This is a genomic window from Streptomyces chlorus (assembly GCF_042655885.1).
GTDB classification, from domain to species: Bacteria; Actinomycetota; Actinomycetes; order Streptomycetales; family Streptomycetaceae; genus Streptomyces; species Streptomyces chlorus.
On sequence record NZ_JBHSOA010000018.1, the window covers coordinates 87288 to 144958 of the forward strand.

General features: G+C 70.9%; 49 protein-coding genes, 5 tRNA genes and 1 pseudogene (1 of these 55 only partly in view). 37 read left to right on the plus strand and 18 right to left on the minus strand.

Translation table 11 applies throughout. From position 1 onward, the window contains the following. Window positions 1-781, minus strand: a pseudogene (locus ACFPZI_RS10200) (PucR family transcriptional regulator); the annotation flags it as partial. Between the two features lie 178 nt (window positions 782-959). Between ACFPZI_RS10200 and ACFPZI_RS10205 the strand changes: the two are divergent. From ACFPZI_RS10205 to ACFPZI_RS10235, 7 genes are all read left to right on the plus strand, one after another. Next, window positions 960-1886: a proline dehydrogenase family protein gene (locus ACFPZI_RS10205; RefSeq protein ID WP_381361157.1), complete on the plus strand. Its 927-nt coding sequence runs from the start codon at window positions 960-962 to the stop codon at window positions 1884-1886. Window positions 1887-2131: 245 nt separating this feature from the next. Beyond that, window positions 2132-3772, plus strand: a complete 1641-nt coding sequence (gene pruA / locus ACFPZI_RS10210; protein ID WP_381361160.1) for an L-glutamate gamma-semialdehyde dehydrogenase — start codon at window positions 2132-2134, stop codon at window positions 3770-3772. A 332-nt stretch (window positions 3773-4104) separates the two neighbouring features. Then, complete coding sequence (locus ACFPZI_RS10215; RefSeq protein WP_099931503.1) at window positions 4105-4236, plus strand: hypothetical protein; 132 nt, start codon at window positions 4105-4107, stop codon at window positions 4234-4236. A gap of 100 nt (window positions 4237-4336) precedes the next feature. Further along, window positions 4337-5380, plus strand: coding sequence for a 3-isopropylmalate dehydrogenase (locus ACFPZI_RS10220; RefSeq protein ID WP_381361163.1), 1044 nt, complete (start codon window positions 4337-4339; stop codon window positions 5378-5380). Window positions 5381-5630: 250 nt separating this feature from the next. After that, on the plus strand, window positions 5631-6719 hold the full coding sequence (locus tag ACFPZI_RS10225) for a branched-chain amino acid aminotransferase (protein ID WP_381361164.1): 1089 nt from the start codon (window positions 5631-5633) through the stop codon (window positions 6717-6719). Between the two features lie 556 nt (window positions 6720-7275). After that, complete coding sequence (gene cimA / locus ACFPZI_RS10230; RefSeq protein WP_381361166.1) at window positions 7276-8880, plus strand: citramalate synthase; 1605 nt, start codon at window positions 7276-7278, stop codon at window positions 8878-8880. 120 nt (window positions 8881-9000) lie between these two features. Beyond that, window positions 9001-10353, plus strand: a complete 1353-nt coding sequence (locus ACFPZI_RS10235) for a hypothetical protein (protein WP_381361168.1) — start codon at window positions 9001-9003, stop codon at window positions 10351-10353. A gap of 184 nt (window positions 10354-10537) precedes the next feature. Here the strand turns inward: ACFPZI_RS10235 and ACFPZI_RS10240 are convergent, their stop codons facing one another. After that, window positions 10538-11140, minus strand: a complete 603-nt coding sequence (locus ACFPZI_RS10240) for a YceI family protein (protein WP_381361170.1) — start codon at window positions 11138-11140, stop codon at window positions 10538-10540. Window positions 11141-11805: 665 nt separating this feature from the next. On the opposite strand from ACFPZI_RS10240, the gene ACFPZI_RS10245 reads away from it, so the two are divergent. Together ACFPZI_RS10245 and ACFPZI_RS10250 are read left to right on the plus strand one after the other, a co-directional pair. Then, window positions 11806-13389: an acyl-CoA carboxylase subunit beta gene (locus ACFPZI_RS10245; RefSeq protein ID WP_381361173.1), complete on the plus strand. Its 1584-nt coding sequence runs from the start codon at window positions 11806-11808 to the stop codon at window positions 13387-13389. Window positions 13390-13476: 87 nt separating this feature from the next. Beyond that, window positions 13477-13671 (plus strand): acyl-CoA carboxylase subunit epsilon, encoded by a 195-nt coding sequence (locus ACFPZI_RS10250; RefSeq protein WP_381361176.1) that lies wholly within the window; start codon window positions 13477-13479, stop codon window positions 13669-13671. A gap of 154 nt (window positions 13672-13825) precedes the next feature. On the opposite strand, the gene ACFPZI_RS10255 is transcribed toward ACFPZI_RS10250, so the two are convergent. From ACFPZI_RS10255 to ACFPZI_RS10290, 8 genes are all read right to left on the minus strand, one after another. Further along, entirely contained in the window at window positions 13826-14407 is a 582-nt protein-coding gene (locus tag ACFPZI_RS10255) for a GTP-binding protein (RefSeq protein ID WP_359727614.1), read from the minus strand. Continuing rightward, window positions 14388-14960 carry a DUF742 domain-containing protein gene (locus ACFPZI_RS10260; protein WP_381361179.1) on the minus strand — a complete coding sequence of 191 codons (573 nt, stop codon included), beginning with the start codon at window positions 14958-14960 and terminating at the stop codon, window positions 14388-14390. Before ACFPZI_RS10260 ends, ACFPZI_RS10255 begins: the two co-directional genes overlap by 20 nt. Window positions 14961-15054: 94 nt before the next feature. Then, window positions 15055-15477, minus strand: a complete 423-nt coding sequence (locus ACFPZI_RS10265) for a roadblock/LC7 domain-containing protein (RefSeq protein ID WP_381361182.1) — start codon at window positions 15475-15477, stop codon at window positions 15055-15057. Between the two features lies 1 nt (window position 15478). Further along, complete coding sequence (locus tag ACFPZI_RS10270; protein WP_381361185.1) at window positions 15479-18823, minus strand: sensor histidine kinase; 3345 nt, start codon at window positions 18821-18823, stop codon at window positions 15479-15481. A 375-nt stretch (window positions 18824-19198) separates the two neighbouring features. Next, the gene (locus ACFPZI_RS10275) at window positions 19199-19789 is read right to left on the minus strand and encodes a GTP-binding protein (RefSeq protein ID WP_381361188.1); all 591 of its coding nucleotides are present in this window, start codon (window positions 19787-19789) and stop codon (window positions 19199-19201) included. After that, window positions 19770-20165: a DUF742 domain-containing protein gene (locus ACFPZI_RS10280; protein WP_381209301.1), complete on the minus strand. Its 396-nt coding sequence runs from the start codon at window positions 20163-20165 to the stop codon at window positions 19770-19772. The genes ACFPZI_RS10275 and ACFPZI_RS10280 overlap by 20 nt, the downstream gene beginning before the upstream one ends. 111 nt (window positions 20166-20276) lie before the next feature. Beyond that, complete coding sequence (locus tag ACFPZI_RS10285; protein ID WP_030667329.1) at window positions 20277-20690, minus strand: roadblock/LC7 domain-containing protein; 414 nt, start codon at window positions 20688-20690, stop codon at window positions 20277-20279. Window positions 20691-20699: 9 nt separating this feature from the next. After that, complete coding sequence (locus ACFPZI_RS10290; protein ID WP_381361191.1) at window positions 20700-24506, minus strand: sensor histidine kinase; 3807 nt, start codon at window positions 24504-24506, stop codon at window positions 20700-20702. Window positions 24507-25116: 610 nt separating this feature from the next. On the opposite strand from ACFPZI_RS10290, the gene ACFPZI_RS10295 reads away from it, so the two are divergent. The 11 genes from ACFPZI_RS10295 (at window position 25117) to ACFPZI_RS10345 (ending at window position 31922) form a co-directional block, all read left to right on the plus strand. After that, the gene (locus tag ACFPZI_RS10295; protein ID WP_381361192.1) at window positions 25117-25308 is read left to right on the plus strand and encodes a hypothetical protein; all 192 of its coding nucleotides are present in this window, start codon (window positions 25117-25119) and stop codon (window positions 25306-25308) included. 309 nt (window positions 25309-25617) lie between these two features. After that, window positions 25618-26403 carry a fumarylacetoacetate hydrolase family protein gene (locus ACFPZI_RS10300; RefSeq protein WP_381361194.1) on the plus strand — a complete coding sequence of 262 codons (786 nt, stop codon included), beginning with the start codon at window positions 25618-25620 and terminating at the stop codon, window positions 26401-26403. Further along, the gene (gene gltX / locus ACFPZI_RS10305) at window positions 26396-27928 is read left to right on the plus strand and encodes a glutamate--tRNA ligase (protein ID WP_381361196.1); all 1533 of its coding nucleotides are present in this window, start codon (window positions 26396-26398) and stop codon (window positions 27926-27928) included. Before ACFPZI_RS10300 ends, gltX begins: the two co-directional genes overlap by 8 nt. Before the next feature lie 211 nt (window positions 27929-28139). After that, window positions 28140-29276, plus strand: coding sequence for a type IV toxin-antitoxin system AbiEi family antitoxin domain-containing protein (locus tag ACFPZI_RS10310; protein ID WP_381361198.1), 1137 nt, complete (start codon window positions 28140-28142; stop codon window positions 29274-29276). Between the two features lie 123 nt (window positions 29277-29399). Beyond that, entirely contained in the window at window positions 29400-30239 is an 840-nt protein-coding gene (locus ACFPZI_RS10315; RefSeq protein WP_381361201.1) for a nucleotidyl transferase AbiEii/AbiGii toxin family protein, read from the plus strand. A 324-nt stretch (window positions 30240-30563) separates the two neighbouring features. Further along, window positions 30564-31295 carry an HAD family hydrolase gene (locus ACFPZI_RS10320; protein ID WP_381361204.1) on the plus strand — a complete coding sequence of 244 codons (732 nt, stop codon included), beginning with the start codon at window positions 30564-30566 and terminating at the stop codon, window positions 31293-31295. A 91-nt stretch (window positions 31296-31386) separates the two neighbouring features. Further along, a tRNA-Gln gene (locus tag ACFPZI_RS10325) sits at window positions 31387-31458 on the plus strand. Window positions 31459-31498: 40 nt separating this feature from the next. Beyond that, window positions 31499-31571 (plus strand) — tRNA-Glu (locus ACFPZI_RS10330). An 85-nt stretch (window positions 31572-31656) separates the two neighbouring features. Further along, window positions 31657-31729, plus strand: a tRNA-Glu gene (locus tag ACFPZI_RS10335). A 20-nt stretch (window positions 31730-31749) separates the two neighbouring features. Beyond that, window positions 31750-31821 (plus strand) — tRNA-Gln (locus ACFPZI_RS10340). Window positions 31822-31849: 28 nt separating this feature from the next. Further along, window positions 31850-31922, plus strand: a tRNA-Glu gene (locus ACFPZI_RS10345). 196 nt (window positions 31923-32118) lie between these two features. On the opposite strand, the gene ndgR is transcribed toward ACFPZI_RS10345, so the two are convergent. Next, entirely contained in the window at window positions 32119-32832 is a 714-nt protein-coding gene (gene ndgR, locus ACFPZI_RS10350; protein WP_055594891.1) for an IclR family transcriptional regulator NdgR, read from the minus strand. 202 nt (window positions 32833-33034) lie between these two features. On the opposite strand from ndgR, the gene leuC reads away from it, so the two are divergent. From leuC to ACFPZI_RS10370, 4 genes are all read left to right on the plus strand, one after another. Continuing rightward, a complete protein-coding gene (leuC, locus tag ACFPZI_RS10355; RefSeq protein ID WP_381361207.1) occupies window positions 33035-34462 on the plus strand; it encodes a 3-isopropylmalate dehydratase large subunit in 1428 nt (475 codons plus the stop codon). Between the two features lie 6 nt (window positions 34463-34468). After that, window positions 34469-35071, plus strand: a complete 603-nt coding sequence (gene leuD, locus ACFPZI_RS10360) for a 3-isopropylmalate dehydratase small subunit (protein WP_381361209.1) — start codon at window positions 34469-34471, stop codon at window positions 35069-35071. A gap of 266 nt (window positions 35072-35337) precedes the next feature. Next, a complete protein-coding gene (locus ACFPZI_RS10365; protein WP_381361212.1) occupies window positions 35338-35568 on the plus strand; it encodes an SCO5555 family protein in 231 nt (76 codons plus the stop codon). Window positions 35569-35704: 136 nt separating this feature from the next. Beyond that, window positions 35705-36328, plus strand: coding sequence for an HU family DNA-binding protein (locus ACFPZI_RS10370; RefSeq protein ID WP_381361215.1), 624 nt, complete (start codon window positions 35705-35707; stop codon window positions 36326-36328). Window positions 36329-36481: 153 nt separating this feature from the next. On the opposite strand, the gene ACFPZI_RS10375 is transcribed toward ACFPZI_RS10370, so the two are convergent. Both ACFPZI_RS10375 and cofC read right to left on the minus strand, forming a co-directional pair. Beyond that, the gene (locus ACFPZI_RS10375; RefSeq protein ID WP_381361218.1) at window positions 36482-36685 is read right to left on the minus strand and encodes a hypothetical protein; all 204 of its coding nucleotides are present in this window, start codon (window positions 36683-36685) and stop codon (window positions 36482-36484) included. Between the two features lie 9 nt (window positions 36686-36694). Then, window positions 36695-37333 carry a 2-phospho-L-lactate guanylyltransferase gene (cofC, locus tag ACFPZI_RS10380; protein WP_381361220.1) on the minus strand — a complete coding sequence of 213 codons (639 nt, stop codon included), beginning with the start codon at window positions 37331-37333 and terminating at the stop codon, window positions 36695-36697. A 158-nt stretch (window positions 37334-37491) separates the two neighbouring features. Here cofC and ACFPZI_RS10385 point away from each other — a divergent pair, with 158 nt between their 5' ends. The 3 genes from ACFPZI_RS10385 to ACFPZI_RS10395 all read left to right on the plus strand — a co-directional run bounded on the left by ACFPZI_RS10385 (window position 37492) and on the right by ACFPZI_RS10395 (window position 40692). After that, on the plus strand, window positions 37492-38433 hold the full coding sequence (locus ACFPZI_RS10385; RefSeq protein WP_381361223.1) for a lysophospholipid acyltransferase family protein: 942 nt from the start codon (window positions 37492-37494) through the stop codon (window positions 38431-38433). Beyond that, complete coding sequence (locus ACFPZI_RS10390) at window positions 38430-39440, plus strand: NAD(P)H-dependent glycerol-3-phosphate dehydrogenase (protein ID WP_381361225.1); 1011 nt, start codon at window positions 38430-38432, stop codon at window positions 39438-39440. The genes ACFPZI_RS10385 and ACFPZI_RS10390 overlap by 4 nt, the downstream gene beginning before the upstream one ends. A 94-nt stretch (window positions 39441-39534) precedes the next feature. Beyond that, the gene (locus ACFPZI_RS10395; RefSeq protein ID WP_381361228.1) at window positions 39535-40692 is read left to right on the plus strand and encodes a D-alanine--D-alanine ligase family protein; all 1158 of its coding nucleotides are present in this window, start codon (window positions 39535-39537) and stop codon (window positions 40690-40692) included. Between the two features lie 15 nt (window positions 40693-40707). Here ACFPZI_RS10395 and ACFPZI_RS10400 read toward each other — a convergent pair whose 3' ends face one another. Both ACFPZI_RS10400 and ACFPZI_RS10405 read right to left on the minus strand, forming a co-directional pair. Further along, complete coding sequence (locus tag ACFPZI_RS10400; RefSeq protein ID WP_381361230.1) at window positions 40708-41208, minus strand: DUF3515 domain-containing protein; 501 nt, start codon at window positions 41206-41208, stop codon at window positions 40708-40710. A 20-nt stretch (window positions 41209-41228) separates the two neighbouring features. Beyond that, window positions 41229-41462, minus strand: a complete 234-nt coding sequence (locus ACFPZI_RS10405; RefSeq protein WP_381361233.1) for an Lrp/AsnC family transcriptional regulator — start codon at window positions 41460-41462, stop codon at window positions 41229-41231. Window positions 41463-41680: 218 nt separating this feature from the next. Here ACFPZI_RS10405 and ACFPZI_RS10410 point away from each other — a divergent pair, with 218 nt between their 5' ends. Next, window positions 41681-42646, plus strand: coding sequence for a thiamine-phosphate kinase (locus ACFPZI_RS10410; protein WP_381361236.1), 966 nt, complete (start codon window positions 41681-41683; stop codon window positions 42644-42646). Beyond that, window positions 42643-43548 (plus strand): bifunctional hydroxymethylpyrimidine kinase/phosphomethylpyrimidine kinase, encoded by a 906-nt coding sequence (thiD, locus tag ACFPZI_RS10415; protein ID WP_381361239.1) that lies wholly within the window; start codon window positions 42643-42645, stop codon window positions 43546-43548. Before ACFPZI_RS10410 ends, thiD begins: the two co-directional genes overlap by 4 nt. Window positions 43549-43690: 142 nt before the next feature. Here the strand turns inward: thiD and rpmB are convergent, their stop codons facing one another. Continuing rightward, window positions 43691-43876, minus strand: a complete 186-nt coding sequence (gene rpmB, locus ACFPZI_RS10420) for a 50S ribosomal protein L28 (protein WP_004924906.1) — start codon at window positions 43874-43876, stop codon at window positions 43691-43693. A gap of 267 nt (window positions 43877-44143) precedes the next feature. On the opposite strand from rpmB, the gene ACFPZI_RS10425 reads away from it, so the two are divergent. After that, a complete protein-coding gene (locus tag ACFPZI_RS10425) occupies window positions 44144-45862 on the plus strand; it encodes a DAK2 domain-containing protein (RefSeq protein ID WP_381361242.1) in 1719 nt (572 codons plus the stop codon). A 452-nt stretch (window positions 45863-46314) separates the two neighbouring features. Here the strand turns inward: ACFPZI_RS10425 and ACFPZI_RS10430 are convergent, their stop codons facing one another. Then, a complete protein-coding gene (locus tag ACFPZI_RS10430; protein WP_381361245.1) occupies window positions 46315-49314 on the minus strand; it encodes a tetratricopeptide repeat protein in 3000 nt (999 codons plus the stop codon). Beyond that, window positions 49311-51161: an HSP90 family protein gene (locus tag ACFPZI_RS10435; protein ID WP_381361466.1), complete on the minus strand. Its 1851-nt coding sequence runs from the start codon at window positions 51159-51161 to the stop codon at window positions 49311-49313. Before ACFPZI_RS10435 ends, ACFPZI_RS10430 begins: the two co-directional genes overlap by 4 nt. Before the next feature lie 410 nt (window positions 51162-51571). Here ACFPZI_RS10435 and recG point away from each other — a divergent pair, with 410 nt between their 5' ends. The 7 genes from recG to rnc form a co-directional block, all read left to right on the plus strand. Then, complete coding sequence (recG, locus tag ACFPZI_RS10440; RefSeq protein WP_381361469.1) at window positions 51572-53818, plus strand: ATP-dependent DNA helicase RecG; 2247 nt, start codon at window positions 51572-51574, stop codon at window positions 53816-53818. Between the two features lie 98 nt (window positions 53819-53916). Further along, entirely contained in the window at window positions 53917-54504 is a 588-nt protein-coding gene (gene rsmD, locus ACFPZI_RS10445; RefSeq protein ID WP_381361248.1) for a 16S rRNA (guanine(966)-N(2))-methyltransferase RsmD, read from the plus strand. Between the two features lie 26 nt (window positions 54505-54530). Continuing rightward, entirely contained in the window at window positions 54531-55010 is a 480-nt protein-coding gene (coaD, locus tag ACFPZI_RS10450; protein WP_381209317.1) for a pantetheine-phosphate adenylyltransferase, read from the plus strand. Window positions 55011-55197: 187 nt separating this feature from the next. Next, the gene (locus ACFPZI_RS10455) at window positions 55198-56346 is read left to right on the plus strand and encodes an ATP synthase F0 subunit B (protein WP_381361251.1); all 1149 of its coding nucleotides are present in this window, start codon (window positions 55198-55200) and stop codon (window positions 56344-56346) included. Between the two features lie 194 nt (window positions 56347-56540). Continuing rightward, window positions 56541-57185 carry a YceD family protein gene (locus ACFPZI_RS10460; protein ID WP_381361253.1) on the plus strand — a complete coding sequence of 215 codons (645 nt, stop codon included), beginning with the start codon at window positions 56541-56543 and terminating at the stop codon, window positions 57183-57185. Window positions 57186-57187: 2 nt separating this feature from the next. Continuing rightward, window positions 57188-57361, plus strand: coding sequence for a 50S ribosomal protein L32 (gene rpmF, locus ACFPZI_RS10465; RefSeq protein WP_003951102.1), 174 nt, complete (start codon window positions 57188-57190; stop codon window positions 57359-57361). A gap of 7 nt (window positions 57362-57368) precedes the next feature. Next, on the plus strand, window positions 57369-57671 hold the start of the coding sequence (rnc, locus tag ACFPZI_RS10470; RefSeq protein WP_381361256.1) for a ribonuclease III. 591 nt of this gene lie beyond the right edge of the window; the window shows 303 of its 894 coding nt (coding positions 1-303); it begins with the start codon at window positions 57369-57371; its stop codon lies off the right edge, out of view.

Consider the following 57671-nt stretch of genomic DNA (forward strand, 5'->3'; position numbering starts at 1 on the left):
CGGGCCGGTGCCCGGCGCCGCTCGCGCGGGCCCGCTCCAGGAGCCGGCCGGCGGCCGTCGTCGCCGGGGTCAGCACGTCCGAGGCGCGCAGCCGCAGCAGCAGGGCCAGCGACACGTCCGTGGCCCCCCACGGCAGGGTGCACAGGGCCGTGGCGCCCGACACCGTACGCACCGACGGGGCGTCCTCGGGATCGGCGGAGGGCCACGGGGCCACGCACACCAGCGTGTACGGGCCGTCGGCGCGACTGCCGAGGGCGGTGCGGAGCTCGGCGACCGCCGGCTCGCGCTGCCCGTCGCGCTCCGCGCCGAGCACCGCCCGCAGCTCGCGGGTCAGATCGGCACCGTGCTGCGCCTCGTCGGCGAGCAGCGCCCCGATCCGGGCGGTCACACCCATCGCCGCGCCCAGCTGCTCCTCGGAGGGGCCCGGGTCGTAGTCGAGCAGCCAGACGTAGCCGAGGACGACGCCCCGATGATGTACCGGCAGACAGACGCGGCCCCGGTGCACACCCGCCTCCGGTGTGCGCGGGATACGGACCGGGCCCGTCGCGCGGGTGATGCCGAACCCCTCGAACCAGGCCCGGACGGCGGCCGTCGAGCGGCGGGTGAGGATCGAGCGGGTGCGCACCGGGTCGAGGACGGACGGATCGAGCTCGCCCTCGCTGTCGTACGCGCCGAACGCGAGCAGCTCGAAGTCACGGTTCTCCAGGGTCGCCGGAGCGCCGAGCAGCTCCGAGATCTCGTCCACCAGCTCCTGGTAGTCATCCCTGTGTTCCGACGTCACCCCGGCATTCTCCCGCAGAACCGCACCGCCTTCATACATTTGTCTGAGATCGGTGGCACGGATGCGTGACAGCTGTCGATGGCCCACGATCGGATGGATCCTTAGATTTCACGGTGGTTCTCCGTGCCGTACCCGAAGCGTCGGGTCACGGCCGTTTCGCAGCTTGTGGAGGTGCCCCGTGCTGGGTCCCGTGATTCTCGCCGCCTCGCGCAGCGACCGGATGCGTCGCCTGGTCTCGGCGGCCCCGGTGACCAAACAGGTCGTCGACCGCTTCATCCCCGGTGAGACCGTGGACGAGATCCTGCCCGTGATCGACGAGCTCACCGGCAACGGCCTGGAGCTGACGATGGATGTCGTCGGCGAGGACATCACCACCCCCGAGCAGGCCACCGCCGCGCGCGACGCCTACCTGGAACTGATCGGCCGGCTCGGCCTACTGGAACTCGGCACCCGCGCCGAGATGTCGGTGAAGCTGTCGATGTTCGGCCAGGCGCTCCCCGGCGGTCACGACCGGGCGCTCGCCAACGTCCGCCCGGTCGTCGAGGCCGCCGCCGCGATCGGCACCACGGTCACCCTCGACGCCGAGGACCACACCACCCTCGACTCGATGTTCGCCATCCACGACGAACTGCGGAAGGACTTCCCGCAGACCGGCTGCGTCATCCAGGCCTACCTCTTCCGCACGGAGGAGGACGCGCGCCGCCTCGCCGCGAACGGCAGTCGCGTACGGTTGGTGAAGGGCGCCTACAAGGAGCCCGCCGGGGTCGCTTACCAGCAGAAGCACGAGATCGACAAGGCGTACGTGCGCATCCTGCGGACGCTGATGGAGGGCGACGGGTACCCGATGATCGGGTCCCACGACCCGCGTCTGATCTCCATCACCCAGGAACTGGCCCGCACCGCCGGCCGCAAGCTCGACGAGTACGAGTTCCAGATGCTCTACGGCATCCGCGGCGAGGAGCACCTGCGGCTGGCCGCCGAAGGCCACCGCATGCGCGTCTACACGGCCTACGGCACCGACTGGTACGGCTACTTCATGCGCCGTCTGGCGGAGAAGCCGGCGAACCTGCGCTTCTTCCTGCGCTCGATGGTCAGCAAGGGATGAGCGGCAGCTGTGGGCACCCGGGTGCACCCTGGATGGCGACAGCTACCGCCCATCGGCCGGCTGAGCCGACCCGGTTCCGTCCGAGAAATCAAGGAGTACGGAAACAGTGACTCCGCCCCCTGGGGGGCTTCTCACTCGCTCGCTGTAGCGAACCCGTGACGGTCAAGCCCTGACCGCCATCCAAGATACGCACAAGGTTTTGGTCTCCACGGACCGAAGCCAGGATTTACTCGGAAGAGGAGCTCATGGACGCTGTGACCCAGGTCCCCACGCCCGTCAACGAGCCGGTGCACGGCTACGCCCCCGGCTCGCCCGAACGCGCCCGGCTGGAGGTCAAGCTCAAGGAACTGGCCGACAACCCGGTCGACCTGCCCTGCACCATCGGCGGCGAGCAGCGGATGGGCGGCGGCGAGCGGTTCGACGTAGTGCAGCCGCACCACCACAAGGCGCGCCTGGGCACCTACGCCAACGCCACCCAGCAGGACGCCCAGGACGCGATCGACGCCGCCCTGGCCGCCGCCCCGGCCTGGCGCGCGATGTCCTTCGACGACCGCGCGGCGATCATCCTGCGCGCCGCCGAACTGCTGTCGGGCCCCTGGCGCGAGACCATCGCCGCCTCCACCATGCTCGGCCAGTCCAAGACCGCCCAGCAGGCCGAGATCGACAGCCCCTGCGAGCTGATCGACTTCTGGCGGTTCAACGTCCACTACGCGCGCGGCATCCTCGCCGAGCAGCCCCCGGCCAACTCGCCGGGCGTGTGGAACCGCATGGACCACCGCCCGCTGGAGGGCTTCGTCTACGCGATCACGCCCTTCAACTTCAGCGCGATCGCGGCCAACCTGCCCACCGCGCCGGCCCTGATGGGCAACGTGGTCCTCTGGAAGCCGTCCCCGACCCAGACCCACGCCGCCGTGCTGCTGATGCGGCTGCTGGAGGAGGCCGGTCTGCCCAAGGGCGTCATCAACCTCGTCACCGGCGACGGCATCGAGGTCTCCAAGGTCGCTCTGGAGCACCGCGATCTCGCGGGCATCCACTTCACCGGCTCCACCAAGACCTTCCAGCACCTGTGGAAGACGGTCGGCAACAACATCGAGAAGTACCGCACCTACCCGCGCCTGGTCGGCGAGACCGGCGGCAAGGACTTCCTGGTCGCCCACCCGAGCGCCGACCGCGCGGTGCTCAAGACCGCCCTGACCCGCGGCGCCTTCGAGTACCAGGGCCAGAAGTGCTCCGCCACCTCGCGTGCCTACGTCCCGGCGTCGATCTGGAACGACGGCTTCAAGGAGGAGTTCGCCGCCGAGGTCGACCACCTCACCGTGGGTGACGTCACCGACCTGTCGAACTTCATGGGCGCCGTCATCGACGAGCGGTCCTTCGCCAAGAACAAGGCCGCCATCGACCGCGCCCAGGAGGACCCGTCCTGCACCGTCGTCGCGGGCGGCTCCTACGACGACTCGGTCGGCTACTTCGTGCGCCCGACCGTCGTCGAGTGCTCCGACCCGGAGAACGAGGTCTTCCGCACCGAGTACTTCGGCCCGTTCCTCGCCGTGCACGTGTACGACGACAGCGCGGCCGACGCGTACGACGAGATGCTGACCCAGATGGAGTCGGTGTCCGACTACGCGCTGACCGGCTCGGTCGTCTCGGGCGACCGTGCGGCGGCCGCGTACACGATGGAGAAGCTGCGCTACGCGGCGGGCAACTTCTACATCAACGACAAGTCGACCGGCGCCGTCGTCGGCCAGCAGCCCTTCGGCGGCGGCCGTGCCTCCGGCACCAACGACAAGGCCGGCGCCCCGCAGAACCTGATGCGCTGGACCCTGACCCGCGCCATCAAGGAGACGCTGGTCCCGCCGACCGACTACGCGTACCCGCACATGGGCTGACACCCCCCCGGCACCGGGAACCCCTCCGTACCGCTGCCGCAGCCCCGTTGGACGGGCCAGGTCGTACCGACCTGGCCCGTCCGGCGTTTTCACAGGTCGCGGCGGTGTGACCGGGTCCACCGTCTCAGATAGTAGGAAGTCCGAGTAATTGTGCAGACAGATGCGCCGGGCCCCCTTATTTTTGTAGGAGCCGAACGTCTCGCTCGATCAAGCGAACGGCGGTAGCGAGCCGGGCCCCGTGCAGGCAACCCCTGCGGCCCCCGCTCCCCGCCCCTTCCGGTGACGCGTTTCCCCCCTCCGCATTTCCGGCTTGTCGAAGGAGTCGATTCCCCATGGCCGAGACCACCGCCCGCCGCCGCGTCCGTCACGTCTCCCGCACGAGTGAGTCCGACCGCAAGAACGCCGCCGCCGCCCTCCAGCGCGCCCTCGACCGCCGCGACAACGGCGGCTCGACCGGCCACTGAGCCGCGCCGAGCGCACCGGACCGTGACCTCCCCTCCCGCGCGGATGTCCGTATCCCGGACGGTCCGTGTCAGAGCATGGGACGAGGAGTAGGGTGCCCGCATGTCTCGCAGCCTCAATCTCGCAGTGATCCCCGGTGACGGCATCGGCCAGGAAGTCGTGGCCGAAGGCCTGAAAGTGCTCTCCGCCGTCCTCCCGCAGGATGTGAAGCTGGAGACCAAGGAGTACGACTTCGGCGCCCGGCGCTACCACGCCACCGGTGAGACCCTCACCGACGCCGACCTCGACGCGCTGAAGCGGCACGACGCCATCCTGCTCGGCGCCATCGGCGACCCGAGCGTCCCCTCCGGCGTCCTGGAGCGGGGCTTCCTGCTGAAGCTCCGCTTCGCCTTCGACCACCATGTGAACCTGCGGCCGTCGAAGCTCCTGCCGGGCGTGGCCACGCCGCTCGCGGGGCAGCCGGAGATCGACTTCGTCGTCGTCCGCGAGGGCACCGAGGGCCCCTACACCGGCAACGGCGGCACCATCCGCAAGGGCACCGAGCACGAGGTCGCCACCGAGGTCTCCGTGAACACGGCCTTCGGCGTCGAGCGCGTCGTCCGCGACGCCTTCGCCCGCGCCCAGGCCCGCCCCCGCAAGAAGCTCACGCTGGTCCACAAGAACAACGTGCTGACCTTCGCCGGCCACCTGTGGACGAACGTCTTCCACAAGGTGGCCGCGGAGTACCCCGAGGTCACCACCGACTACATCCACGTCGACGCCGCGACGATCTACCTCGTCACCCAGCCCGAGCGCTTCGACGTGATCGTCACCGACAACCTCTTCGGCGACATCATCACCGACCTCGCCGCGGCCGTCTCCGGCGGCATCGGCGTCGCCGCCAGCGGGAACATCAACCCGTCCGGCGCGTTCCCGTCCATGTTCGAGCCCGTGCACGGCTCGGCACCGGACATCGCGGGCCAGGGCAAGGCCGACCCCAGCGCCACGGTCCTGTCCGTCGCCCTCCTCCTGCGCCACCTCGGCCACGAAGCCGAGGCCGCCCGCATCGAGGACGCCGTCTCCGCGGACCTCGCGGAGCGTGGCGGCCTGCCCGCACGCAGCACCTCCGAGATCGGCGACGCGCTCGCCGTACGCGTAGCCGGCTGACCGGGCGCGCACACTCGACACCACTCGAAGCCGCCGGTCGCGACCGCCCGGCGGCTTCCCCATGTCCCCGCCGGGTGCCACCATCGACCACCGGGCCGCACTCACCCCATGTTCTCTCCTCCGCCGCCTCCGGGCGATAATCGAACGCGGAGCCGCCACATGAGGGAATGCTCGGACGTCCTACCACTGGCCACCGGCCGTACGGGCGTGCGCGCGGCCCGTCACTACAACCGGTGAAGGACAACCATTCATGACCACGCCCACGATCGAGCTCAAGCCCTCCGCCCACCCGCTCGCCGACACCGAGCGGGAGGCGATCCTGGCCGACCCGGGGTTCGGCCGCCACTTCACCGATCACATGGTGACGATCAAGTGGACCGAGGGCCGGGGCTGGCACGACGGTCAGCTCGTCCCGTACGCGCCGATCCCCCTCGACCCGGCGACCCACGTCCTGCACTACGCGCAGGAGATCTTCGAGGGCCTGAAGGCCTACCGCAGGCCCGACGGATCCGTCGCCACCTTCCGCCCGGAGAAGAACGCCGAGCGGTTCCAGCGCTCCGCCCGCCGCCTCGCGATGCCCGAGCTGCCGGTGGAGACGTTCATCGCGGCGTGCGACGCCCTGGTCGGGCAGGACAAGGCATGGGTTCCGGCGCACGGCGGCGAGGAATCCCTCTACCTGCGCCCGTTCATGATCGCGACCGAGGTCGGCCTGGGCGTGAAGCCCGCCAACGAGTACCTGTTCCTGGTGATCGCCTCCCCGGCCGGCGCCTACTTCCCCGGCGGTGTGAAGCCGGTCTCCATCTGGGTCTCCGAGGACCGCGTCCGCGCCGTCCCCGGCGGCATGGGCGACGCCAAGACGGGCGGCAACTACGCGGCCTCCCTGCTCGCCCAGGCCGAGGCCGCCGCCAAGGGCTGTGACCAGGTCTGCTACCTCGACGCCGTGGACCACACCTGGGTCGAGGAACTCGGCGGCATGAACCTGTACTTCGTCTACGGGAACAAAATCGTCACCCCGGCGCTCAGCGGCTCCATCCTGGAGGGCGTCACACGTGACTCCCTGCTGAGCGTCGCCCGCGACCTCGGCTACGAGGCCGTCGAGGAGCGGGTCTCGGTCGAGCAGTGGCAGCGCGACACCGAGAACGGCACCCTCACCGAGGTCTTCGCCTGCGGCACCGCGGCCGTCATCACGCCCGTCGGCACCGTCAAGCGGGCCGGCGGCGAGTGGCAGCAGAGCGGCGGCGAGCCCGGCGAGGTCACCCTGCGCCTGCGCCGGGCCCTGCTCGACATCCAGCGCGGCACGGCCGAGGACAAGCACGGCTGGATGCACCCGCTGGGCTGAGCCCGGCCCCGACGACGACGTGTACAGCCGGTCCCCCACGGACGTCCGTGGGGGCTACGCGTTCGCGTTCCCCACCCGGCCTGCGGCGGGCGGGACCCCCGGGGTCGCCGCGGGCCGGATACCCGGTCACTGCGAGCCAGGCCCCCGCTCGCCGCGGCCGGATACCCGGTCACCGCCGGCCGGACGCCTCGGGTCGCCGCGGGCCGGGCCCCCGGTCGCCGCAGGCACGACTCCCCGGTCGCCGCGGGCCGGACACCCAACGCCCGCATCCTGAGACGGACGGTGATCGCGGGACCGCTTTGTGCCACACTTCCCCCGTGCTCTCGTTCGCCACGATTATTGGCAGCAGGCGCGCCGGTCCGCAGTGACCGCACGTACGACAACGTACGGGCGGACATCGTCGTCCTCGACCCGCGCGCAGACCTCTCGCACCCGCGAGAGGTTTTTCTGTTTCCTGGCCCACCTCAAGCCGGGGACCGGGCGCGAGGGACCATGGGGGGACGGTGGAACCGGTCATTCCGGTAGACCGAGATCCAACACCAGGAGCCTTCAGACCATGACCGCAACCAGCGAGCCCGACGACTCGTTCCACGTCTTCGACACCACCCTGCGCGACGGCGCCCAGCGTGAGGGCATCAACCTCACCGTCGCCGACAAGCTGGCCATCGCACGGCACCTGGACGACTTCGGCGTGGGCTTCATCGAAGGCGGTTGGCCCGGCGCGAACCCGCGGGACACCGAGTTCTTCGCCCGCGCCCAGCAGGAGATCGACTTCCGCCACGCCCAGCTGGTCGCCTTCGGTGCCACCCGCCGCGCGGGCACCACCGCCGAGAAGGACCCGCAGGTCAGGGCGCTCCTCGCGTCCGGCGCGCAGGTGGTCACGCTGGTGGCCAAGTCCCACGACCGCCATGTCGAGCTCGCCCTGCGCACCACCCTGGACGAGAACCTGGCGATGGTCCGCGACACCGTGGCCTTCCTCAAGGCCGAGGGCCGCCGGGTGTTCGTCGACTGCGAGCACTTCTTCGACGGCTACCGTGCCAACCCCGAGTACGCCAAGTCCGTCGTCCGCGCCGCCTGGGAGGCCGGCGCCGACGTCGTCGTCCTGTGCGACACCAACGGCGGCATGCTCCCCGCCCAGATCCAGGCCGTCGTCTCCACGGTGCTCGCCGACACCGGCGCCCGGCTCGGCATCCACGCCCAGGACGACACCGGGTGCGCGGTGGCCAACACCCTCGCCGCCGTCGACGCGGGCGCCACCCACGTGCAGTGCACGGCCAACGGCTACGGCGAGCGTGTCGGCAACGCCAACCTGTTCCCGGTGGTGGCCGCCCTCGAGCTCAAGTACGCCAAGCAGGTCCTGCCCGAGGGCCGGCTGCGGGACATGACGCGCATCTCGCACGCCATCGCCGAAGTGGTCAACCTGACCCCCTCCACCCACCAGCCCTACGTGGGCGTCTCCGCCTTCGCCCACAAGGCCGGCCTGCACGCCTCCGCGATCAAGGTCGACCCGAACCTGTACCAGCACATCGACCCCGAGCAGGTCGGCAACACCATGCGGATGCTGGTGTCCGACATGGCCGGCCGTGCCTCCATCGAGCTCAAGGGCAAGGAACTCGGCATCGATCTCGGCGGCGACCGGGAACTGGTCGGCCGGGTCGTGGAGCGGGTCAAGGAACGCGAGCTCAAGGGCTACACGTACGAAGCCGCCGACGCGAGCTTCGAGCTTCTGCTGCGCACGGAGGCCGAGGGCAGGCCACTGAAGTACTTCGACGTCGAGTCCTGGCGTGCGATCGTCGAGGACCGCCCCGACGGCACCCACGCCAACGAGGCCACGGTCAAGCTCTGGGCCAAGGGCGAGCGGATCGTCGCCACGGCCGAGGGCAACGGCCCGGTCAACGCCCTGGACCGGTCCCTGCGCGTCGCCCTGGAGCGGATCTACCCGCAGCTCGCCAAGCTGGAGCTCGTCGACTACAAGGTCCGCATCCTCGAGGGCAAGCACGGAACGCAGTCCACCACCCGGGTCCTGATCTCCACATCCGACGGCGCGGGGGAGTGGTCGACGGTGGGCGTCGCGGACAACGTCATCGCCGCATCCTGGCAGGCCCTGGAGGACGCGTACACGTACGGTCTGCTGCGGGCCGGGGTCGAACCGCCGGCATGACACGACCGGTCCGGTCCGGCAGGAACGACCCGTGGTGATGCGCGAGTCGCGCGGGTCGTACGGGAGATCCGTGCCGGGCCGGATGCCCGTCTCCGGCCCGGTTCGGGTAGCTTCGGACATATGAAGGCCGTGCTGACGCGTACCCTCGTACGCCTGCTGATCGTGCCGGTGGCCGCCGCTCTGACGGTCCTGATGGCGGGGGCGCCGGGTGCACACGCGGCCACCGACCTCTCGACCGTGGCCCAGGCTCTGCGCGAGAGCCCCGTCTACGTCGATCCCGAGGCAACCGGCATCCTGTCCACGTCGGACGCCGAGGCCCTCGCGAACAAGATCGAGGACGCGGACAAACCCGTCTTCGTCGCGGTCCTCCCGGCCGGATACCCCACCGGGAACCTCTTCCGGAACCTGCGTACCGAGACCGGGATCACCGGCCTGTACGGCGTCCGCCTCGGCAACGAGTTCGACGCGCGCGCCGACAGCAGCGTGCTCAGCCGCCAGGGCGTGGGGAACCTGGTCACCGCCGCGCAGGGCGCCGGCGACGCCAAGGCCCAGCTGAACGACTTCGTCGACGACGCGCTGCGCAACACCGGCGGCTCGGCGCCGGCTTCCTGGAGCGAGGGCGGCGGCGGGGTGCCGGTCGGCGGGCTGATCACCGCGGGCGCGGTGCTGGCGGTGGGCGGCGCGGGCGCGTACGCCGTGGTCCGCCGCAACCGGAGGCGCCACGAGGAGGAGCAGCGGGCCGCTCTGGAGAAGCTGCGGGTGGTGGTCGACGAGGACATCACCGCGTTCGGTGAGGAACTGGACCGGCTCGACTTCCGCCCCGGCGAACCCGGCGCCGACGACGCCATGCGCGCGGACTACGAGCGCGCGCTGGACTCCTACGAACGGTCCAAGCAGCTGATGGACAGGGCGGGCCGGCCGGAGGACGTCCGGGCGGTCACCCAGGCCGTTGAGGACGGCCGCTTCGCGCTGGCCCGGCTCGCCGCACGCCGCGAGGGCCGGCCGCTGCCGGAGCGCCGTCCGCCCTGCTTCTTCGACCCGCGCCACGGCCCCTCGGTCGCGGACGCCCGCTGGACGCCTCCGAGCGGCACCACGCGGGAGGTCCCGGTCTGCGCGGCGGACCGGGCCCGCCTGGCCGACGGCCTGGAGCCGGTTGTCCGTGAGGTCGACACCGACTCCGGCCGCCGCCCCTACTGGGAGGCGGGACCGGCCTACGGTCCCTGGGCAGGCGGCTACTTCGGCGGTGGCGTGCTGCCCGGCCTGCTGGTCGGCACCATGCTGGGCAGCATGATGGCGAGCCCCGCCTACGGTGCCGACTACGGCGGCGGCTACGGCGACTTCGGTGGGTACGGCGGCGGCGACGTCTCCGGCGCCGACTTCGACTCCGGTGACTTCGGCGGTGATTTCGGGGGCGGTGACTTCGGAGGCGGCGGCGGCTTCGGCGGCGGAGGGGACTTCGGCGGCGGGTTCTGAACGGCGGGTTCTGAACGGCGGGCCCTGCCGCCGGGACGCGTGACACCCCAGCCCTCAGCCCCCAGCCCCCAGGCCTCGACTGTGGCCGGCCCCGGACATGCCGAGCGCCCGCCCTCCCGTGCGGGATGCAGGGGGGCGGGCGCGCTCAGTGTGCGGCGGCGGCCGGGCCGAGCCGTCGGCGGGATCAGACGTTGCGGATCGCCGAGATGTCGAAGTTCAGCTTGATCTTGTCGGAGACCAGGACGCCACCCGTCTCCAGCGTCGCGTTCCAGGTCAGGCCCCACTCGGAGCGCAGGATCTCGGCCTTGCCCTCGAAGCCGATGCGCTCGTTGCCGAAGGGGTCCTTGGCGGTGCCGTTGAACTCCAGGTCGATGGTGAGGGGCTTGGTGGTGCCGAGGATCGTCAGGTCACCGGTGATGCGGTAGTCGTCGCCGCCCAGGGCCTCGGCCTTGGTGGAGCGGAAGGTCATCTTCGGGAACTCTTCGATCGTGAAGAAGTCCGAGCTCTTCAGGTGACCGTCACGGTCGGCGCTGCCCGTCTCGATGCTCGCCATCTCCACGTCGAGGATGGCGGTGGAGCTGGAGGGGGCGGAGCCGTCCAGGTGCAGAGTGCCGGTGAACTCCTGGAAGCTGCCCTTGACGTTGGTGACCATCGCGTGCCGGGCAACGAAACCGAGAGTGGTGTGCGCGGGGTCGATCGTGTAGTCGCCGCTCAGGGCGGCCAGGTCCGGGTTCACGGCGGCCGGGGCGGTGGCGGTCGCGTCGCTCTTGCGGCTGAAGATGCCCATGGTGTGTTCCTCCTGGGGACGGGGGAGATCGAGTGATCCCGTTGAACGTTCAATCACTTTCAACAAGGCTCACTGTAGATGCATTCCCTTTAAAGTTCAACATCTTTCGTGGGGTGGTGCGAGTGGATCAGCTGAACAGGTGGGACGAGGCCGGTCCGATCGGCGGCAGGCATAGGCGGCAGGCATAGGCGGGAGGGTCCGCTCGTTCGACCGTATCGAAGGCGGGTCCCCCGGACCGCTCACTTCCATGCTCCGCTCCGACTCGTTTTTGTCGCGGCCCGATCGGCCTTGGGGAGCTCGCGGAGTCCGCGAGCCGTACCGCTACCCTCTGCGGTGCGGGCCGACCCGAACGGGTGAATCCCCGGAGAGCATCTGGGATCGACCGGGTGCGGGGATGAGGGAGCGGCCGTCGGCCCGGTGAAATCGGCGGACACCGGGCACCGGATCCGCCAGGCGCGGCACCCGCGGGGGAGTCCGCGCAGCACATGGCTGTGACGGGCGTCTCAGTCCTGGATTTTGTTGGACTCCTACAACGCGCACGCCCTCTGAGCAGTCGGAACGCATGCACGCCGTCACGGTTCTGTTCGGTCGCACCAGGAAAACGGCCCCGAGACTGTGAGGAGTCGACGGCTCGCATTCCCGGGTGAGCTTCGTAAAGTCGCAGCATGACCGTTTTGGATGACGCACCGGGTGAGCCGGCCGACGCGCGCGGACGTGTTGCCGAACTGCACGAGATCCGTGCGCAGGCACTGGCCGGCCCGAGCGAGAAGGCGACCCGGGCGCAGCACGCCAAGGGCAAGCTGACCGCCCGGGAGCGCATCGAACTGCTGTTGGACCCGGGGTCCTTCCGTGAGGTCGAGCAGTTGCGCCGGCACCGCGCGACCGGCTTCGGCCTGGAGACCAAGAAGCCGTACACCGACGGTGTGATCACCGGCTGGGGCACCGTGGACGGCCGCACGGTCTTCGTCTACGCCCACGACTTCCGGATCTTCGGCGGCGCGCTGGGTGAGGCCCACGCCACCAAGATCCACAAGATCATGGACATGGCCATCGCGGCGGGTGCGCCGCTGGTCTCCCTCAACGACGGCGCGGGAGCCCGGATCCAGGAGGGTGTCTCGGCGCTCGCCGGCTATGGCGGCATCTTCCAGCGCAACACCCGCGCGTCCGGTGTCATCCCGCAGATCAGCGTGATGCTCGGCCCGTGCGCGGGCGGCGCGGCCTACAGCCCCGCCCTCACCGACTTCGTGTTCATGGTCCGCGAGACGTCGCAGATGTTCATCACCGGACCGGACGTCGTCAAGGCGGTCACCGGCGAGGAGATCAGCCAGAACGGCCTGGGCGGCGCGGACGTGCACGCCGAGACCAGCGGCGTCTGCCACTTCGCCTACGACGACGAGGAGACGTGCATCGCCGAGGTGCGCTACCTCCTCTCGCTGCTCCCGCAGAACAACCGGGAGAACCCCCCGAGGGCCGAGAGCACTGACGCGGCCGAGCGCCGCAGCGAGGTCCTGCTCGACCTGGTCCCGGCCGACGGCAACCGCCCGTACGACATGACCAAGGTCATCGAGGAGATCGTCGACGACGGCGAGTACCTCGAGGTCCACGAGCGCTGGGCGCGGAACATTATCTGCGCACTGGCCCGGATGGACGGCCAGGTCGTCGGCATCGTCGCCAACCAGCCCCAGACGCTGGCCGGCGTGCTGGACATCGAGGCGTCCGAGAAGGCCGCACGCTTCGTCCAGATGTGCGACGCCTTCAACATCCCGATCCTCACCTTCCTGGACGTCCCCGGATTTCTCCCGGGCGTCGACCAGGAGCACGGCGGCATCATCCGCCACGGTGCCAAGCTCCTCTACGCCTACTGCAACGCGACCGTGCCCAGGATCTCGCTGATCCTGCGCAAGGCGTACGGCGGCGCGTACATCGTCATGGACAGTCAGTCCATCGGCGCCGACCTCACCTACGCCTGGCCGACCAACGAGATCGCCGTGATGGGCGCGGAGGGCGCGGCCAACGTCATCTTCCGCCGCCAGATCGCCGACGCGGAGGACCCGGACGCCATGCGGGCGCGCATGGTCAAGGAGTACAAGTCCGAGCTGATGCACCCCTACTACGCGGCCGAACGCGGTCTGGTCGACGACGTCATCGACCCCGCCGAGACCCGCGAGGTACTGATCCGCTCCCTGGCGATGCTGCAGACCAAGCACGCCGACCTGCCCTCCCGCAAGCACGGCAACCCGCCGCAATAGCCGACCGGTCGAAGCGATCCGCCCCGGTAATCCGGCGGACTCCTCGCGGCAACCCCGAGAACCTCTCTCCCAGGGAGACTGACACCCATGAGCACACCTGACATCCGCGTCGAGAAGGGCCACGCCGGGCTCGAGGAAGTCGCCGCCATCACCGCGATCCTCCTCGCCCGCGCCGCTGCCCGCCCCGCCCACGACGCCCCGGCCCACCCCGGCCGCGCCAGGGCCGGCTGGCGCCGCCTCGATCGCGAGCCCGGCTTCCGCGCCCCGCACAGCTGGCGCTGAGCCCGCAGCACGCCCTGAAGGGGGCCCACCCGCCCGGGTGGGCCCCCTTCACGCGTCCGCCCGCCGGCGGGCAGCACCACGACAGGGGAACGCCCCCTCCGCATCCGGAGGGGGCGTTCCCCTGTTCGTCGACCGTACGGCCCGGCCGCCTCGGCTACCGGAGGCGCGCCATGAGGGCGTGCTCGACCAGAGTGATCAGCGCGCTCTTGGCGTCCGAGCGGTGCCGGGCGTCGGTGGTGATGATCGGGGCGTCGGGCCCGATCTGCAGTGCCTCACGCACCTCTTCCGGCTGGTAGGGCTGTTGTCCGTCGAAGCCGTTGAGGGCGACGACGAACGGCAGTCCGCTGTTCTCGAAGTAGTCGACGGCCGGGAAGCAGTCCGCCAGCCTCCGCGTGTCGACGAGTACGACCGCGCCGATGGCGCCGCGCACCAGGTCGTCCCACATGAACCAGAAGCGGTCCTGGCCGGGTGTACCGAAGAGGTACAGGATCAGGTCCTGGTCCAGGGTGATACGGCCGAAGTCCATGGCCACCGTCGTGGTGGTCTTGTCCCCGGTGTGGGTGAGGTCGTCGATGCCCGCTGAAGCGGACGTCATCACAGCCTCGGTACGCAGCGGGTTGATCTCCGAGACAGCACCGACGAACGTGGTCTTGCCCACGCCGAAGCCGCCCGCCACCACGATTTTCGCGGAGGTGGTGGAGCGGGAAGGACCGCCGCTAGAGCTTGCGAAGTCCACTGAGCACCCTTTCGAGCAGTGTCACGTCTGGCTGGCCGCCGGCGCTCTCGTCGCCGCCGGGCTGATGGATGGCGACCAGTCCTGCCTCCGCCAAGTCGGCGACGAGAATCCTGGCCACGCCGAGAGGGATGGTCAGCAGGGCCGAGACCTCGGCCACCGACTTGATCTCTCGGCAGAGGTGGCAGATCCGCTGATGCTCGGGCAACTGACCCTGCATCTGGTGCGGCTGCGCGGTGGTGTGCACCAGTGCCTCGATGGCGAGCTGGTACCGCGGCCTGGTGCGGCCGCCCGTCATCGCGTACGGGCGCACCAGAGGGTTGTTCGACGCCCCGGCGGGCGCCGGCTCTGGGGTGCGGCGCTGCGGCTGCACGGGCTGGATGTGCGGCGCATGCGGCTGCTCGTACGGCGAAGGGCCGGGACCCTGCGGCATGTACGGCCGGCCGTGGTTCGGCGGAGAGGGGTGGCTGTACCGGTTCTGGGAACCGTCGTTGTGCCCCTGCGCGGGGTCGTACGACCAGTTGCCCGTAGACGATCCGCCTGGTGATGTAGCCACTTTCTCCTCCTCCGACTGTGCCTGGCACCCATCAGGTGGGAGCCGCGTCCCGAAACCTTACGGCCACGGGACGCGAAACCGCACCGTCCGTTTGTCAGTTGAGCAGGCTCCCCTGAAGTTCCGCGCGAAGGTCCGGGGTCAGGACCGTACCGGCACGGTCGACGAGAAGGGCCATCTCGTACCCAATGAGACCGATGTCCGCATCGGGATGTGCGAGAACGGCGAGCGAGGAACCGTCGGAAATGGACATGAGGAACAGGAATCCCCGCTCCATCTCCACAACCGTCTGGTTCACGCTGCCGCCCTCGAAGATCCGGGAGGCGCCTGCGGTCAGCGACGTCAGCCCGGAGGCCACGGCCGCGAGCTGGTCCGCGCGGTCGCGGGGAAAACCTTCGGACATTGCCAGAAGGAGTCCGTCGGCGGAGACCACCACCGTGTGGGACACCCCCGGGGTGTTGTCCACGAAGTTGGTGATCAACCAGTTCAGGTTCTGTGCCGCCTGGCTTATCGGGCTCACACTAACGCTCCTGGTTGTAGGTGCTGTCAGGACCACTGTGGTGATTCCCAGTGGCCTGGCCGTTCGTTTCACTGCTTGCGTTGCGGCCTTGTTGGACGCCGCGCCGCAGGTTGCTCAGCCTGCCCCGGATGTCCTCCGGGGCGCGGGAGACCTGGGGGCCTCCCTGAGGGGTGGTTTCGGCGGCGCCCTCGACCAGGTTGGCCTTGGGAACACGCCGCGGCAGCCCGGATGAGGTCACCCCGCCCGCCTTGGGCCTCCGCAGCGAGGACGCCTGCTGCCAGCGCTCGTCGTTCGCCGAACGCCAGGAGCTGTCGCCGTCGCCCTGCTGGGCCGGAGCCGAAGTGGCGGCGGGAGCCGGAGCCTTGGGCTCCTGGTTCGCACGCTGCTTCCGACCGGCGCCGCCCGTGGCGGCTCCACGGCGGGGAAGCCCGGCATCGGTCAGCTCGTGGGAGGCGGAGTGGGCCGGACCCGGACGGTCGAAGCCTACGCTGTCCTGCGCCGTCGCGTCAGCGGCCGGTGCGGACTCCGCCTCCGGGGACGCCGCGGGGTACTGCGCCGGGTAACCGTTCTGGTAGCCGTCCTGCTGCGGCCAGTCGTCCTGCGGACGCTGCTCACCGAAGCCCGGGAACGTCCCGGGGCCGGCCGGGCCCCCCGTCGTCCGATCGTCCTGGGCCGGCTCCGCGTAGGAGCCGTCCGGGTAGCCGCCGTTCGACGAGAAGGAGTCGTTCTGCGACAAGTGGGCGCCCGGCGCGTAGTACGACTCGTCGTACGCCGGTTGCTGCTGTCCTTCGTACTGCGGCTGCTGCCCGTTGCCGTACGCCTGCTGGTCGAAACCGGCGGGCTCCTGCTCCGGGTAGCCGGCCGGTGCGCCCTCGAAGTTCCGGGTGTCACCGGCGCCCTGGCCGTCGCCGTAGCCCTGCGGGACAGCGGCGAACTCGTCGGGGTAGGAAGCCTGGTCGGAGCCGTTCCGGTCGCCGGTCGCCTGGGGGTTGGGCAGCGCGGGCGGCTGACCCTGCGGGTCCAGGGCCGCCCGCCGCTCCTTGCGCATCAGCGAACGGCCGACCGGGTCCAGGTCGCGGAGGTCGTCCGGGACCTCGTAGCGGCTGTCGTCGAAGCCGAGCTCCGCCGCCGTGCGCAGCGGCTGCTGCTGTTGCTGGCTGAAGTCCTCGCCCGGGTAGGTGTTCTGCTCCGGGATGATCTGGGAGACCGTGAACTCGTCGGGGGCGGGCTGCGTCTCGCCACTGCCGCCATGGGTGATCGCGTCCGGCAGCATGACCAGCGAGGTCGTACCGGCCTGCTCGCCCGAGGGGCGCAGCTGGACCCGGATGCCGTGCCGGTCGGACAGCCGGCCGACCACGAACAGGCCCATGCGCTGCGAGATCGCGACGTCCACGGTCGGCGGGTTGGCCAGCTTGTGGTTGATGTCAGCGAAGTCCTCGGCGGTCAGGCCGATGCCCTTGTCGTGGATCTCGATCATCACGCGGCCGTCGGGAAGACGGGTCGCGGTGACACGGACCTTGGTCTGCGGGGAGGAGAACGTGGTGGCGTTCTCAAGGAGCTCGGCCAGCAGGTGTACGAGGTCGGTCACCGCGCGGCCGTGGATCTCGGCCTCGGGAACACCGGACAGCTCGACGCGCTCGTACTGTTCCACCTCGGAGGAGGCGGCGCGGATCACGTCGACCAGCGGGACCGGCTGGTCCCAGCGGCGGCCCGGCTCCTCGCCGGCGAGGACGAGGAGGTTCTCACCGTTGCGGCGCATACGCGTGGCCAGGTGGTCCAGCTTGAAGAGGTGCTCCAGCTGGTCCGGGTCGGCCTCGTTGTTCTCCAGGCCGGTGAGCAGGGTCAGCTGGCCCTCGATCAGCGACTGGTTGCGGCGCGAGAGGTTGGTGAAGATCGCGTTGATGTTGCCCCGCAGCAGCGCCTGCTCGGAGGCGAGCCGTACGGCCTCGCGGTGGACCTGGTCGAAGGCGCGGGCGACTTCGCCGATCTCGTCCGTGGAGTTGATCGGGATCGGGGTGACCCGGGTGTCGACCCGGCCGGGGTCGGTACGGGAGAGCTGGTCGACCAGCATCGGCAGGCGCTGCTCGGCGATGCCGAAGGCGGCGTTGCGCAGCTGGCGCATGGAACGGCTCATCTGGCGGGCCACCATGCCGGCCAGGGCGAACGCGGCAAGCAGGGCGATCACGACGGCGCCACCGGTGATGAAGGCGTCGCGCTGAGCGTCACCGGCGATGGCGGCCGCCTCGGCCACCGCGGCGTCGGCGAGGTCCGACTCGATCTCGCTGTAGCCGTCGTACTTGAGGGTGTTGACCGCCCAGTAGTTCTCGACGGTGATGCCGCGGCCGGCCATCTCGGTGCGGGCGGCCGGATCCGTGGTGCCGAGCCGCGCGACCTCCGAGATCAACGTGACCGGGTTCTCGGGCGGCGGCACGTAGTCCGGGTCCGAGGCGGCCTTCTCCCTGGCCAGGTCCGCGCCGTCGGCCTTGATCTCCTGCTCGAGCTGCTTCAGCTTGGCGGTGTCGGCCGCGGTGCCGCCGCCGAGGTACTCCTGGACGGCGATGTTCTCGAGGTAGGCGTAGGACGAGAGCGCGACCCGCTGGCTGGCGAGCTGGCTGTCGGTGGGGCCGGGCTTCACCAGCAGGTGCGTACCGATGGACCGCTGGAGCGACAGTGCCGCCTTGCTCAACGAGATCGCGTAGACCGTACGGCCGTAGCTGGTGACGTTGCCGGTGCCCAGGCCGAGTTCGTTGGCGAACTGCATCAGCGGGTTGGCTATCTGGACGTAGCCCTCTTCGGTCTCCACGCCCTTGAGCTTGGAGGTGTACGCGGCCGCGCGCAGCGGCGTGAGTTTGGGCTCTGCCGCGCGCAGCAGCTCCAGCCGGCGCTCCAGGCCCGCCTTGGCGGGCATGGACCGGGCCGCCACGTCGAAGTTGTCGGCGGCCTCGTCCGTCGCGGCACGCGCCTTGGCGACGGTCGGGTCGTCCTCGCCCTCGCCCTGCAGCAGCGGGGCCGCGGTGAGGTCCCGCTCGAGGTAGAGGGCGTTGGCGTAGGTGAGGGAGGCCCGCACCAGACGCGCGGTGTTCTCCGCGTCCTCGGCCTCCTGCCAGGTGTTGATCGAGCCCTTCACCTGGAAGCCGCCCATGACCAGGCCGACCAGCACGGGTATGAGCAGGATCGCGTTCAGTCTGGTTGTCACCCGCCAGTTGCGGGGGGAGAAACGGCCGCCGCTCGGGGCGGGCGCGGCCATCGGTTCCGCGTCGTGCACGGGGGCGGGAGCCGCTGCGCGCGGCGGCGGGGTGAAGTTGCCCCGGGCCGACGGCTCGGGACTGTTCGTGCTTCGCCTCACTCGACCAACAACCTCTCAGCGGTCGGCACCAACGTTGTGCCGCAGTGTCTCAGAGCCCGGCGGGCCAACGACTGCTGAGTGCGTCTTTGACCAATGGGCGGTCCAGGCATTCCAGCATGCCCACCAGTTCTCTTCCAAACAGCGGAAGGGAGGGTTCCGGCGTGATGTGAGCCGCAGATAAAACGGTCAAAAAGAATGAGCCCCGTCAAAAGGCGGGGCGGTCGTACGCACAGGGGCACCGCTCGAACGCGTCGCGTGTCGACCCTGGCCGATTCCTCTGCCGAAACGTTATGAACACCGGGGCCGGCCGTGTCCAAGGACACAGTCGGCCCCGACGCATCTACGACAACTGCTGTATGCCGTTGTTGCCCTCGGCTACCGGAGGCGCGCCATGAGGGCGTGCTCGACCAGAGTGATCAGCGCGCTCTTGGCGTCCGAGCGGTGCCGGGCGTCGGTGGTGATGATCGGGGCGTCGGGCCCGATCTGCAGTGCCTCACGCACCTCTTCCGGCTGGTAGGGCTGTTGTCCGTCGAAGCCGTTGAGGGCGACGACGAACGGCAGTCCGCTGTTCTCGAAGTAGTCGACGGCCGGGAAGCAGTCCGCCAGCCTCCGCGTGTCGACGAGTACGACCGCGCCGATGGCGCCGCGCACCAGGTCGTCCCACATGAACCAGAAGCGGTCCTGGCCGGGTGTACCGAAGAGGTACAGGATCAGGTCCTGGTCCAGGGTGATACGGCCGAAGTCCATGGCCACCGTCGTGGTGGTCTTGTCCCCGGTGTGGGTGAGGTCGTCGATGCCCGCGCTGGCAGAGGTCATCACGGCCTCGGTACGCAGCGGGTTGATCTCCGAGACGGCGCCGACGAACGTGGTCTTGCCCACGCCGAAGCCGCCCGCCACCACGATTTTCGCGGAGGTGGTGGAACGGCGTTCGGAGACCGTCCCGCCGCTAGAGCTTGCGAAGTCCACTGAGCACCCTTTCGAGCAGTGTCACGTCCGGTGCGCCGGTGGTCTCGTCGCCGCCCGGCTGATGGATGGCCACGAGACCCGCTTCCGCGAGGTCCGCCACCAGGATCCGGGCCACGCCCAGCGGCATGTTCAGGAGCGCCGAGACCTCGGCGACCGACTTCACCTCACGGGTCAGGTGGCAGATGCGCTGGTGCTCCGGGAGGAGCCCCATGAGCGCTGCCGGGTCGGCCGTCGTACTGATCAGTGCCTCGATGGCCAGCTGATAGCGCGGCCTGGTCCGGCCACCGGTCATCGCATAGGGACGTACCAGTGGTTGGTCGCCCTCGTCTTCGTACGGCTCCGCGTACGGATCATGAGAAGCGGGGGGCGGGGTCATGGGTCCTCCGGGCGGGACAGCAAGTCGGTCGGTCAAGCCGTCTGAGGGGGCCGGTGGGGGGATTGTGGCGGCCGGACGGTGATTTGGTGAGACGGGTGGTGCCGAGGCCGGTCAGTGGAGCAGACTTCCCTGTAGCTCAGCGCGCAGGTCCGGGGTGAGGACCGCCCCCGCGCGGTCGACCAGGAGCGCCATCTCGTAGCCGACGAGACCGATGTCGCAATCGGGGTGGGCCAGGACGGCCAGGGACGAACCGTCCGAGACGGACATGAGGAAGAGGAAACCCCGCTCCATCTCGACGACCGTCTGTGCGACGTCGCCGCCTTCGAAGATGCGGGAGGCGCCGGCCGTCAGGGAGGTCAGTCCCGACGCCACGGCCGCGAGCTGGTCCGCGCGGTCGCGCGGGAAGCCCTCCGACATCGCCAGGAGGAGGCCGTCGGCGGACACGACGACGGTGTGGGACACCCCGGGGGTGTTGTCCACGAAGTTGGTGATCAACCAGTTGAGGTTCTGTGCCGCCTGGCTCATCGGGCTCAACTAACGCTCCTGCTGGTGAGTGGGTCGGGGGAAGCTGCCGGTCTGGGACGACGAACCGGCCTGACGACCCTGTGCGATACCTCGACGGAGATTGGTCAGCCGGCCGCGCACGTCATCGGGCGCACGGGAGACCTGCGGACCGCTCTGGTGGGACTGCTGCTGAGCCGTGCCCGGGACGAGGTTCGCCTTGGGCACCCGGCGCGGCAGGCCGGATGTGGTGACGCCGCCCGCGGCCGGCTTCCGGACGCGTTCGGCCTGCCGGACCAGCTCGTCGTTGGGCGAGCTGCGCCATGTGGTGGCAACGGACCGCTGCGGGCCGGTCGGCCCCTGCGGCTGCTGCGGTGGCTGCTGCTGTTGCGGCTGCTGGGCCGGAACCGGGGGATTGCCCTGCTCCTCCTGTGCACCATGGAACCAGTTGGTCTCCAGGGTGTCGTACAGCGGGGTGCGCCCGTCGCCGGGACCGGACGCCGGCGGCAGTGCCCAGGCGTCGCTCTGCCCGCGGCCGTTGTCGGGCCGCTGCGGGGCGGCGGCCTGGCCCGGCTGGGGACGGTCCGGCCGCTGCTGCGGGGCCAAAGGACGCTGGTTGCCGAGGCCGGGTTCCTGCGCCCCGTTCATCTGCGGACGCTCGAACTGGCCGGTGGAGGCCGGGTCCGCGTGGTTCGGCCGCTCCGGGGCGGGGTACCGCGCGGGAGCGCCGTCGCCCTGGCCCGGGTACTGACCGGTGGAACCGTTGTCGTACGAGCCGTTGCCGTAGGACCCGCCGGCGTAGCCCTGCTGGGCCGGGAACTGGCCGGTGTGGGACGGGTTCTGCCCGTTGCCCTGACCATTGTCGCCCTGCCCGTTGTAGCGGTCCGCCGGGGCGCCGTAGAGGTCGCCGCGGACGAACTGGCCCGTGTCCTGGGCGCCGTTCGCACCGGGCCCGCCGTACTGGCCGGTGTACTGCGGGGCGCCGGTACCGGGGGCGCCGTGGCCCTGCCGGTCGTCGAACCGAGGCATGGCGTTCGTCCGGGCGGTGTCCGGCTCGTCGTGGCCGCGCGGGGCGTCCAGCGGAGCCCGGGGTACCGGCGGCTGGGCGTTCTCGTCGCTCCAGCTGGGTACCCGCTGCTGCTGCTGGTCGCCGCCGGGCAGCTCTGCGCGCGGACCGTTGCCGCGCGGCGGCAGCTGGGGGCGACGGCCGCGCTCGGCGTTGCCCGTGCCCCGCTGCTGGGGCACGTCACCCCGGCCGCCGCCGAACATGTCCTGGCCCTGCGCACCGCCCTGACCCGCGGACTGCATCCCCTGCGAGGCGCCCGGGGCCTGGCCGCCGTAGCCGGCACCCGCGCCGGCGGGGGCCGGACGGCCCTGCGACGGAGCGCCGCCCTGCTCGAACAGCGATGGAGCGGGCGACCTGCCCGGCTGGCCCTGCGGACCACGCGCCCCGCCCGGGGCACCCGGGCGGCCCTGGCCGTCCCGTCCGGGCAGTGCGGCCCGCGGACCCTGGCCGGCGGCGAGCCGGCCACCGCCGGGCGCACCGGCACCGAGAGCACCGCCACCGGACTGACCGCCACCGGCGGACCGGCGGGCCGCCGCGGCACCGGCCGCGGCCTGCGCGGCGGCGGGACCGCCGCCGACACTCGGCTGACCGGGCTTGCCCTGGGGCTTCTTGCCGCCCTGGGCGACATCGACGGGCAGCATGACCAGTGCGGTCGTACCGCCGGAGTCGGACGGGCGGAGCTGGATGCGGATGCCGTGCCGCTGCGACAGCCGACCGACCACGAACAGACCCATGCGGCGGGAGACGGAGACGTCCACGGTGGGCGGCGAGGCGAGCCGCTCGTTGATCGCCGCCAGGTCCTCCGGGGACAGGCCGATACCGGTGTCGTGGATCTCGATCAGCACGCGGCCGTCGGGCAGCGCGTGACCGGTGACCTTGACCTTGGTCTGCGGGGAGGAGAACGAGGTCGCGTTCTCCAGCAGCTCGGCGAGCAGGTGGACGAGGTCGTTGACGACCCGGCCGGCCACTTCGGTGGTCGGCACGGCGGCCAGTTCGATGCGCTCGTACTGCTCCACCTCGGACGCGGCGGCACGGAGCACGTCGACCAGCGGGACCGGGCGGGTCCACCGTCGGCCGGGCTCCTCACCCGCGAGAACCAGCAGGTTCTCACCGTTCCGGCGCATACGGGTGGCGAGGTGGTCCAGCCTGAACAGCGAGGACAGCTGGTCCGGGTCGGCCTCGCGGGACTCCAGTTCGGAGATCAGCGACAGCTGGCGCTGGATCAGACCCTGGGAGCGGCGCGAGAGGTTGGTGAACATCGCGTTGACGTTGCCCCGCAGCAGGGCCTGCTCGGCGGCGAGGCGGACCGCCTCGCGGTGCACGTCGTCGAAGGCCGCGGCCACACGGCCGATCTCGTCCCGGGAGTGCACACCGACCGACTCCACGGACGTGTCTACGTCCTGCGGGTCGGACTCGGACAGCTGCTTGACCAGCTCGGGCAGACGTTCCTGGGCGACCTTGGTCGCGGTGTCCTCGAGGCGGCGCAGCGAGCGGATCATGGAGCGGGCCACGACGAAGGCGCCGACCAGCGAGACACCGAGCACGATCAGGATCAGCGCACCGGAGATGATCGCGTCCTGCTCGGTGGCGTTGCGCAGCTCGCGGGCCTTCTGCTCCATCTCCTCGAGCAGACGGAGCTCGACGTTCTTCATCTGCTGGATCTTGGTGGAGCTGTCGTCCAGCCAGTCGCGGTAGGACCGCTTGCCCATCGACTCCAGGCCGCCGGCCGACACCAGGGCACGGGTCGCGTACTTGTCGGTGGCCTGGATCGTGTCGTTGCCGTCCTCGACGGGCGCCAGCAGCTCGGCGGCCGCGTCCTCGCCGTAGATGCTCTTGAAGCTGCGCACCTCGGACTTCTGACTCTCCAGCGCCGACTCGGCGTAGAGCCGGTCGTTCTCGACGAGGTCACCGAAGCTGGTGTTGTTGGCGGGCAGTGCCGCCGCGAGGACCGCGCGCTGGATCGACGCGTACTCCTTGGCGGCGGAGAAGGCCCCCAGGGCGCGCGTGCGCTGGATCATCTCGGAGCTGCTGGTCGCCTCGGCCATGTCCTGGGAGAGACTGATCAGGTTCTCGATCAGGCGGTGGTACGCCTCGACGGTCTGGGTGGAGTTGCCCTTCGCCACATAGGCCGTGTTGCGGATCTTCTCGAGGTCGCCCAGGTTACCGGCGAGTTGGACGAGGTTGTCGCGGACACCGGTGAGATTGCCGTCCCGGCTGGCGTTGTTGATCTCCTCGGAGCTGTCGAGGAAGTTCTTCCGGGCGCGGTCGGTCTTCTCGCGGTGGCCCTTGACCCCGAAGTCGGTGGCCTTGCCGCCGTGCGCCAGCGGGCCGGCCGACTGGTCGCGCTCCTCCTGGAGCGCGGCGGCGAGCTCGGTCGCCTGCTGGGTCATCTCCGTCAGCAGCTTCATGTTGTCGAGCTGCTGGATGTCGTCCATCGACTGGTTGATACGCAGGGCGCCCAGCGAGGTGGCCGCGACCACCGGGAGCGCGAGCAGCGACACCAGGCGGGTGGAGATCCGCCAGTTGCGCAGGGCTACGCGCGACCCCGGGCCGGTGGGACTCTTCGGGGGCTTCGGCGGAGCCGGGGGTGTCCCCTCCGGTCCTGCGGGCGTGGCGCCGGAGCGGCCGGGCCGTGCTCCGCCTTCACCGTTCGCCGCCGGACCCTGGTTCTGGTTCTGGGCGTGCTGGGGCGAGGAGCCGGCGGCCATGGGGCCATTGCCGCCGTGCTCCGGCTCCGCCGAAGCGCTGCCATCCCTCTTGAAACGTCCCTGCACTAGCGTCGCAACCTCTGGACCAGGCGTCCCTCCGCGCGAACGGCGGGACACGGTGTCGGCGTCATAGGGGCGCCCTGAATACGCCCCCGTGGTGGTCGTGAGTGACCGGCGCGGGTTCCCCCTTGCTTCACCGCCACGGTGGCGCGTTTACGCGCCCCCTGTGCGCCGGATCGGAATCTGCGGCGGTCGCTGGAATTCCAGCACAGTGCGGGATCTCCCAACAAGGCCCCTGGGGCATGCCGTGACTTACGTGACACCACGTGAGGGACAGGTCACCCGGCGTAGAAAGTGATCTCAGGCAAAGGGGGCGAATGAGGGTGATTCCGTCGGGCCGATTCGGTGTCCCAGTCGCGATGATCAGGAGCGGAATGGTGGGCTCAGGGGGTTAATGTCTGTTTCGGGGGAGTGGGTCGCCGGTCCGGATTGGGATGGTTTGACCGTCGATTCGTGAGCAAACTCACACGCGTATCGCGGCCTCCGGTGGCGGTCGGCGGGGGATCACATGTTTAGCCTGGCGCTTTACAGAGATGGCAAAACAGACAACCCGCGCCCGACGGGTGGTCCCCGGACCCCGTCGGACGCCCGTGAACAGGACAGGGTCGAGTAAACAGTGAAGACGACGACGATGTTCCACAAGATCGCCAACCCGCGACGCACGACGCTGGCACACCTCGACGGCGCCGCCGAACTGCAGACGCCGGTCCACCAGGAGCACGCCGTCGAACTGCCGGCCCAGACTGCCAATCCCAGGCGCACCATCCTCATGGAGATCCCGATCGCGGCCGGCGCCGCGAACCAGTAGGGCCTGTCGCCGGCACCCCTCCGGTACCAGCACCGACTGGTACGGGCACCGGCCCCGAAATGCTCAAGGTCCCGGAGGTGTCCGCAGCGGCCCGGAGCAGCCGGACCAGCCCCACGGCGTCCCCTCCCCAGGGGGCGCCGCTCTTTGCTGTGCCCGTTGCCGCGCCCGTTGCCGTGCCCGGCCGATACGCGTCGAGCGCGTGGAACGTGAGGGGGCGGTACGCGGGTCAATGCGCGAGGCACGCACCCCCTGCCGCGTTAGCCTGGGGCGTCAGACTCCAGCCAGCTCAGTCAAGGGGCCAAGCATCCCGTGCGCATCGCCAGATTCTCCATCGACGGGAACGTCGCCTTCGGCGCGGTCGAGGGTGACCAGCAGGACGAACTCGTCCTGGACATCATCAAGGGCATCCCGTTCACGGACTTCGAACTCTCCGGCACCAAGGTCCCGGTGAGCAAGGTCAGGATGCTGCCCCCGGTGCTCCCCAACAAGGTGGTCGCCTTCGGCCGCAACTACGCGGAGCACGCCAAGGAGATGGGCAACGAGGTGCCCGACACCCCGTTCGCCTTCTTCAAGCCCGCCACCTCCGTGATCGGCCCCGGCGACGAGATCCAGTACCCCTCCTTCTCCCAGGAGGTGCACCACGAGGCCGAACTGGCCGTGGTGATCGGCCGGCTCTGCCGCGAGGTGCCGCGCGAGCGCGTCAAGGACGTGATCTTCGGCTACACCTGCGCCAACGACGTCACCGCCCGCGACGTCCAGCGGCGCGAGACGCAGTGGGCGCGCGCCAAGGGCTTCGACACCTCCTGCCCGCTCGGCCCCTGGGTGGAGACGGACCTGGACCTCGCCGCCGCCTCGGACCTCACGCTCCAGCTCACGGTCAACGGCGAACAGCGGCAGCTCGCCCGCACCAGCGAGATGATCCACTCCATCGAGGACCTGATCGTCAACATCTCCGAGGCGATGACGCTGCTCCCCGGCGACGTGATCCTCACGGGCACCCCGGCCGGCGTCGGCCCCCTCAACGTCGGCGACGAGGTCGCCGTCACCATCGAAGGCATCGGCACTCTCACCAACAAGGTTGTCAAGCGTGGCTAGCGCACCCGGATCCCCCTCCCCCAAGTCCTCGACCACGCTCGGACAGGGGGTACCCCCACGCGTCCGTTTCTGTCCGTCGCCCACCGGTAACCCCCACGTGGGCCTGGTCCGTACCGCCCTGTTCAACTGGGCGTTCGCCAAGCACCACCAGGGCAGCGGTGCTCAGTTCGTATTCCGCATCGAGGACACCGACGCGGCCCGCGACTCCGAGGAGTCGTACAACCAGCTCCTCGACGCGATGCGCTGGCTCGGCTTCGACTGGGACGAGGGCCCCGAGGTCGGCGGCCCGCACGCGCCGTACCGCCAGTCCCAGCGCATGGACATCTACGCCGACGTCGCCGGCAAGCTCCTGGACGCCGGCCACGCCTACCGCTGCTACTGCTCCCAGGAGGAGCTGGACGCCCGCCGCGAGGCCGCCCGCGCCGCCGGCAAGCCCTCCGGGTACGACGGCCACTGCCGCGAGCTGACCGACGCCCAGGTCGAGGAGTACAAGGCCCAGGGCCGCGAGCCGATCGTCCGCTTCCGGATGCCCGACGAGACGATCACCTTCACCGACCTGGTCCGCGGCGAGCTGACCTTCACCCCGGAGAACGTCCCGGACTACGGCATCGTGCGCGCCAACGGCGCCCCGCTGTACACCCTGGTCAACCCGGTCGACGACGCCCTGATGGAGATCACCCACGTCCTGCGCGGCGAGGACCTGCTCTCCTCCACCCCGCGCCAGGTCGCGCTGTACAAGGCGCTGACCGAGCTCGGCATCGCGAAGCGGACCCCGGCCTTCGGCCACCTCCCCTATGTCATGGGCGAGGGCAACAAGAAGCTCTCCAAGCGCGACCCCCAGGCGTCGCTCAACCTCTACCGCGAGCGCGGCTTCCTGCCCGAGGGTCTGCTCAACTACCTCTCCCTGCTCGGCTGGTCGCTCTCCGCCGACCAGGACATCTTCACGATCGAGGAGATGGTCGCGGCCTTCGACGTCAGCGACGTCAACCCCAACCCGGCCCGCTTCGACCTCAAGAAGTGCGAGGCGATCAACGCCGACCACATCCGCCTGCTGGACGTGAAGGACTTCACCGAGCGCTGCCGCCCGTGGCTGAAGGCCCCCGTCGCCCCCTGGGCCCCGGAGGCCTTCGACGAGGCCAAGTGGCAGGCCATCGCGCCGCACGCGCAGACCCGCCTGAAGGTGCTGTCGGAGATCACGGACAACGTCGACTTCCTGTTCCTGCCGGAGCCGGTCTTCGACGAGACATCCTGGACCAAGGCGATGAAGGAGGGCTCCGACGCCCTGCTGCGCACCGCCCGCGAGAAGCTGGACGCCGCCGACTGGACGTCCCCCGAGTCCCTGAAGGAGGCCGTCCTGGCCGCCGGCGAGGCCCACGGCCTCAAGCTCGGCAAGGCGCAGGCCCCGGTCCGCGTCGCCGTCACCGGCCGCACGGTCGGCCTGCCCCTCTTCGAGTCCCTCGAGGTCCTGGGCAAGGAGACGACACTGGCCCGCATCGACGCGGCCCTGGCGAAGCTCGCCGCGTAGTCCTTCCTGTACACCTGGCAGGGGCAGCAGCCGACGCGGCTGCTGCCCCTGTTTCTGACTTCCTGGGCCGGTAGACGGGCAGGCCGGGTACTGACCGGCAAGGCAGACACCCCATCCGCTGCAGAGAAAGTTACAACGACTCTAAGGCAAGTGCAGAGTTTGTTACGTCAGGGATGAAATAAACTCTGCGAGATTATGTAACGTTCTCTGTGTGGACCGTGTTGAGCAGCTGGTGACTCTGTCGGGTGTGGCCGCCGACCAGTGGGGATTGGTGACCGCCGCGCAGGCCAAGGCCCTCGGTCTCAGCGCTGTCCAGCTCATGCGACTGGCGGAAGCCGGTCTGTTGGAGAGCGTCGGCCGGGGCGTCTACGCCCTGCAGGCTGCCGGTCTGCCTCAGCACCTGGAGGTCAAGGTGGCCTGGCTGCGCCTCCAGCCTCGGGTTCCCGCGTGGGAGCGTCCCCTCGGCGGCCGGGACTCAGGTGTCGTCTCCCACGCCTCCGCGTGCCGACTGCACGGCCTCGGCGACATCCCCGCCCCCGACGTAGAGATCAGCGTGCCCCGTCGGCGTACGACCACCGAGCCGTTCGTCCGGCTGCGCACCGCCTCCTTGGAGCCGGCGGACATCACCGTCGTCGACGGACTGCCGGTAACCACCGCGGCGCGCACCATCGTCGACCTCCTGCGGGCCAAGGCCGACGGCGGTCATGTCGGCGGCGTGATCGCCGACGCGGAACGCCGCGACCTCGTGGACCTCGACGCACTGGCAGAAGCCGTCCAGCCGCACGCCCGCAAGTACGGCCTTTCCCTCACCGCCACGGGTCACCAGCTCATCGAGCACCTGGTAGCCCAGGCAGGCCGGACCCTGCACTCCCAGGAAATCGCCCGTGCCGGCCAGGAAGGCTTCACCGTTGGCGCTGGGCTGTTCGGCGCGCTCGACAGGGACACCGCAGCCCTGGCGCCTTTCCTCAACGGGGAGGCGCTGGCCGCAGAGGCCCTCGCCCCCGTGTTCCGGAACATCGCTGCGCAGCAGATCGGGATCCGGGCAGCACTCAACGGCGCCATGCCCTCCTCCGGTCTCACACAGAGCCTTCAGCAGGCCATTCTGCCCGGCGAGGGCCTCCTGTCGGCAGTGAAGGCACTGAAGCTGCCTTCCGTGCTGTCGCCCGAAACCCGGCGGGCTCTGCAGCGAGCGGCCGTGCCCGGCACCGCCATGGCCCGAGCCGTCCAGGTCATGCAACAGCTCGAAGCGGTGTCACCGAGCAGCACGAGCGAATCGGCCGGTGACGACGGTCCCGCACCGGACGGAGGTCAGCCGAACGAGCTGAAGGACAAGCACGCTCCCAGCTAGAGTCGACGGCTCCAGTTGATCAGGCCGGGGGAGCGAACCGCACGTGGGCAAGGCCTATGCGAGTCCAACATGTTCCGCGCGGCCCTGAAACAGGCCGCGAGGAACATGTCGAAGAAGACCGGCATGAGCGTCCCCGACCTCATGAAGATGTTCTACTTCAACCGCCTCGCAGCCCGCGTCTTCACGAAGGAACCCGACGGGTGGCTCATCAAGGGCGGGCAGGCCCTGCTCGTCCGCTACCGGGGAGCCGCCCGCCTCAGCCAGGACATCGACTTGCAGTGCGTCTACCCGGACCGCAGCGCCGAAGAAGCCAGACAGCTCGTCATCGACGCCGCCACCCTCGACCTCGGTGACTACCTGCGCTACGCACCCGGCAAGTTCTACGGACACAGCGACGAAGGACGCGGCGGCGCGCAGCACTTCCAGGTCTTTCTCGGCCACTCAGCGGTCGACAGCATCAAGGTCGACCTCGTCGTCGGCCGGACGCCGGCCGGCACCCCGGAGATCCGCACCCTGAAATCCGCCGTCGACATCGAATGGCCCGTCGACTGGCCCGATGTCCGCCTCTACCCCGTCATCGACCACGTCGCGGACAAAATCTGTGCCATGTACGAGCGTCATGGCCAGAACGGCGAGCATGGGTCCAACCGCTACCGAGATCTGGCTGACCTCCTTCTGATCAGCCAACAGGAAACTGTGCCGGGCGAAGCCCTGTGCCAGGCCCTCCAACGCGAAGCGGACCGTCGGCGGTGCAACGGCATCAACGTGGTACTGCCCGCCGCGTTCGAGGCTCCAGGTCCCGACTGGCACGACGGTTATCCCCCGCAGGCAGCCCTCGTCCTTGGCCTGCAAGGCTGCAGCAGCTTCGCCGAGGCAGTCGAGGCAGCGGCAGCCTTCATCGACCCCATCCTCAGCGGAACGGCACAGGGAAGGTGGAACCCGCACCAGACGGCATGGACGTAACCGGCACCCGTGGGTGCGGGCCTCTCAACCGCTGATGTCCGACTTACCGCCTGGTACGGCCGGCCCCTCTCCCGGACACCGTCCGCCGTCGGTGCAGCCACCCGGCGCCGAGACGGCACCGATAGACCGGGCAGGTGTCCGGAGAGCGGGCTTCTGTCCGGGGTCTCGCAGTCAGAGGCGCATCGGGTGGCGGATTCGGTGGGTCCGTTGTCGCCATCGCGCACGGCACTCCCGTCCCGACCAGGGGCCGTCGGGTCGCGACCCGGTCGAAGAACCACCGGTACTCCACCAGCCTCTGTGGACAGAACACCTAGGCTGGTTCCCATGGCGATCCGAGCCGTCGTCTGGGACGTGGACGACACCCTCTTCGACTACACCTCCGCCGACCGCGAGGGCATGCGCGCGCATCTCCTCGCCGAGAGACTCCTCGCCGGGTACGCCTCTGTGGAGGAGGCGTTGCTGCGCTGGCGGGAGGTGACCGACGCGCAGTGGGCCCGGTTCGCCGCGGGCGAGGTCGACTTCGAGACCCAGCGGCGCGACCGTACCCGGGTCTTCCTGGAGCGTGAGCTGACCGACGACGAGGCCGACGACTGGTTCGGGCGCTACCTCGTCCACTACGAGTCCGCCTGGGCCCTCTTCCCGGACGTCCTGCCGGCGCTGGACGCGCTCGCCGCCAGCCACCGGCACGCGGTGCTGTCCAACTCCAGCCTCCACGTCCAGGACCCCAAGCTGCGCGCCCTCGGCGTCCACGACCGCTTCGAGGCCATCCTGTGCGCCGCGGAGCTGGGCGTCTCCAAGCCCGAGGCCGGCGCGTTCCTGGCGGCCTGCGAAGCCCTGACACTGCCCCCCGGCCAGGTCGCGTACGTGGGCGACCACCCGGAGATCGACGGCCGGGGCGCCGCGGACGCCGGACTGCTGTCCGTGTGGATCGACCGGGGCGGCGCGTACGCGATCGCCGAACCGCCCGCGGGGCCGCACAGGATCGTCTCCCTCGCCGAACTCCCCGCGCTCCTCGGCGCGGATACCCGTTTTGGAGCCCCGTCCGGCATCGGGTAATGTTCTTCCTGCGCCGCGGGGGTCAGGGCCGGAAGGTCAAAGCCCTCAGGTGTACAGCTAGAACATAATCCCTCCGGGGCTTGCGTTCCAGTGGCCTATGGTGTAATTGGCAGCACGACTGATTCTGGTTCAGTTAGTCTTGGTTCGAGTCCAGGTAGGCCAGCTCGCAGAGCTCATCTGCACACCGCGGATTTCATCCGCGAGCCCCCGTTGTGTAGCGGCCTAGCACGCTGCCCTCTCAAGGCAGTAGCGCCGGTTCGAATCCGGTCGGGGGTACAGATCCATCCCGCGAGGGCGCCCGGGTAGCTCCCACGTCCTCGCGGTGACATCACCCGGCTCCGGCCGGGTGAGGATCGCTAGGGCCCCCGTTGTGTAGCGGCCTAGCACGCCGCCCTCTCAAGGCGGTAGCGCCGGTTCGAATCCGGTCGGGGGTACGACTGGTCTAAACCGTCATTGGTCTATGGTGTAATTGGCAGCACGACTGATTCTGGTTCAGTTAGTCTTGGTTCGAGTCCAGGTAGACCAGCTCGGACCTGCGGAAACGCAGTGTCCAGGCCCCCGTTGTGTAGCGGCCTAGCACGCCGCCCTCTCAAGGCGGTAGCGCCGGTTCGAATCCGGTCGGGGGTACAGAGAAGGAAAGCCCTCCACTTCGGTGGGGGGCTTTCGTCATGTCCGTAGGGGCGCCGTGCCCGTACACGTCATGCCTGCGGGTCCGCTCCTCCGTGCACGCCCCGCGTATCCGTAGGTCCGGGGGAGGGCCTGCCGCGGCGTTGAGGCGGGCCGGTCCCCCTGGGGCGGGTCGGGACGGGTCGGACGACGAGGGTCAGGAGCGGCGCAGCGCCTCGGAGAGGCGGTTCGCGGAGTCGATGACGGCCTGGGCGTGCATCCGGCCCGGGTGGCGGGTCAGGCGCTCGATGGGCCCCGACACCGAGACGGCGGCCACCACTCGGTTCGACGGGCCGCGCACCGGTGCGGAGACCGAGGCGACGCCGGGCTCACGCTCCCCGATCGACTGGGCCCAGCCGCGGCGCCGGACACCCGACAGGGCCGTCGCCGTGAAACGGGCGCCCTGCAGACCGCGGTGCAGACGCTCCGGCTCCTCCCAGGCCATCAGGATCTGAGCGGAGGAACCGGCCTTCATCGTGAGCGTGGAGCCCACCGGGACCGTGTCCCGCAGGCCGGAGAGGCGCTCCGCCGCGGCGACGCAGATGCGCATGTCGCCCTGGCGGCGATAGAGCTGAGCGCTCTCGCCGGTGACATCGCGGAGATGGGTGAGCACCGGGCCCGCCGTCGCGAGCAGCCGGTCCTCGCCGGCCGCCGCGGCCAGCTCGGCCATGCGAGGGCCGAGGATGAACCTGCCCTGCATGTCCCGCGCCACCAGCCGGTGGTGTTCCAGTGCCACGGCCAGGCGGTGGGCCGTGGGTCGTGCCAGTCCGGTGGCACCGACCAACCCCGCGAGGGTGGCCGGACCGGACTCCAGAGCGCTCAGGACGAGGGCCGCCTTGTCCAGAACGCCGACGCCGCTACTGTTGTCCATGCAACGATACTTGCGTCTCACTCTGTGAAACGCAAGTTCAGTTTTCCATGGAACGCGCCACTCTTGACGTACACAGTCATCAACACCATGGTCCGTGAATCACCGGGCCCGGCGGCGATGCCCCGGAATCAGCGATGGGGGCGCCGTCTCCTCACGGATTTCTAGTTGGGCCGGCGCACCTTTGCCGGCCGGAGGGAAAGCGATGGGTAGGACACTCGCGGAGAAGGTCTGGGACGACCACGTCGTCCGGCGCGCCGAGGGCGAGCCCGACCTCCTCTTCATCGATCTGCACCTGCTGCACGAGGTGACCAGCCCCCAGGCCTTCGACGGCCTCCGTAAGGGCGGCCGCACCGTGCGCCGTCTCGACCTCACCATCGCGACCGAGGACCACAACACCCCGACCCTCGACATCGACAAGCCCATCGCCGACCCGGTCTCCCGGATCCAGCTGGAGACGCTGCGGGCGAACTGCGCCGAGTTCGGCGTCCGGCTGCACTCGCTGGGTGACATCGAGCAGGGCGTCGTGCACGTCGTCGGACCCCAGCTGGGCCTGACCCAGCCCGGCATGACCGTGGTCTGCGGAGACTCGCACACCTCCACGCACGGCGCGTTCGGCGGGCTGGCCTTCGGTATCGGTACCTCCCAGGTCGAGCACGTCCTCGCCACGCAGACGCTGCCGATGGCCCGCCCGAAGACCATGGCGATCACCGTCGAGGGCGAACTGCCCGACGGTGTCACGGCCAAGGACCTGATCCTGGCGGTCATCGCGCGCATCGGCACCGGCGGCGGCCAGGGCTACATCCTGGAGTACCGCGGCGAGGCCATCGAGAAGCTCTCGATGGAGGCCCGCATGACCATCTGCAACATGTCGATCGAGGCCGGCGCCCGCGCCGGCATGATCGCCCCCGACGAGACCACCTTCGCCTACCTCGAGGGCCGCCCGCACGCCCCGAAGGGCGAGGACTGGGACGCGGCCGTCGCCTACTGGAAGACGCTGCGCACCGACGACGACGCCGAGTTCGACGCCGAGGTCGTCGTCGACGCCTCCCGGCTGTCCCCGTTCGTCACCTGGGGCACCAACCCGGGCCAGGGCGCGCCGCTCTCGGCGGCGGTCCCCGACCCGGCTTCGTACGAAGACGCATCGGAGCGCTTCGCTGCCGAAAAGGCCCTGGAATACATGGGGTTGGAGGCCGGCCAGCCGCTGCGCTCCATCGGCGTGGACACCGTCTTCGTAGGTTCCTGCACCAACGGGCGGATCGAGGACCTGCGCGCCGTCGCGGACATCGTCAAGGGCCGCAAAGTCGCCGACGGGGTGCGGATGCTGGTCGTCCCGGGCTCCGCACGGGTGGGTCTGCAGGCCGTCTCCGAGGGCCTGGACGTGGTCTTCAAGGAGGCCGGCGCCGAATGGCGGCACGCGGGCTGCTCCATGTGCCTGGGCATGAACCCCGACCAGCTGGCCCCCGGTGAGCGCTCCGCGTCCACCTCCAACCGCAACTTCGAGGGCCGGCAGGGCAAGGGCGGCCGCACCCACCTGGTGTCCCCGCAGGTCGCCGCCGCCACCGCGGTCCTCGGCCACCTGGCCTCCCCGGCCGACCTCGACGCCGACGCCCCCACGCCCGCTGGAGTCTGATCAGTCATGGAAGCATTCACCACCCACACCGGCCGGGCCGTCCCACTGCGCCGCAGCAACGTCGACACCGACCAGATCATCCCCGCCCACTGGCTCAAGAAGGTGACCCGGGACGGGTTCGAGGACGGGCTGTTCGAGGCCTGGCGCAAGGACCCCGAGTTCGTGCTCAACCGCCCCGAGCGCGAGGGCGCCACGGTCCTGGTCGCCGGCCCCGACTTCGGCACCGGCTCCTCCCGTGAGCACGCCGTCTGGGCGCTGCAGAACTACGGCTTCAAGACCGTGATCTCCTCCCGCTTCGCCGACATCTTCCGCGGCAACTCGCTGAAGAACGGCCTGCTCACCGTCGTCATCGAGCAGAAGACCGTGGACGCGCTGTGGGAGCTCACCGAGCGGGACCCGCAGGCCGAGATCACCGTCGACCTCGAGACCCGCGAGGTGCGCGCCGAGGGCATCACCGCCGCTTTCGAGCTCGACGAGAACTCCCGCTGGCGGCTGCTGAACGGGCTCGACGACATCTCCATCACCCTGCAGAACGAGGCGGACATCTCCGCGTACGAGGCGAAGCGCCCGTCGTTCAAGCCGCGGACGCTCTCGGCGCAGAACACCTGAGTCGAAGTCCAGGCGGCAGGTCGACTTTCGGCCACCCCCACCCCCCTCCCGTACCCCCGATCGGCCCGATCGGGGGTACGGCCGTGTCTGCACCCGTTCGGACCCGCGCGTCCTCTTGAGGCCTTGCAACTTCCCACGTTATGAAGGTGGTTGTCGGGGTACACGTGTCACGTGCGCGTGACCTCGGAGCGTGCCTGGAATGCCGTCCGAGGCTGCAGTTGCCCCCTGCGCAGGCGACAACTCGCCCCAGATGGCACAATCTGTGCATGGAACGTGACGGCCAACTCGAGATCTACACGGAGGTCGCGGTCCGGCTCAAAGAAGCGCATGCAAGAGTGCGCACACTGCAAGTCCCGGAGGGCGTACGGATGGCGCTGACCCGGAAGCTGCTGGTCATTACGGCCGCGGCCAAACACGATCTCGCCGGTGCGGCAAAGCGGCTGGAGCGGTTCATCACGGACCTCGACGAGGGTCGATTTCCCGAAGAGGAACGCTGAACCGCTCAAGGCGGCCGGGTTCGTTGCGGCACAAGGGTGATAAGCACGTTTCGTGTTTGATTTGCGGTATATATCTGCCTAACGTGCGAAAACGCTTGAACGGATTCGTTCGGGCGATGTCTCCGAAGGGGAAGACGTGAACAAGGCGCAGCTCGTAGAAGCGATTGCCGACAAGATGGGCGGCCGGCAGCAGGCCGCCGATGCCGTCGACGCGGTCCTGGACGCCATCGTCCGCGCTGTGGTCGCCGGTGACCGGGTCTCGGTCACCGGCTTCGGTTCGTTCGAGAAGGTCGACCGCCCCGCCCGCTACGCCCGCAATCCCCAGACCGGCGAGCGGGTTCGGGTCAAGAAGACGTCGGTGCCGCGCTTCCGTGCGGGCCAGGGCTTCAAGGACCTGGTGAGCGGCTCGAAGAAGCTGCCGCGCGGTGGCGAGGTCGCCGTCAAGAAGGCGCCCAAGGGCAGTCTCTCCGGCGGGGTTTCCGCGACGGTGAAGAAGGCCGCCGCCAAGAAGACCGCGAAGGCGGCCGCCGCCAAGAAGACGACGGCGAAGCGGGCCGCGGGAAAGGCGGCCGTCGCCAAGAAGACGACCGCAAAGAAGGCCCCCGGCAAGACGGCGGCGGCGACCGCCAAGACCACCGCCGCGAAGAAGACGACCGTCAAGAAGGCCCCGGCGAAGAAGGCGACGGCCGCGAACGCGCCCGCCAAGAAGTCGACCGCACGCAAGACCACCGCCAAGAAGACCAGCGCCCGCAAGAAGTAGCGGCAGCGAAGCGGTACTCACGCGCCGGGCCGGACTCCGTCACGGAGTCCGGCCCGCGGTGTGCCGGTCCATGTGTTCCGTACCGGGACCGGTGACCGGTGACCGGTCGCCCGTGGGAGTGCCGGTCGGAGTGCGCCGGTCGGAGTGTGCTGGTCAGAACGTCTGGAGCGTCACCAGGGTGATCCGCAGGGTCTCGCCCTCGCCCCGGGTCTCGATGCGCACGCGCTGCCCGGGACGCAGCAGCCTCAGACCTCCCGCGTCGAACGCCGGCGCGTCGAAGGGCACCGGAGTGCCGTCGTCCAGCAGCACCTGGCCGCTGCGGCTCTCGGGGTCGTAGGTGTACGCGGTCGCCTGCATGGCCGCAGCCTACTGCTCCGCGATCAGCAGCCGCGCGCCGGCGGCCGCCGTGCGGGGCCCCACCCCCAGCGCCAGCGCCGCCCGGAGATCGTCCCCCGTGTCCACGTCCTGCCGTACGGAATCCACCGCGTCGAGACGCAGTTCGACGGCTCCCCACGCGCGGTGCCGGGCCCGGGAACCGGGGCCGAAGGACGGCCGCAGTTCCTCCGTCGCCGCCGCCGTGAGCAGCGTGGTGCCGACGCCCGCCGCATCGGGGAGGAACGCGCGCGGGAACGCGGCCGCTCTCTCCAGTACACGTGCCAGTTCGGCTGCGCGCAGCGCCGGGAGGTCGGCGTTGAGAGCCGCCACGGGGCCCGCGTGCCACAAGGCCCGCACGGTGGCGGCCGCGTGGGCGAGTGCCGCGTTCAGGCCGCTGCCCGGCTCGTCGGCGACGATTCCCGCACCCAGCGCGGCCAGCTCGCGGCCGGCCAGGGCGTCGTTCGTGACGACCACCACGTCCCGCACCGCGCGGCACGCCAGGGCGGCCGCGACCGTGTCCTGTGCGAAGGCCAGCGCGAGCCCCGGACGCAAGGCGTCGTCCGCGGTGTCGGAGAGCCTGCTCTTGGCCTCGGCCAGCGGTTTCAGGGGTACCACCAAGGTCCACTGCACGCGTGTTACATCCCTCTCTTGTCGCCGTCATTGTCCCCCGCGACACCCGGCGGCCGGGGGGCCGGGGCGTACGGTGTTCTCGACAGACCGGCGGCCCGGGGCGACACTTGTGCGGCCCGCCTGGCCCCCGGGTCCAGGACTTAGAGGAAGGTGTCCCTGTGCCGCGCCGCAGAATCGGCTTCGCGTACCGCTTCGCCGCGGTGATCTGCAAACCACCGCTGGTGGTTCTCCTCAAACGGGACTGGCGCGGAATGGAGAACATTCCGGCTGAAGGTGGATTTATCACCGCGGTGAACCACAATTCGCACATTGACCCCGTCGCCTATGCGCACTTTCAGTACAACACCGGTCGCGTTCCGCGATTCCTGGCGAAGAGCGGTCTTTTCAGCAAGGGATTCGTCGGTGCCATGATGCGCGGCACCGGGCAGATCCCCGTCTATCGCGAAAGCACGGACGCGCTCAGCGCCTTCCGGGCCGCGATCGACGCCGTGGAGCGCGGCGAATGCGTCGCCTTCTATCCCGAGGGCACCCTCACCCGCGATCCGGACGGCTGGCCCATGACCGGCAAGACCGGTGCCGCGCGGGTCGCCCTGCAGACCAGGTGCCCCGTGGTCCCGGTCGCGCAGTGGGGCGCCAACGAGGTGCTGCCGCCGTACAGCGGCAAGCCCCGTCTCTTCCCGCGCAAGACGCACCGTGTGCTGGCCGGACCGCCGGTCGACCTGGACCGTTTCTACGACCGGGAGATGACCCCGGAGCTGCTCAAGGAGGCGACCGAGGCCATCATGGCCGCGGTGACCCGCCACCTGGAGGAGATCCGCGGCGAGAAGGCCCCCGAAGAGCCCTATGATCCGCAGCGCGAACGCGTGGAGCAGCGCCGCAAGACCCGGGCCCAGACCCGGCGCAGGGGGCACGACGGTCCGTCCGGGCACGAGCCGGCGGAACACGGACCGTCCGAGCACCGGTCGTCCGCGCACGGTTCGCCGGCGGACGGGACGCAGGGCGGCGGGCAGCACCGGGAACGCCGGCACCAGGAACGGCAGAACGAACAGCGGAGGGCCGGGGAACGGGCCACCGCGCGGGAAGAGGGGCTGAATACGTGAGCAAGCCGGTCAAGGCGGCCGTCTTCGGCACCGGATCGTGGGGTACGGCCTTCGGCATGGTGCTCGCCGACGCCGGATGCGACGTGGTGCTGTGGGCGCGGCGCCCCGGGCTCGTCGAAGCGGTCAACTCCACCCGCACCAACCCCGACTACCTGCCCGGAGTCGAACTCCCGGCGAACCTGCGGGCCACCACGGACGCCGCCGAGGCCGCGCGCGACGCCGACTTCACCGTCCTGGCCATCCCCTCCCAGACGCTGCGCGGCAACCTCGCCGGGTGGAAGCCGCTGCTCGCCCCGGACACCGTCCTGGTGTCGCTGATGAAGGGCGTCGAACTCGGCTCCGCCATGCGCATGAGCGAGGTGATCGAGGACGTCGCCGGGGTCGGCGCCGACCGGATCGCCGTGGTCACCGGACCCAACCTCGCCCGGGAGATCGCCGCCAGGATGCCGGCCGCCGCCGTGGTCGCCTGCCCCGACGAGGCCGTCGCCCGGCGGCTCCAGGCCGCCTGCCACACGCCGTACTTCCGCCCGTACACCAACACCGACGTCGTCGGCTGCGAACTGGGCGGCGCCGTGAAGAACGTGATCGGGCTGGCCGTCGGCATCGCGGACGGCATGGGGCTCGGCGACAACGCCAAGGGCTCGCTCATCACCCGCGGGCTCGCCGAAACCACCCGGCTCGGTGCCGCGCTCGGCGCGGACCCGCTGACCTTCGCCGGACTCGCGGGCCTGGGCGACCTGGTGGCCACCTGCTCCTCACCGCTGTCGCGCAACCACACCTTCGGCACCAACCTCGGCAAGGGCATGACGCTGGAGGAGACCGTCGCGGTCACCAAACAGACCGCCGAGGGCGTCAAGTCCTGTGAGTCGGTGCTGGACCTGGCCCGCCGGCACGGCGTCGACATGCCGATCACCGAGACGGTCGTCGGCATCGTGCACGAGGGCAAGCCCCCGGTGGTCGCCCTCAAGGAGCTGATGTCGCGCAGCGCGAAGCCGGAACGACACTGAGCGACGAGAGGTGCGTGCCCGCGTGACAGCCCTCCGTCTGCCGCACCGTGGGCGCTGTATCAGGGGGGCGGCCACCGGGTACTCTCATCGCGATATGAGCACCCAGAACCTCCCCCAGAGCCCCGAGCAGCCGCCTCGCAAGCCGCGTGTGGCCGTTGTGTTCGGCGGGCGCAGCTCCGAGCACGGGATCTCCGTCGTCACCGCCGGCGCCGTCCTCAAGGCCATCGACCGGACGAAGTACGACGTCCTGCCGATCGGTATCACCCGGGACGGCCGCTGGGCACTCACCGCCGACGAGCCGGACCGCATGGCCATCATCGACCGGCGGCAGCCCAGCGTGGACGAACTCACCGACGCGGCCGAGGGCACGGTGGTGCTCCCCCTCGATCCCGCGAACCGTGAAGTCGTCTACAGCGAGCCCGGTTCGGTACCGAAGGCGCTCGGCGAGGTCGACGTCGTCTTCCCCGTGCTGCACGGCCCCTACGGTGAGGACGGCACCCTGCAAGGACTCCTGGAGCTCTCCGGTGTTCCCTACGTGGGCTCCGGGGTGCTCGCCTCCGCCGTCGGGCAGGACAAGGAGTACATGAAGAGGGTCTTCACCTCCTTCGGGCTCAAGGTCGGCCCGTACGCGGTGATCCGGCCCCGCGAGTGGGAGAACGACGAGCCCGCCGCCCGCAAGAAGATCATCGACTTCGCCGGTGAGCACGGCTGGCCGCTGTTCGTGAAGCCCGCGCGGGCGGGCTCCTCGATCGGGATCACCAAGGTCGACGGTCTCTCCGGTCTGGACGAGGCGATCGCCGAGGCCCAGCGGCACGACCCGAAGATCCTCGTGGAGGCCACCCTGCGCGGCCGCGAGATCGAATGCGGGGTGCTGGAGTTCGAGGACGGCCCGCGTGCCTCGGTGCCCGCCGAGATCCCGCCGCCCGACGCGCACGCGTACTACGACTTCGAGGCCAAGTACATCGATTCCACGCCCGGCATGGTGCCCGCACCGCTGACCGGCGAGGAGACGGCCGAGGTGCGCCGGCTGGCGGTGGAGGCGTTCGAGGCGGCGGGCTGCGAAGGGCTGGTGCGCGCGGACTTCTTCCTCACCGAGGACGGCGAGTTCGTCATCAACGAGATCAACACGATGCCCGGCTTCACACCCATCTCGATGTACCCGAAGATGTGGCAGGCCGCCGGCATCGAGTACCCCGAGCTGGTGGACCGGCTGGTGCAGGCGGCGCTGCGACGGCGGACCGGACTGCGCTGAGGCGCCGGACCGGCTTCAGAAGGCGATCCCCTCGGGGATCGCCTTCTTGACGGCGGGGGCGAGATCGATCAGTACGCCCGTGCTGTCCCGTCCGTCGGTCACCCGCACCTCGACATAGGCCTCACGGCTCGCGGTCGTGAAGCGGTGCGTCCCGTCGTCCTGCTGCTCCATCAGCCAGTTGACGCCGTCGACACCGCCCGCCATCGCCTCCGGGTCGTTGCCGCCCGCCACCTTGGGATCCACCATCTTCGGCGGTTGTCCGACACCGCACCGCAGTATGATCGCCTCGCTGCCCCAGCCCGCGGTCAGTGCGGACGCGGGTTCGGGATCGTCGCGATTCTCGCCGTCCACCGTCGCCGGCAGGACCTCGTCCAGGTTCCGGCACAGCTCGGTGGCCTTCGCGTCCGGGCTGGGAACCGCCGCCGACGCGCCGTCGTCTGCTGAGGAGCAACCCGCGGTGGTGATCAGCAGGGCGAGGGCGGGCAGGACGGCGTGACGGTGACGAAAGGAACTCACCGCCACAGGGTAGACGGGGGCTACAGATGGACGACCGGGCAGGTCAGGGTACGGGTGATGCCGTCCACTTGCTGGACCTTCGCGACCACCATGCGACCCAGGTCGTCGACGGTGTCGGCTTGAGCGCGCACGATGACGTCATAGGGTCCGGTCACGTCCTCGGCCTGGAGGACTCCAGGGATCTTGCCGACCAGATCGGCGACGGTCGACGCCTTGCCGACCTCTGTCTGGATCAGGATGTACGCCTGTACCACGGAACCTCCAGGGCGGCCACGAGGATCATGTGGGGAAAAGGAACGCCACGGTATCGCGTCGCCGCTCGCCGCGGGGAGACCTGCGGGAACCGGAGCCCGCGCGCCGGGGTACGGACTGGACATAAGTTGACGGTCACTTCGACCGTAGCGAGGGCAGGAACGACTCGCGACCGGGAACGGGACCGGGAACGGACCGGTACAGAAGGGGAGCTGGGGAAATGAAGGGCACGGTTGGTGAGCTCGGGGAGTTCGGGCTCATCAGGGAGCTCACCTCCCGCCTCACCACCACCCCGGCGGTCCGGATCGGCCCAGGCGACGACGCCGCCGTGGTCGCCGCACCCGACCGCAGGGTCGTGGCCAGTACCGACGTCCTGCTCGAGGGCAGGCACTTCCGCCGCGACTGGTCCACCGCCTACGACGTCGGCCGCAAGGCGGCCGCGCAGAACCTCGCGGACATCGCCGCCATGGGCGCCGTGCCGACCGCGCTGCTGCTCGCGCTGGTCGTCCCGGGCGAACTGCCGGTGACCTGGCCCTCCGAGCTGATGGACGGACTGCGCGACGAGTGCCAGGTGGCGGGTGCCGCGGTGGTCGGCGGAGACGTCGTACGCGGCGACACGATCATGGTGTCGATCACCGCGCTCGGTGACCTGCGCAACCAGGAACCGGTGACCCGGGCCGGCGCACAGCCCGGCGACCTCGTCGCGGTGACCGGCTGGCTCGGCTGGTCCGCGGCCGGGTACGCGGTGCTCTCGCGCGGCTTCCGCTCGCCGCGCGCCTTCGTCGAGGCGCACCGGCGGCCCGAACCGCCGTACCACGCGGGTCCCGCCGCGGCCGGGCTGGGGGCGACCTCGATGTGCGACGTGAGCGACGGACTGATCGCCGACCTCGGGCACATCGCCGAGGCCAGCAAGGTGCGCATCGACATCCGCTCCGGGGCGATCGACATCCCCTCCCAGATGAACGACATCGGGCAGGCCGTCGGCGTCGACCCCATGCAGTGGGTGCTGACCGGGGGAGAGGACCACGCGATCGTGGCCACCTTCCCGCCGGACGTGAAGCTGCCCGCCCGCTGGAAGGTGATAGGCGAGGTGCTCAACCCCTCGGCGCTGCCCCAGGTGACGGTCGACGGGGCACCCTGGACCGCCCAGGGCGGCTGGGACCACTTCGCGGACATCGAGTCATGAGCACCGGGAGCGCCGGGAGCGGCGTGGGCAGGGAGGGCGCCGCGGGCGCCGGGGCCGTGCCGCCGAGGGTGCTGACGGTCGCCGGCTCGGACTCCGGCGGGGGTGCGGGGATCCAGGCCGACCTGAAGACGATGCTCGCGCTGGGCACCCACGGCATGAGCGTGATCACCGCGGTCACCGCGCAGAACTCCCTCGGCGTGCAGGGCGCCTGGCCGCTGCCGGTGGAGGCGGTACGGGCCCAGTACCGCAGCGTCGTCGACGACATCGGGGTCCAGGCGGTCAAGACCGGCATGCTCGCCTCCGCCGAACTCGTCGAGGCGGTGGCCGGCCTGCTCGCCGGCAGCCGGGCGCCGGTGGTCGTCGACCCGGTGGGGGTCTCCAAGCACGGGGACGCGCTGCTGGCGGCCTCCGCGCTCGACTCCGTACGGACGAAGCTGCTGCCGGTCGCGACCGTGGCCACGCCGAACCTGGACGAGGTGACCCAACTCACCGGTGTGCGGGCACAGTCGGAACGGGACTTCCGCAGGGCCGCGGAGGCGGTGCTGGCGTTCGGGCCGCAGTGGGTCGTGATCAAGGGCGGCCATCTCGCCGGGGACTCGGGTGAGGCCGTCGACCTGCTCACGGACGGTTCGCAGGAGTACTGGCTGCGCGCCCCGAGGCACGACAGCCGGCACACCCACGGCACGGGCTGCACCCTCGCCTCGGCGATCGCCGCGCAGCTGGCGAAGGGACAGCCGGTGCCTCAGGCGGTGACGGCCGCCAAGGAGTACGTCACGGGGGCGATCGCGGCCGGGTTCTCGCTGGGCGCCGGTATCGGGCCGGTGGATCACGGGTGGGCGCTCGGGCGGGGGACCGGGTGGGGGACCGACGTAGGGGCCGGGGCTGCGTCCGACGAGGGCTGAGGCGAGACCCCGGCCGGGAACGGCGGCGTGGGCGACAGGGCCCATGCTGCCCGTGTGCGCGGGCATGGCAAAAAGCCGGCCCACCCGAGGTGGACCGGCTCAGTGCGGTGAACCAGCTGTGGCCGCGCGCTCAGCGAGAGCGTCAGCGCGAGACCTTGCCGGCCTTGATGCACGAGGTGCAAGCGTTCACGCGCTTCGGCGTCCCGCCCACCACGGTACGCACACGCTGGATGTTCGGGTTCCAGCGACGGGGCGTACGGCGGTGCGAGTGCGAGATGTTGTTGCCGAAGCCCGGCCCCTTGCCACAGACGTCGCAGTTGGCAGCCACGGGTCACTCCAAAGACTTCAGATGCACTTACGGTTGATCCCGGCATGCCGGGATCAGAACGTCGGAACTCGAGGAGCTCTTGGGAATCTGAGTGGCTCTGCCAGGGAGAGGCCCGATTCGGATCGGGCAACCGGAGCAGCATACAACGGCTGAACCAGTAGGACGAAACCAGCATGGCAGCTCAGCGGCCCGCCCCGGCCCACTTCCTCCGTCCGGCCCCCCAAGGTCTACGCTGCGTGCCACGTCCAGCAGCTCAGGGAGGCGCAGGTGGCGCAGGTGCCGCAGACATTCTTCGATGCTCTCGCGGTGCGTGCCTGGTGCGGACTCGCGCTCGACGCCCTGGGGCGCGCGCGCGAGGAGATCGACGCGATCAACGTCTACCCCGTGGCGGACGGGGACACCGGTACGAATCTCTATCTGACGGTCGAGTCCGCGGCCACGGCGGTCGAGGCGGTGTTCGCGGGGTACGCGGCAGAGGGGCCCGAGGGGCCCACGCTGGCCGACGCGGCGCGGGCGATGGCCCACGGGGCGCTGATCGGCGCCCGCGGCAACTCCGGGACGATCCTGGCGCAGCTGCTGCGGGGGATGGCGCAGGTGCTGGCCGGGGACGGGGCGGCCCACGCCGACGGACAGGGGCTGCGGCGCGCCCTGCGGACCGCGGCCGCCTCCGCGCGCCAGGCCGTGGCCCACCCCGTGGAGGGCACCGTGCTCACCGTCGCCTCGGCCGCCGCCGACGCGGCCGACGGTGCGGAGGGCGACTGCGGGAAGGTGGCGCGGGCGGCCTACGACGGCGCCCGCACGGCCCTCGCCGCGACGCCGGGCCAGCTGGCCGTGCTCCGGCGGGCGGGCGTGGTGGACGCGGGCGGCCGGGGGCTGGTGGCGGTGCTCGCGGCCCTGGTGGAGACGTTCACGGGGGAGACGCCGGGAGGGCCCGCGCCCGGAGCGTACGGGAACGGTGCCGGGACACACGCGCGTGTGCGACCCGGCACCCACGCGCGCGTGGAGCACGACGAACCCGCCGAATGCGCCGGCGGCGGGGGAGTGACGGAGGCCACGGTCACCGGGCCCGCCTACGAGGTGATCTACCTCCTGGAGGCCGAGGATGCGGCCGTGGAGCGGTTGCGGCAGCGGCTCGACGGCCTCGGGGACTCGCTCGTCGTGGTTGGCGGTGACGGACTGTGGAACGTCCACGTCCATGTCGACGACGCCGGAGCCGCCGTGGAGGCGGGGGTCGAGGCAGGGCGCCCGCACCGTATCCGGATCGCGCACTTCGGTGCCGGTGACGCCCATGCCCCCGGGGCCGGCCGTCCGTCCGTGGAGCGCGCCGCGCGGGCCGTGGTGGCCGTGGTGCCCGGCGAAGGGCTGGCCGTCCTGTACACCGGGGCCGGTGCGACCACGGTCCTGGCCCGCCCCGGCGAGCCGCCCGCGAGCGGCGAACTGGTCGAGGCCGTACGGCGGGCCCACGCGCATGAGGTGGTGCTGCTGCCCAACGACGCCGAGCTGCGCCACACCGCCGCCGCGGCGGCCGAACAAGTCCGCGCCGAAGGGCTCAGGGTGGCCCTCATCCCGACCCGCTCCGCGGTCCAGGGCATCGCGGCGCTCGCGGTGCACGAGCCGGAGCGCCGTTTCGACGAGGACGTGGTGGCGATGACCTCGGCGGCGGGCGCGACCCGGTACGCCGAGATCGCCGTCGCGGAACGGCAGTCCTGGACCATGGCGGGCATCTGCCAGGCCGGAGACGTCCTCGGCCTCATCGACGGCGACGTGGCCGTGATCGGCGACGACGTCACCGCCACCGCCACGGCCGTCCTGGACCGTATGCTCTCCGCCGGCGGCGAGATGGTCACCCTGGTCCTCGGCGACGAGACCCCCCACACCGTCGCCACCCACCTGGAAACCCACGTCCGCGAGGGCTACCTGGCCGTCGACACCGTCCTCTACCAGGGCGGCAGACAGGGCGCCCTGCTCCTCATCGGAGTGGAGTGAGGACGGGGCGACGGTCCCGTCCGTGACGGACGGGGACTGATCGCGCGGGCGGCATCCGAGGCGGACGCGAGTGCGCGGTGCTCGGGCCGGTGCGGGGGATTCCAACGGGGTGCCGCCTACCGTCCGGCCCCGACCGCAGCCGCGCACCACCGTCAGGCCCGGCCCGGCCCGCTGGCCTCGCCCCGTGCGACCTCGCCCGCGCCGGAAGGGCTCCCGCTGCGTGCGGCCGTTCGCCTCTGCCGTGCCACCAGACGCATCGGCCCCGCCGGGCAGGTACCGGCCCGGCCGCGCGCAGGCGGGCCGGCGCCTGCCGGGTTCGTGTAACTGCCGTTGGGCGGGTCCAGTCCTCGGCGCGGCTTCCGTTTCTTCTCCGTGAGGGCCGGCCCGCCCCGGCATGCGGCCGCGTGGCGGTCCGGCGTCTGGCGGGTTCGTTTGGCCGTCGTTCGGCGAATTCAGTCCTCCGCGCGCTCTCGGTTCTCCTCCGCGAGGGTGTTCAGGAGGCGTTCCGCCTCGCTGCGCAGGGACTGGGCAGTGTCGTCCTCCTCCGGGGCGTTCTCGTGGGCGCTCAGGACGGCACGCGCGCGTGCGGCCGCGTCCGCGGGACGGCCCAGGTCGGCCTCCAGCCAGGCCGCGGCCAGTTCGGCCCGGGAGCGGTCCCGGAGGGTGTCCGGGCCGAGGAGCGCGAACGCGGCGACCGCCCGGTCCAGCGCGGTCACCGCCTCCTCGAACAGGGCCTGACCGCCGACGTCCGCGGCCCGTCCGCCCGCCACCCGTACCAGCAGGTCCGCGAACTGCCGGTGGGTGTGGCCGAGATCGGCGGTGAGACGCGCGCGGGTCTCGTCGTCCGGAGCCGCGTCCACTGCCGCCCCGCACTCCTCGACCGCGTCCGCCATCAGCGCGCGTGCCCCGTCCGGGCCCGCCTCCCCGCGCAGCGTGAGCCACGCGCGGGCGCGCAGCGAGCGCACCAGACCGGGCGCGTCGCCGACCGTGCGCCACAGCTCGCCCGCGCGCGCGTAGGCCCGCTCCGCCTCGTCGGTCAGGCCCGCCTGCTCCAGGCTGGACGCGGCCAGATGGGCCAGCGTCGCGTGGTCCTGCTGCTCCGGCCAGTTCCGGGCGATCTCGGCGGCCTGCAACCGCCGCTCGGCGGCGGCCCGGTGCTCGCCCAGCTCACCGAGGCAGTCCCCGAGCCACCAGAGCGTCTGCACGACCGCCCCGTCTCCGTGCGTCCCGGCGGTCACATCGGGCAGTACGGACTCCAGCACCTCGGCGGCCTCGGCCCACCGCCCGCGCCGCAGCAGGAACCCGCCGAGCTGATGCCGCGCCCAGGCGCCCAGCGTCGGCCCCTCGCCCGCCTCGTCGGCCCAGTGCGCCGCCTCCAGGGCGTGGTCCGCCGCCTCCGCCACCCGCCCGAGCCCCCCGGTGACCTCGGCGAGCTGCAGATGCAGCTGCGCCCGCCCGACCGGCTCCAGGTACGGCCCGCCGTGCTCCAGGGCCGCCCGCAGCGCCCGTTCGGCGCCGTCGACGTCGCCGAGATGGTGGGCGAGCTGCGCCAGCCGGGCCTCGTACTCCACCGCGAACCACGGCAGCCCCGCCGCGACGAACGCCTCGGCGGCCCGCGCGGACAGTTCCGCGGCGGTTTCCACGTCCCCGGCGTGCCCCGCCAGCTCGCCGAGCATCGCCTGCGCCTCGGCGGCCCGAGCGGCGAACCGGACGTCCTCGCCGGTGTGCCCCTCCACGAGCGCGAGCACCGCGCGTACGGCGGTCACGGCCTCCTCCAGGACGGCGTCCTCAAGGTCCTCCCCGGCGGCGTGCACGCGCCGGGTCAGGATCCGTGCCCGGGCCATCAGCACCGACGCCGTCTGCCGCATGCCCGTACCGCCGGCGGCGTACAGCGCGAGGATCTCCTCGTGCGGCCCGGCCACCGCCGCGAGCGCCTCGTCCACCCGGCCCGCCAGCGCATGGACATACGCCGCACGCGCGCGTGCGGCCAGGGCCTCCCCGGGGTCGCCCGCCTCCGCGTACAGCTCGGCGGCCCGCTCGAAGAGGTTGGTGGCCTCGGGGCCGAGGACCATCGCCTCGTGGTCGGCGGCCTCCGCGCGGTCGCGGGGCTCCAGGGCGACGTCGTCCCCCGCCGCCTTTGCCTCCCGGGCGGCGCGCGCCACCGCCGCCCAGGCCTCCACGGCGTGCGGCTGCAGGGTGTCCGACAGCCGCCGTGCCTCGATGAGCAGCGCGGGCAGCGCGGAAGCGCCGGAGGACTCCGTGCCGGGTGCCGCGGACATCTCGGCACCCGGCGCCACCGGCCGTACCGGGCGCTCGGGCGTGCGTATCGGGGACGCGCCCGACGGCCGTACGCCGAGCGGCAGCCGGTCCACCAGCGGGCGGCGCGCCATCCGCGCGCGGGCCCGCTCGCTGACGTACTCCGTGCCGTTGCGCTCGTCGAAACGGGCCGCCAGAGCGAGCGCCCCGGCCCGCGCGTGCGGGGCGAGTTCCGCGGCGGTCCAGGTCCGCCCGGCCGGACCGGGGACCTGACTGCCGCCCAGGCCGAGCCCGGTCAGCCGGTCCATGAGCAGTGCCACCACGCTCAGGAAGTCCAGCTTGCTGCGCGGATGCCCCTCGTCGGTGAAGTAGGCGGGCCGCTCCGCGAGCAGTTCGAGGGCGCGCGCCTCGTTGCCGCTCAGCGTGCAGAACTCCACGTGGTCCGCGTAGGCGCCGCGCATGCTCTCCATGGGCCGGACCAGCCGGAAACCGCGCAGATGGTGGGCGCGCGCCTCGTCCGCGCGGCCCAGCCGCAGCAGCGGCAGCAGGGAGGACGCGAGGGCCGTGTGCGGTTCGTGGGCGCAGGTGAACTCGCCCTCCAGGACCGGCCGCCACAGCTCCAGCGCCTCCGCGTCCCGTCCGTTCTCCGCCTGCCACCAGCCCTGCCCGTGCAGTTCGCACGCGTGGCAGTCGGCCATGGTGTCCCGGTCGGCGGCCAGCCACCCGGCGTACGCCCGCTCGGCCCGCGGCATGTCCCCGACATGCGCGGCCACACTGAACTCGGCGCTGCGCACCGCCCGTTCGGAATGACCGGCCAGCCGGTAGCGGTGCTCCATCTCGCCGAGCCACTTCGCGATCGACGCGAGCGGGATGTGCGGCTGGTCGAGCATGCCGGCCGACATCCACTTGAAGACCCAGTGCAGCGCATGCGTCTCGTACTGGTCGAAGTCCTCGGGGCGTTCGTCCCACATGCGCAGCAGCCGCGCGAAGGGGACGAACATCTTTCCCTTCTCCGAGCTGTAGTTGTAGACCTTCAGCTGGTGCCCGAGCGCCTCGATGACGGCGAGCGGGGTGTTCAGCTTCTCGGCCTCGAGCAGCAGGTGCTCCGCGCGCGCGTTGCGGGCCGGTCCCTCCGGCTGCTCGGAGTTCTCGCCCATCGCGCGGCGCAGGGAATCGAAATCGGTGATCGAACTCATCGGTGAGAGCCCCCCGTGGACTCGTCGTCGTGGGTGGCCCACTCCAGCAGGCCGAGGAACGCCCGGTTGAGCAGCGCCGAGTCGGCCGGCCGCAGCTGCCGCTGCGCCATGAGCAGCGCCTGCCCGTACAGCGACTCGGTCGCGGTGCCGATGAGTTCGGGGTCGCCCAGCGAACTGATCCGCCGCACCAGCGGGTTGAGATGATTGAGCACCAGGCGCGCCCGCGGGGCACTGCCGCGCAGCGAGCCGAGAATGCCGGCCCACAGGTCGTCGGCCCCCGACTCCGCCTCGGCGCGCGCCTGTTCGTGCCGGGACTCCCGGTCGTCCAAGTGCAGTGCGGGCACGGACAGCGGGTGGAACGCGCGCAGGACGACGTCGCAGCCCAGCGGATCCAGCTTGGCCCGCGCGGCGGCCAGGAAGCCCGACAGGGCCAGCTCCTCGGCCGGGTCCACCGCGTCCAGATGGGCGGTGACCGTGTCCGCGTCCAGCTCGGCGACCACGGTGCCCGGCCGCACCGCCGGCAGCGCCTCGACCAGCTCGCTGTCGTACGTGTAACCGCCGTTGACCACGCCGATGCCCTGCGCGGACGCGATCGGCGCGACTTGCCGGTACTCCTCGACCGTCCGCGTGAAGTGCACCATCGGGTGCCGCTGCGCGAACTCCTCCAGGGACAGCCGCCCGTCCGTCGTCTCGAACGGCAGCCAGGGCAGCATGGTGCGCAGCATCTCCCGGTCGTGCCGCGCGAGCGCCTTCACCCCCAGGTGGTGCACCGACAGGAACGCCGCGAGCCGCTCCGGGTCACCGGCGGCCAGCCCGGTCAGCCAGCCGCGGACCCGCTCGCCCAGCGCCTCGCGGACCCCGGCCAGCGTCTCGTCCTCGTACAGCGACTCGCGTGAGGCCGTGGGCCGCAGACTGTCCGTGTCCAGGACGCAGCGCACGAAGAAGGCCCAGTCGGGCAGCAGCTCCTCGGCCCGCTCGGTCAGCAGCATGCCCTTCAGGTGCACGCGGTGCCCCGCGCGCCGGGCCGGGCTGACCGCCGAGGGCAGCACGTACGCCACTCCGCGCACCCCGGCCAGTGGCACGTCCAGGTCGATGGAGTCCAGCGGGGTGAAGCCGAACAGGTCGTGGCAGTTCCGGGCGAGCGCCACCCTGCGGGCCGCGGGGCTCGGATACGCGCGGTCCCAGGGCGCGGGCAGCTCGGTGACCGCCTCCTCGCCCACCCGCACGTCGTACGGCAGCAGCGAGCCGAAGTCCCGGGCCAGCGACAGGACCCGCTCCTCGGCCAGCCACTCGGCGGACCCGGTCCGCGCCACCAGGTGCACGGTGGTGCCCGGTTCGGGCCGCGCCTCGTGCGGCAGCGTCCGCACCGTGTACGAACCGTCGTCGCGCGCCGTCCACTCCACGGGCGGCGCGTCCGGCGTCCGCGAGCTGCGGCTGACCACGCGGATCCGCTCGGCCACCACGAAGCAGGCGAGCAACCCGATGCCGAACTGTCCGAGGAAGTCCGAGCGGGCCTCCTGCAGACCCTCGGCGCGCTTGGAACTGCGCCCGATGGTGGCGAGCAGATCGTGCACGTCCGCCTCGGTGAGACCGACGCCGGTGTCCTCCACCCGCAGCGCTCCCGCCTCCACGGACAGCCGCACCCGGGCGGGGGCGTCCGGATCCTCGGCGCGGCGGGCGGTGATGGCGTCCACCGCGTTCTGCAGCAGCTCGCGCAGATAGACCTTGGGACTGGAATAGAGATGATGGGAGAGCAGGTCCACCAGGCCGCGGAGATCGACCTGGAACGTATGGGGCGACTGGGGTGAGCCGGATGCCTGGGGTGCCTGAGAGATCTGGGAGTCCATCGTCACGGCGCCGGTGGGGGACTCTTGACGGCGCGGGGTCGGGCGGTCCCGGTGAGGCGGTGACCGCGGGGATGGCCGGAGCGTTGGCGCGTCATCCTAGAGCCCGGGAGACTCCTCTGACCAGGGAATTCCTGATCCTCTCCCAAGCTCTTCGAGCAGGGGCCCCACTCGCCGCACCGGGCCCGGACCCGAGTACATCCAGTACGAGGCTCAGGGCCCGGCGCACCGAGAGCACGCTCCTCCAAGCTCTCAGCTTCTCCCCCCCTCTCGGCTTCGCTCGAGCGGGGGGGACCCCCATGAGCAGGGGCCCCCATGACGCCGCGAGGCCTGCCCTCCGGGCGGACGACGCGAGTCGGACGACAGGGCCCAGCGGCACCGGCGTTCCCGCTTTGTCAGTGCTGTGGTGTGCAATAGATGCCGTGTCCGCACTGCAAAAAACGTCGCCAGAACCACTGCAACAGCCGCTGAAGTCGGTGCTCGGCCCTCCCACCGCGAAGGTGATGGCCGAGCACCTCGGCCTGCACACGGTCGGCGACCTCCTCCACCACTATCCCCGCCGGTACGAGGAGCGAGGCCAGCTCACCCACCTCGCCGACCTCCCCATGGACGAGCACGTCACCGTGGTCGCCCAGGTCGCCGACGCCCGCCTGCACACCTTCGCCTCCAGCAAGGCCCCGCGCGGCAAGGGCCAGCGCCTGGAGGTCACCATCACGGACGGCAGCGGCCGGCTCCAACTCGTCTTCTTCGGCAGCGGAGTCCACAAGCCGCACAAGGAACTCCTGCCGGGCACCCGCGCGATGTTCGCCGGCAAGGTCTCCGTCTTCAACCGCCGCCTCCAGCTCGCCCACCCCGCGTACGAGCTGCTGCGAGGCGATCCGGAGGAGCCGCAGGAGAGCATCGAGACCTGGGCCGGCGCGCTCATCCCGATCTACCCCGCCACCGCCAAACTGGAGTCCTGGAAGATCGGCAAGGCGCTCCAGACCGTTCTGCCCCACGCCCAGGACGCCGTGGACCCCCTCCCCGGCCCGCTGTGCGAGGGGCGCGGTCTGGTCCCGCTCCCCGAGGCCCTGCTGAAGATCCACCGCCCGCACACCAGGGCGGACATCGAGGACGCCCGCGCCCGCCTGAAATGGGACGAGGCCTTCGTCCTTCAGGTCGCCCTCGCCCGCCGGCGACACACCGACACCCTGCTCCCCGCCGTCGCCCGCAGACCGCAGCTCGACGGCCTGCTGGCCGCCTTCGATGACCGGCTCCCCTTCACGCTCACCGACGGCCAGTGGAAGGTCTCCAAGGAGATCTTCGACGACCTCGCCACCGAACACCCGATGCACCGGCTGCTCCAGGGCGAGGTGGGCAGCGGAAAGACCCTGGTCGCCCTGCGCGCCATGCTCGCCGTCGTCGACGCCGGGGGGCAGGCGGCCATGCTGGCGCCCACCGAGGTGCTCGCCCAGCAGCACCACCGTTCGATCACCGAGATGATGGGCGAGCTGGCCGAGGGCGGCATGCTGGGCGGGGCGGAGAACGCCACGAAGGTGGTGCTGCTCACCGGCTCGATGGGCGCGGCGGCCCGCCGCCACGCCCTGCTCGACCTGGCCACCGGTGAGGCCGGCCTCGTGATCGGCACCCACGCGCTGATCGAGGACAAGGTGCAGTTCCACGACCTGGGCCTGGTCGTCGTCGACGAGCAGCACCGGTTCGGCGTCGAACAGCGCGACGCCCTGCGCGGCAAGGGCAAACAGCCCCCGCACCTGCTCGTCATGACCGCCACCCCCATCCCGCGCACGGTCGCGATGACCGTCTTCGGTGACCTGGAGACCTCCGTCCTCGACCAGCTCCCGGCCGGGCGCTCACCCATCGCCAGCCATGTCGTCCCCGCCGCCGACAAACCCCACTTCCTGGCCCGCGCCTGGGAACGGGTCCGCGAGGAGGTCGGAAACGGCCACCAGGCGTACGTGGTCTGCCCGCGCATCGGGGACGAGGAGGACGACCCGAAGAAGGCCGGCAAGGCGAAGCCCGCGACCCCCGAGGACGACGCCGAGAAGCGCCCGCCGCTCGCCGTCCTCGATGTCGCCGCACACCTGGCCAAGGGGCCCCTGAACGGCCTCGGCGTGGAGGTTCTGCACGGCAGGATGCAGCCCGACGACAAGGACGCCGTCATGCGCCGCTTCGCCGACGGCGAGGCCGATGTCCTGGTCGCCACCACCGTCATCGAGGTCGGCGTCAACGTCCCCAACGCCACCGCCATGGTGATCATGGACGCGGACCGCTTCGGCGTCTCCCAGCTCCACCAGCTGCGCGGCCGGGTCGGCCGCGGCTCGGCCCCCGGCCTGTGCCTGCTCGTCACCGAGATGCCCGAGGCGAGCCCGGCCCGCGGGCGGCTCGGCGCGGTCGCCGCGACTCTGGACGGCTTCGAGCTCTCCCGCATCGACCTCGAACAGCGCCGCGAGGGCGACGTCCTGGGCCAGGCCCAGTCCGGCACCCGCTCCAGCCTGCGCGTGCTCGCCGTCATCGACGACGAGGAGATCATCGCCGAGGCACGCGAGGAGGCCACCGCGGTCGTCGCCGCCGACCCCGAGCTGGAGCGCCTGCCGGGACTGCGCACCGCGCTGGCCGCGCTGCTGGACGACGAGAGGGAGCAGTACCTGGAGAAGGGCTGACAGACTGGGATGGCCGGCCTCCGGGCACTGGCCGGCACACCGACAAGCACACCGACAAGCACACCGACAAGCACACCGACAAGGACAAGGACGAGGACATGACCCGCGTGATCGCCGGCCGGGCCGGCGGACGCCGCCTGGGCGTACCGCCGGGCAGCGGCACCCGCCCCACCTCCGACCGTGCGCGCGAAGGCCTGTTCTCCACCTGGCAGGCCCTCCTCGGCGGCCCGCTGGACGGCGAGCGCGTCCTCGACCTGTACGCCGGTTCCGGCGCCGTCGGCCTGGAGGCCCTGTCCCGGGGAGCCGGACACACCCTCCTCGTCGAGGCCGACGTCAGAGCCGTCCGCACGGTCCGGGACAACGTCAAGGCACTGGGGCTGCCCGGCGCCGAGGTCAGACCGGGCAAAGCGGAACAGATCATCCGTACGCCCCCGCCCGCCGAACCGTACGACCTCGTCTTCCTCGACCCCCCGTACGCCGTCTCCGACGACGATCTTCGCGAGATCCTGCTCACACTCCGTACCGGGGGCTGGCTCGCCGACGAAGCCCTCGTCACCGTGGAGCGCAGCACCAGAGGCGGGGAGTTCGCGTGGCCGCCCGGCTTCGAAGCGCTCCGGGCCCGTCGTTACGGAGAGGGAACGTTTTGGTACGGTCGCGCCGCCTCTACGTGCGAAGACGCACGATGACCGGACCGGAGAGCGAGGGATCACCAGTGCGCCGCGCCGTCTGCCCCGGGTCGTTCGACCCGATCACCAATGGACATCTCGACATCATCGCCCGAGCCTCGAGCCTCTATGACGAGGTCTACGTCGCGGTGATGATCAACCAGTCCAAGAAGGGCCTCTTCGAGGTCGAGGAGCGGATCGACCTGATCGGCCGGGTCACCGCCGAGTACGGGAACGTCCGGGTCGAGGCCTTCCACGGCCTGCTCGTCGACTTCTGCAAGCAGCGCGAGATCCCCGCGATCGTCAAGGGCCTGCGCGCGGTCAGCGACTTCGACTACGAGCTGCAGATGGCCCAGATGAACAACGGCCTCTCGGGCGTGGAGACCCTCTTCATCCCCACCAACCCGACCTACAGCTTCCTGTCGTCCTCCCTGGTCAAGGAGGTCGCCACCTGGGGCGGCGACGTCTCGCACCTGGTGCCCCCGGAGGTCTTCTCCGCCCTCTCCGAGCGCCTCCGCAAGGACTGAGAGCCACCCGCCCGCGGTCCGGGAGCCGCCCGCGCAAGCACGGAGCGCACGGCGGAGCCGGACAGGCCCTCCAGGCCCGGGGCCGCCGGCCCCGGGCAATTCGCCGGGCGGTGTTCCCCATCCGCCCCAGGGTCGTACAGTCGTTGCGTCCGTCTCCAACACAGCTGTAGAGAGTGGCGAGCACACGGTGGACGTGCAGAAGAAGCTGGATGAGATCGTCGACCTGGTCTCCGGGGCCCGGTCGATGCCCATGTCGGCCTCGTGCGTGGTCAATCGCGCCGACCTGCTCTCGATGCTCGAAGAGGTGCGCGCGGCGCTGCCCGACTCCCTCGCCCAGGCCCAGGAACTCATCGGCGGCCGCGAGCAGATGGTTGAGCAGGCGCGTCAGGAGGCCGAGCGGATCATCGAGGGCGCGCACACCGAGCGCGGCTCCCTGATCTCCGGCACGGAGGTCGCCCGCCGCTCCCAGTCCGAGGCCGACCGGATCCTCACCGAGGCCCGCAAGGAGGCCGAGGAGGTCCGCGCCGAGGCCGACGACTACGTCGACTCCAAGCTCGCCAACTTCGAGGTCGTCCTCACCAAGACCCTCGGCTCCGTCGGCCGCGGCCGCGAGAAGCTGCTCGGCACCGGACCCGGCCTCGACGAGCAGGGCTACGTGGACCCCGAAGAGGACGACGCCCCCGAGCGCAGCCACGACCCGGAGACCCTGCGCCGCAGCGCCGACGAGTACGTCGACGTCAAGCTCGGCGCCTTCGAGGCAGTCCTCGCCAAGACCCTGGAGGCGGTCGGCCGGGGCCGCCAGACCCTGCACGGCCGGATCGCCAGCGACGACCTCGGCGCCCTCGCCGAGGACATGACCACCATCCAGCACTCCAGCGACGCCGACTACCTCGCCGACCTCGCGGCCATGTCGGACGCCCCGGCCCCGCGGCCCGCCCGGCCCCAGCAGGCCGCGCCCGAGCAGCCCCAGCAGGCTCCGCAGGTCGCCCAGCAGGACTACGCCCAGCAGGACTACGCCCAGCAGCAACAGGCGTACGACTACGTGCAACAGAACCAGCAGCCCGATCCGTACGGCGGCTACCCGCAGCAGTACGGCGGCGGGCAGGACCCCTACGGCTACCCGCAGCAGGCCGCCGCTCAGCAGGCCGACCCGTACGCCGCCTACCAGGGCTACGAGACGCCGCGGCAGCCGGCCTACGACCCCGGACAGGGCCGGCAGGACTACGCCCCGCAGCAGCAGAACCCGGCGGCCCTCGACGAGGCCAGCCTCTTCGACACCAGCATGATCAGCGCCGAACAGCTGCGTGCCTACGAACAGGGCCGCGGCAACGGCTGACCGTCCGGCCACGACCCGGGCGGCGCCCGGCCCCCAGCCTGTCACCGGCCCGGATTGGGACGAGAGCCGAAGGTCCAGTATCCTGGCTCATCGGTCGTGTGTGCGCTGCTCTGACTTCGTAGACGTCCGCGATCCACGCTGCCCGGGAACATCACGGGACAGCGTTTCTCCGAACTCGAAGATCGAAAGCAGGAATGGTTCTGAACGCCCGCCTCGACCACCGTGATCCCCTCGTGTTCGACACACACGAGCTGGGACGGAGGCCGGGCGCGCTGCAGCGCCTGACCCGCTCGATCGAAGCGCCCAGGGACCTCGGGATCCAGGGAGTCATCGGAGTGCCGGAAGGCGCCCCGGTGGAGCTCGAACTCCGGCTCGAGTCGGTCATGGAGGGTGTGCTCGTCACAGGCACCGCCCGTGCGACGGCCGAGGGGGAGTGCGTAAGGTGTCTGGAGCCGCTCGAGCAGGAGCTCGTCGCGGAATACCAGGAGATGTTCTCGTACCCTGACGCCGACGACCGGGGCCGCGCGAAGGCGGAACCGGGCGACGACGCCGAGGACGACGAGGACAGGCTCCCTCTCGAGGACGGCATGTTCGACCTCGAGCCCGTGCTGCGTGATGCGGTGGTGCTCGCACTGCCGATGCAGCCGGTGTGCCAGGACGACTGCCCCGGCCTGTGCTCCGAGTGCGGAGCCCGGCTCGCGGACGACCCGGACCACCACCACGACGCCGTCGACATCCGTTGGGCGGCACTGCAGGGACTCGCCGGTTCACCCGAAGATGGCGAGAAGGACGAGATGAGCGGCGCCGAACCGGGCGTCGACGAGAAGCAGGAGAAGTAGCCGTGGCTGTTCCGAAGCGGAAGATGTCGCGCAGCAACACGCGCCACCGCCGGTCGCAGTGGAAGGCTGCGGTCCCCACCCTGGTTGCGTGCGAGCGCTGCCACGAGCCCAAGCAGCAGCACATCGCGTGCCCGTCTTGCGGCACCTACAACAAGCGCCAGGTCCTCGAGGTCTGAGCGGCTGGTGAGAGGCACTGTGTCCACGCCCAAGAAGCAGTCGCCCCGCGCGAGCGGGAGCGGATCGGCGGACCATCAGGCCTCGTCCCACACGCTTCTGGAAGGGCGGCTCGGCTATCAGCTCGAGTCCGCCCTTCTGGTGCGCGCGCTGACCCACCGTTCCTACGCGTACGAGAACGGCGGTCTGCCGACGAACGAGCGGCTGGAGTTCCTGGGGGACTCCGTGCTCGGCCTCGTCGTCACGGACACGCTGTACCGCACCCACCCCGATCTGCCCGAAGGCCAGCTGGCCAAGCTGCGGGCCGCGGTG

What these genes read in the sequence shown, in the direction of transcription:
- pruA (WP_381361160.1), top strand. Translation starts at nt 2,132, where the DNA reads ATGGACGCTGTGACCCAGGTCCCCACGCCCGTCAACGAGCCGGTGCAC.
- ACFPZI_RS10215 (WP_099931503.1), top strand. Translation starts at nt 4,105, where the DNA reads ATGGCCGAGACCACCGCCCGCCGCCGCGTCCGTCACGTCTCCCGCACG.
- ACFPZI_RS10220 (WP_381361163.1), top strand. Translation starts at nt 4,337, where the DNA reads ATGTCTCGCAGCCTCAATCTCGCAGTGATCCCCGGTGACGGCATCGGC.
- ACFPZI_RS10225 (WP_381361164.1), top strand. Translation starts at nt 5,631, where the DNA reads ATGACCACGCCCACGATCGAGCTCAAGCCCTCCGCCCACCCGCTCGCC.
- cimA (WP_381361166.1), top strand. Translation starts at nt 7,276, where the DNA reads ATGACCGCAACCAGCGAGCCCGACGACTCGTTCCACGTCTTCGACACC.
- ACFPZI_RS10235 (WP_381361168.1), top strand. Translation starts at nt 9,001, where the DNA reads ATGAAGGCCGTGCTGACGCGTACCCTCGTACGCCTGCTGATCGTGCCG.
- ACFPZI_RS10240 (WP_381361170.1), bottom strand. Translation starts at nt 11,140, where the DNA reads ATGGGCATCTTCAGCCGCAAGAGCGACGCGACCGCCACCGCCCCGGCC.
- ACFPZI_RS10245 (WP_381361173.1), top strand. Translation starts at nt 11,806, where the DNA reads ATGACCGTTTTGGATGACGCACCGGGTGAGCCGGCCGACGCGCGCGGA.
- ACFPZI_RS10250 (WP_381361176.1), top strand. Translation starts at nt 13,477, where the DNA reads ATGAGCACACCTGACATCCGCGTCGAGAAGGGCCACGCCGGGCTCGAG.
- ACFPZI_RS10280 (WP_381209301.1), bottom strand. Translation starts at nt 20,165, where the DNA reads ATGACCCCGCCCCCCGCTTCTCATGATCCGTACGCGGAGCCGTACGAA.
- ACFPZI_RS10285 (WP_030667329.1), bottom strand. Translation starts at nt 20,690, where the DNA reads ATGAGCCAGGCGGCACAGAACCTCAACTGGTTGATCACCAACTTCGTG.
- ACFPZI_RS10315 (WP_381361201.1), top strand. Translation starts at nt 29,400, where the DNA reads ATGAGCGTCCCCGACCTCATGAAGATGTTCTACTTCAACCGCCTCGCA.
- ACFPZI_RS10320 (WP_381361204.1), top strand. Translation starts at nt 30,564, where the DNA reads ATGGCGATCCGAGCCGTCGTCTGGGACGTGGACGACACCCTCTTCGAC.
- ndgR (WP_055594891.1), bottom strand. Translation starts at nt 32,832, where the DNA reads ATGGACAACAGTAGCGGCGTCGGCGTTCTGGACAAGGCGGCCCTCGTC.
- leuC (WP_381361207.1), top strand. Translation starts at nt 33,035, where the DNA reads ATGGGTAGGACACTCGCGGAGAAGGTCTGGGACGACCACGTCGTCCGG.
- leuD (WP_381361209.1), top strand. Translation starts at nt 34,469, where the DNA reads ATGGAAGCATTCACCACCCACACCGGCCGGGCCGTCCCACTGCGCCGC.
- ACFPZI_RS10365 (WP_381361212.1), top strand. Translation starts at nt 35,338, where the DNA reads ATGGAACGTGACGGCCAACTCGAGATCTACACGGAGGTCGCGGTCCGG.
- ACFPZI_RS10375 (WP_381361218.1), bottom strand. Translation starts at nt 36,685, where the DNA reads ATGCAGGCGACCGCGTACACCTACGACCCCGAGAGCCGCAGCGGCCAG.
- ACFPZI_RS10395 (WP_381361228.1), top strand. Translation starts at nt 39,535, where the DNA reads ATGAGCACCCAGAACCTCCCCCAGAGCCCCGAGCAGCCGCCTCGCAAG.
- ACFPZI_RS10410 (WP_381361236.1), top strand. Translation starts at nt 41,681, where the DNA reads ATGAAGGGCACGGTTGGTGAGCTCGGGGAGTTCGGGCTCATCAGGGAG.
- thiD (WP_381361239.1), top strand. Translation starts at nt 42,643, where the DNA reads ATGAGCACCGGGAGCGCCGGGAGCGGCGTGGGCAGGGAGGGCGCCGCG.
- ACFPZI_RS10430 (WP_381361245.1), bottom strand. Translation starts at nt 49,314, where the DNA reads ATGAGTTCGATCACCGATTTCGATTCCCTGCGCCGCGCGATGGGCGAG.
- ACFPZI_RS10435 (WP_381361466.1), bottom strand. Translation starts at nt 51,161, where the DNA reads ATGGACTCCCAGATCTCTCAGGCACCCCAGGCATCCGGCTCACCCCAG.
- rsmD (WP_381361248.1), top strand. Translation starts at nt 53,917, where the DNA reads ATGACCCGCGTGATCGCCGGCCGGGCCGGCGGACGCCGCCTGGGCGTA.
- ACFPZI_RS10460 (WP_381361253.1), top strand. Translation starts at nt 56,541, where the DNA reads ATGGTTCTGAACGCCCGCCTCGACCACCGTGATCCCCTCGTGTTCGAC.